The following is a 57,671-nucleotide window of genomic DNA, read 5'->3' on the forward strand; positions in this document are numbered from 1 at the left end:
CGCCAGACACTCAGCCTGGAGCTTGCCCATGTCGTAATGGTCGGCGCTGACCATGGCGGCGAGCTTGTCCGTGTTGGGCGGCGAGGAAATGCCGACTACGGGAATGCCGGCGGCGACCGCCCGCTCGACGATAGCCTTCACAGCATCGCCATTGGTGGCGCCAACGATGATCGCATCGACCTTGCGCTGGATCAGATCCTGGATCTGCGAGATCTGCTGGCTCGAATTGGCATCGCCGCCGGCACTGAGGGTGATGAGCTTCGCCTTGTCGGCCTTGGCTGCGGTATCGACGCCATACAGCACGGAAATCCAGAAGGACGAGCCGAGATTGGGGACCGAGACCCCGATGACCGGTTCGGCGGCGAGAGCCGGCGCGATGGCGGTGGACAGCAGCAGGGCGGCGAGGGAGACGGCACGGAACAGCTTCATTGGAATGTCCCTTTTTGTTGGAAGGTTCTGGAGAGGCGGGAAAGAAGGAGACGCAGGCCCCTGTCCATCAGCCCTGAGGCGATGATCACGGCGCCGACGGCGATCTGGGCGAAGAAGGGCGAGACACCGGACAGGTTCAGGCCGGTGAGCACCACCTGGACGAAGGCCGCGCCGGCCAGCACCGCCCACACATTGGCGCGTCCGCCCGCCAGTGCGGTGCCCCCGATCACCGCCGCGGCGATGGATTGCAGCTCCATGCCGGCGCCCTCGGTCGGCAGCCCGGCACCGGCGCGGGCCGCCATCAGCGTACCGGCGAGCCCGGCGAAGGCGCCGCAGAGCTGGTAGGCGCGCATTTCGATGCGCCAGGGAGACCCTCCCACCAGCGCCACCGCCTCGGGGTTCGAGCCCAGCATCAGGAAGCGTCGGCCAAGGACCAAATGGCGAAGCACCAGATGCGCGATGAGGATGCAGGCCAGCGCCGCCCAGCCGAGCGGTGGCAGGCCGAGCACGGTGTCGAAGGCCAACCCGGCCGTGTCCCCCGCCTCGAGGGGCACCGCCTGTCCGTCACCGGTGACGAGGAGCGCCAGGCCCTTCACCGCCAGCACCGTGCCGAGCGTGGCGACAATCGGCTGAAAACGGGCGCGGCCGACCAGCCAGCCATTCACGGTGCCGCAGGCAAGGCCGACCGGCACAGCGAGAAGCAGCGCCGGCAATCCGAAGGCGTTCGCCGCCATCACTCCCAGCGTCCCCGACAACGCGGCGACCGCGCCGACCGAGATGTCGAAGCCGCGCACTGTGAGGGCGAACATCTGCCCGACCGCCAGCAGGGCCAGGATCCAGACCTGGCCGGCAATGCTCAGACCGTTGTCGAGCGTCAGGAAGCCGGGCGTGGTGAGGCCGAACAGAACCGATGCCGCCAGAATACAGGCGGGCGCGACGAGGAAGCGGGCGCCGCTGTCGCTGAGGTGTCTCATGGGGCAGCCCTCCCGGCGCGGCGCTTCAGCGCGGCCCAGTCCTTCTGCAGGCCGACCGAAGCCAGCACCGCGAGGCCGAGCAGCACCAGTTGCCAGGCCACCGGCAGGTTGATCAGGACCACGGCGTTGTTGAACATGGCGACGGTGAGCACGCCGAACACGACCTGCAGCACATGTCCCCGCCCGCCCGACAGCGGCAAGCCGCCAATGGCGCAGGCCGCGATGGTCTCGAAGGCCAGATTCGGTGCGAGAGCTGGCTGCCCCGAAGCGACGCGGCTCGTCAGGATGATGGCCCCGACGGCGCAGAAGGTGCCGGCAACCAGGTAGCCGAGAAGCGTGACGCGGGCGACATCGATCCCCGCAAGCTGGGCGGCCAGCGGATTGGCACCCACATGGTACCAGAGCCGTCCGATCCGACCGTGGGCCAGCAGCAGATGCAGCGCGACGCAGGCAAGCATTGCGGCGAGGATCGAGACGGGAATGCCGAGGGCTCGACCACGTGCCGGCCAGGAGAAGATGGCGGAAGGTGGGGCATCGAGCGGCAGGCCGCCGGCGAGCCAGGCGGCCGTGCCAGACGCCATCATCAATGTACCGAGGGTGACGATGACCGGCGGCAAGCCAATGCGCCCGACCAGCCAGCCATTCACCGCGCCGACGCCGATAGCGGCCGCACCTCCTGCCGCCAGGCCGCCGATCGGCCCCGCGGTAGGCAGCACCGTCACCGTCACCACGCTGGCCAGCGCCACGGAAGCACCGAACGAGAACTCGATGCCGCCGAGAATGATGACGATCGCCTGCCCACAGGCGACGATGCAGAGAATGGACGCCACGCGCAACACGTTCTCGATATTGCCGATGGTGGCGAAGCGCGGCACGAACAGGCAGCACAGCAGGAACAGGCCGAGGCAGACCAGCGCCACCGCGGGCGGGCGTTTGCTCCTCATGCCGCGATGCTCCCCGACAGCGCCGACAGCAACGCCGCGCGCGGGGCGTCCTGCGGTAGCTCGGCGGCAAGCCTGTGGTCGCGCACCACGAGGTAACGATGGGCAAGCACCATGAGCTCGTCGAGATCGCTGGTCGCGACCAGGACCGCGATACCTGCTGCGGCGGCTTCCCGGATGGCATCGTGGATGACGCTGCGCGCCGCGACATCCACCCCGCGTGTCGGCTCCAGCAGGACCATCGCCTTCAGTCCCGGCAGGGCGAGGCATCGTGCGATGAGCAGCTTCTGCTGGTTGCCGCCGCTGAAGGCCCGCGCCTCCGCCTCGGGACGCGAAGGGTGCAGCTTCAGCCGGCGGAGCAGCGGATCGATCCGCTGCATCTCCTCGGACGCGCTCAGCCAGCCGAGACGCGCGAGCCTGCCGAGCGCCGAAATAGAGACGTTGCGCCGCGCCGAGAGGGGGCCGAACAAACCCTCGATATGACGATCGGGGGGAACATAGGCGATGCCGAAGCCGGCCGCGCGCCTGCGGTCTCCGGGGGTGAAACCTTGCCCCGCCACCGAAAGCTCTCCCGCGCCGGCTTGTGCCCCGGCCAGCCACGCGGCGAGGGCAAGCGCACCGGAGCCGATCAGGCCGGCCATCCCGACAATCTCGCCGGCATGAACGGTCACGTTGGTGCCACCGCCTGCGTCGAGATGAGCGGCAAAGCCACGCCCGACCAACACCGGCTCGGCACGCGCGCTGAGGCGCTCCGGCCCGGCCTCGACGCCCGCTCCGAGCATGGCGTGGGTCAGTTCCTCTCGGCTGTAGCGACCGATCGGCGCAGCGTCGATCACCGTGCGGCCGTCGCGCAACACGGTGACATCGTCGGCGAGCGCCTCGATCTCGTCGAAGCGGTGGGAGATGAACAGCGCCGCCGCGCCGTTCGCACAGAGCCGGCGCACAACGGCGAACAGCCGTTCGGCCTCGCCGGCGTTGAGCGCGGCGGTTGGCTCGTCGAGCACCAGCACGCGGCAGTCGAGGCTTAGCGCGCGGGCCACCTCGACCAATTGGCGCTCGCCAAGCGACAATGTGCCAAGCGGCGCCGCAAGATCGACATCGAGACCGACCTCGGCCAGCCAGCCACGGGCGCGGGAGGGATCGACAAGACGCCGCCCCGCCCATAGCCCGCTGCCGCCGGCAAGAGCGAAGGCCGAGAGGTTCTCATGCACGCTCAGTTCCGGAAACAGGCTGAGATGCTGGTGGATCGGCACGATGCCGGCGCGGATCGCCTGCGTCACCGAGCCGAAGGCGGCGGGTGCGCCATCCAGATCGAGACGGCCGGCATCGGGCGTCACCGCGCCGACAAGGATCTTGACCAGTGTCGACTTGCCCGCGCCGTTCTCGCCGAGCAGCGCATGCACGCGCCCCCGCCGCAGGGCGAGGCGCGCGTCACGCAGCGCGCAGGTCGCCCCATAGCTCTTGGCAATGCCGGTGGCGACAAGCGCCTCATCGGATACGGACATAGAGCATCCTCGCCCGGACGCGAGGCCGGGATGAATGGGAGAGCAGCGGAGACCGGGTGGTAAATCGGATGCCGCCACGATGCCGGGTCGCGGGGCCTGTCACAAACGATTTGTTCGGCACTCATGCATGATCTAGGTTCATGCATGTTGGAGGAAGTGGATGAGAAAGAGGCGACTGCCGCCTTTGAATGCGCTGAGAGGGTTCGAAGCCGCCGCTCGCCATCTTTCCTTTACCCGCGCCGCGGACGAGCTGAGCCTGACCCAGGGCGCCGTCAGCCGTCAGGTAAAGGAACTTGAGATCGAGCTCGGCCAGGACCTATTCGTGCGCCATACGCGGCGCATAGAGCTCACCGCCGAAGGCGAACAGTTCTATCGCGTTGTCGAAGGGGTCTTTGATGAGTTGGAGCGGGCCGCACTGCGCCTGACACGACGGCGCAGCGATCCTGCGATCACCATCAGCGTGCTTCCAACCATCGCCACGGTCTGGCTGATGCCTCGGCTTCATCTTCTGGTCGCCCGCCATCCGGAGATCGAGGCGCAGATCGTCTCCTCGATCGAGGCGGCGGACCTGCTTGCCCACGATGCCGACATCGCCATACGCGTCGGTCGCTTGCCCGGCCGGCGCTACGAGCGCAATCAACCACGCATCGAGCTGCCAATGGTTACTCGCTGGGACGGCGTGCACGCGGACGAGTTGTTTCCCGATCGGCTTGTGCCGGTCTGCGCACCGGCGCTGCTGACGAGCGATGTGCGGGAGGCAGCCGACCTCCTCGCCTATCCCCTTATCCATACCACCACGCGGCGTTACGCTTGGCCTGACTGGCTGCGCGCCAATGGCGTGCGCTACGAGGCCGAAAGCGATCCGCACCTGCAGTTCGGGCACTTCTTCATGGCGCTCGACGCGGCCCGAGAGGGACGTGGCATTGCGTTGGTTCCGGATATCCTGCTGGCGCAGGACGATGTCGCCCGCAGCCTCTGCATTCCCTTTTCGAGCGAGATTGCGAGCGCCGGAGAATATTACCTTCTCGTCCATGAATCTCGGATGGAGGATAGCCGGGTGCAGATCTTCCGATCATGGATTCTCGACGAAGCGGTGAGTCTGCGCACACGCAGCTTCACACCAATGGCTGAATGACTCTTCGCTCCTCCCTATGCAGCCGCTTCGTATCCTCCAGTGCTTGTCAGATTGTCGCGCGGGAACAACAATCGTGTATTTCCCAGCGCCAAGTCAGCGCCCTGATCAGCCGCCGTGCGGTGGCTGTAGGCGATGTAACAGCCTACGCAGGCGGGACAAAACGTGAGGGGACTACTGCTTGATTCATGTCCGAATTACCCATCGCCTCGGCTGGGCCCATTATTGATTCGGCCTAAACCCACGCGACCTCAACAAGATAGGTGTTCGCAGTTCCGCCTTGGCCAGCGCACCACCCCTTTTGCAAGCTAGACGACTCTACGGCATCCCGGCGATTGACGCTGGGCACATAACACTCTGCCTTTGTTGTGTGCGGCCAGCTATTGAGCGACTGCGTGACGCTGATCAAAGGTCCATTGCGGCCGACGTCCCCACATGCGCCTTGTTGCCGCTCGACATGAGCGTCCCCCCATCTCGTACATGCGATCTGAGCACGAGCAGCGCTCGGATCGCATACAGCCGATTGACTCGTTCAAAAAATCAACATACCGTCTGCCGGTCTTCGTTATTTCTATATTCGGTATGTAGATCATATGTCCCAACTGACCGCCGCGCGCTTCCCCTTCTCGATCGGCCATGTGGCCAAGGTCACGGGCGTGGCGGTGTCGACCCTTCGCTCGTGGGAAAGCCAGGGACTGCTCACCTCCAATAAGTCGGCCGGAGGTCATCGCTCGTATGGCGAGGCTGACATCGAGCGTATTCGCCGTATCGACCGCATGCGGCGGGTGGATGGCCAAAGCCTTTCCGCTATCCGTCGGCTGCTCGACAGCGAAGAAGAGGCTGGGGTCGCGCCTGAGGGAGATGCAACGCCGGTCGTGGCGTTCAACCATATCGGTGCACGGGTGCGCAGCCTGCGGCAGGAAGCCGACATGTCGCTGCGAGAACTCTCCGACCGCACGTTGATCGCGTCCTCGCATCTGAGCATGTTTGAGCGCGGCGTCGCATTTCTCTCGCCGGCGCGGCTCAATGCCATTGCCGAAGTGTTCGGCCGCTCGCTGGCGGAACTGCTCGGGGGCACCAGCGGACGCGATTTTCCGGTGGTTCGGCGTGGGCAGGGACGCATCGTCGGCTCCTTTGGGCCGGGCGTCACCATTGAGCAACTGACCGTCTCGCAGCGACTGATGGATGCCGAAGTGTGGACCATCGATCCCGACCGAGAGAGTGATGGATTTTACGCCCATGAGGGCGAGGAACTCATCTATGTGCTCGAGGGATCGCTGGAGATCACTCTCGCCGATCGCGATGCCGAGGTGCTGAATCCCGGCGATGGCGCCTATTTCAACAGCCGCATCGCGCATCGCTGGCGCAACACCGGCGGGGTTCCCGCCAAATTGCTGTGGATCAACACCGACAGCGACCGCCTTTCCTCCATGAGTTTCGAGAAAGCCGACCGCCGCCTCGGTCTCGGTGCCGGCATTGGCGAGGGCATCGGAGGGGGAGCGCTCAGCCTCGAATTACCACAAGGAGCGCGCACCTTCCGCGTCATCGAGACCCACACGGAAGGCCATCCGACCCATATTCTGATCGAGCCGCTGGACGGGCTCGACGCCGACACCGTCGCGGGGAAAATGCGCCAGTTTGCCGAGCGCTATGACAGCCTTCGCCCGCTGCTGCTGCACGAGCCGCGTGGCCACTCCGGTGCTTTTGGCCTGGTGCCGGTCGCCTCCAGCGCCGCGGACTTCGGTGCATTCTTCATTTCCTCCTATGGCTATCCGGGCCTGTGTGGTCACGCCATCATGGGCTACACGGCGGCGCTGCGCGCGCTGGGGCGGCTCGCGAACCGTCCCCGCTTCACCGTCGAACTGCCCAATGGCATTGTCAGCGTTCAGGTGGGCGGTGAAAGCGGGCCCGATGTCATCGCTCTAGATATGCCCCCGGCCATGATCGCAGACATCCGCCACCATGTGGAAGTGGACGGGCGGGAGGTCGACGTCGCCATTGCCATGTGCGGTGACTGCTATGCACTGGTCGATGTCAGCGCCGCGGGTTTGGCACTGGACATCGGATCGATAGATCGGCTGCTCGCCATTGGCGACGACCTGCGCCGAAGCCTCAACGAGACGCTGCCGCGCCGCAGAGGCGCGCAGCCCACCGTCGATGCGGTGCTCTTTCACGCGGCGGGCGAGGACGGCACCGTGCGCCAGTTCCTCGCCATCGACCGGCAGAAATTCGACCGTTCTCCGGGCGTTGCCGGCTTGTCCTGTCTGCTTGCGCTTCGCGCCGCGACAGGGGCGGTTGCACCGGGTGCGCGCCTCGAGGCCGTCAGCCTTTTCGGCGGCCATCTTTCGGGCGAGCTCATCACCACGACCCACGGCGCCGGCGGTGCCGTGGCTGCTACGACCCGCATCACAGGACGCGCGCATCTGAAAGCTGTGGCGACGCTCATTCAGGAAATGGACGACCCTCTCGGCAGCGGCTTCCTGAGATAGGCCTACGCCTTACCGCATACGCCTTTCGACCAAACCGGCCCAAGACAAAGCCAGGGAAATCAGGGAACAGACGATGATCACCGCTATTCAGCGGCCTCTTCCGGCCGCCCATACGCTTCCGAACCGGACACTGCGCCACGCCCTGCTGATGCTGCTTTCGGCATTCATCGTGGCGCTGTCGACCTTCCAGTCAGCGTTCGCTGCTGACCCGAACCTCGTGCTCGACCGCATCCGCAAGAGCGGCGAACTGCGCGTGCCGGTGATGATCGGCGAGGAGCCCGGCTATATCCGGGACCGCAATACCGGCGCATGGAGCGGCTTCTATGTGGACTGGGCGAACGACATCGCGACCCTGCTGGGCGTCAAGGTCGTGCCGGTGGAAACGACGTGGGGCAACCTCGCGGCCGACTTCCAGGCCAATAAAATCGACATTGCCTTCGGCCTGAACCCAAATCCGAAGCGCGGCCTCGTCGTGGACTACCTCAGCGTGCCGCTGTTCACCGATGCCTGGGCCATCGTCACCAAGCCGGGCTTCACCAAGAAGACCTGGGCCGAGCTGAACGACCCGTCGGTGCGCATCGTCGTGCAGAAGGGTGGCACCATGCAGGTCGTCGCTGAGGCGCTCACCCCCAAGGCCAACATCATCGTCGTGGAAGACCGTCCGCTCGGCCTCATGGAACTGCAGGCGAACCGTGCCGATGCGATGATCCTTGCCGTATTCGATGCGATCGACGTCTCCAAGGCGATCAATGGCCAGATCGTTCTGCCAAGCCCCATGCTGCTCAACCCGGCGACAATCGGCGTCCGCCGCGAAGAGGGCAATGAAGGCTACGAAAACTGGCTCACCAACTGGGTGAACCAGCAGCGTGCCCTTGGCCTCGCCCAAGGCAAGCTGCGCAAGGCCTTTGAAGCCCGCGGCATCGACCTTTCCGTGCTGCCGGCAGAGTTCAACTTCTGATGTCGGCACCCGGTGCCGGCTTCCCGCCGGCACCGGCTCAACTCCTCGTCCTAAGGTTGTCCAATCGTGTTCGACTGGTCGGTCATCACCCAAAACGTTCATCTGTTCGCCTGGGGACTCGTGGTCACCCTGGAGTACACGGTGCTCACCTGCGTGCTGGGGCTGATTGTCGGTCTCGTCATCGCATTGGCGCAGCTCTCGCCGCTGAAGGCAGTGCGTCTCCTCGGCATGATGTTCGTGGAGTTCTTTCGCAACGTGCCTTTGCTCGTGTGGCTGCTGTGGAGTTACTACGCGCTACCTATCTTTGCCGGCATCAACATTACCAAGCAGGCCGCCGGCATTCTCGCGCTCAGCCTTTATGGCGGTGCCTATTACGCCGAGATCCTGCGCGCCGGCATCCAGTCCCTCGATCACGGGCAAGCGGATGCGGCCAAAGCGCTGGGCATGCGCTCTTGGCAGGCGATGCAGCGCATCATCCTGCCGCAAGCCTTCCGCCAGATGGTGCCGCCGCTGGCCGGCCAGACCATCATCCAAATGAAGAACACCACGCTGCTTTCGGTGCTGACGGTGCCGGACCTGCTCTACCAGGCGAGCTACGTGTCCTCGTTCACCTACCGGCCGATGGAAGTCTACACGGTCGTAGGCCTTATCTTCCTCGCCATCCTGATCCCCTCCAACTATCTCGCGCGTCGGCTCGAGATGCGCCGCCATTGAGAGGACGCGAACCATGACCCGTCTTCCCATCGATGCCGCGCCGCTGGTCGAGATGCGCCACCTCCGCAAGTCCTTCGGCGGCCACGAAGTGCTCAAGGGCATAGATCTGACCGTCTATCCCGGCGAAGTGGTGGCGCTGCTCGGTTCGTCCGGTTCTGGAAAGACCACATTGCTGCGCTGCGTGAACCTTCTTGAACAGCCCTCCTCCGGCCGGATCGTCATCGACGGCGCACCGATTTTTGATCGGGCGCCCGATGGGCGCGACAATGTCCGCATCGGCGCCCGCGACGTCGCCGCCATGCGCAGCCGGGTCGGCATGGTGTTTCAGCAGTTCAACCTGTTTCCGCACATGAACGTACTCGCCAATGTGATGGAAGGCCCGCGCACCGTTCTTGGAGAGAGCGAGGCAACCAATCGGGCTCGCGCACTCGATCTGCTCGCCAAGGTCGGCATGGCGGATTTCGCCGATCGCATGCCCGGCCGTCTGTCCGGCGGACAGAAGCAGCGGGTCTCCATCGCTCGTGCCCTTAACATGCGCCCGTCGCTGATGCTGTTCGACGAGCCCACCTCGGCGCTCGATCCGGAGCTGGTTGGCGAAGTTCTCAACACCATGATCACGCTGGCCCGTGAAGGCATGACCATGCTGGTCGTCACGCATGAGCTGGGCTTTGCGCTCGAGGTGGCAACACGTGTGGTCTTTCTCGACCAGGGCGCCATCGCCGCGCAGGGCACGCCACAAGAGGTGCTGCTGCATCCGACCAATGAGCGGGTGCGCGGCTTCGTCAACCGCTTCCACGCCACCGCCGAACTGATGCGGCCGCTCCTGAATAGCTGACGCGCCCGCACGGCGCTTCGCCACATCTTCGCCACCCGCCGCATGCCTCCGGGCATGCCACGCCACCCTTTTGTCCCGACCTTTATGAACCGAGACCGCTCATGACCAAGACCAACTGGCACGGCATTCACAGTGTCCTCGTAACGCCCTTCCTGCCCCAGGGGCCCGTCGACTTCCCGCGCTTCGAGGCGCTGGCCGAGGCGAATATCGCCAACGGCGCCGACGGCCTGATCGTCTGTGGCTCCACGGGCGAGTTTTACGCCATGAGTGTCGCCGAACGGGTGAAACTGTTCGAGGCTACAGTGAAAGTTGCCAATGGCCGCGTGCCGGTCATCGCGGGCGTCTCCGACCTGCAGACCGATGTGGTGCTGGAGCTGACCAGGGCTGCCGAGACCACTGGCTGCGACGGCATCCTTGCCCTCCCCCCCATTTACGCGAAGCCCGACCTGCGCGAGGCCGAGCACTTCTACCGTCGCATCTGCGCGGCTTCCGGCCTGCCGGTGATGCTCTACAACAGCCCCGTGCGCATCGGTGTCAACATCACCCCCGATCTGGTGGCCCGCCTCGCCGAGATCCCCAATGTGGTGGCGATCAAGGACTCCTCCGGCGACATCCAGCAGGTGTCGGAGCTGTGCCAGAAGGTGAAGGGCGAGCTCGCCGTCTTCGTTGGCTACGAGACGATGATCCGCTCCTCGCTGCCGCTGGGCGTAGTCGGCGTGGTCGCCATGGCGCACCAGCTCTCCGGCGGCCTCGTGCGCGCCTATTTCGACGCCTGCGCCTCGGGCGATGCCGTAACCGCGGACCGGCTGGAGCCGGCGCTGTTCGCCATCTACCGCTGTTTCAAGAGCGGCAGCTTCTATGCCGGCATCAAGGCGGCAATGAACGCGCTCGGCCAGCCGGTCGGCATTCCGCGCGAGCCGCTGCTGCCCTTCACCGACGCGCAGCAAGCCAGCGTGGCGAAGATCCTCGCCGACGCCGACGTGGCCGCCATCATCAACACGCTCGCCTGAACGGACACACATCATGCGCTCGACCCGCATCATTCAGGGCATCGATTCCCACACTGCCGGCTGCCCGTTGCGCCTCATCACCTCCGGTTTCGGGCCGATCCGCGGCGCGACCATGGTGGAGAAACGCGCCGATCTCATGAGCCGCGACTGGCTGCGCCAGCTCGTGCTGTTCGAGCCGCGCGGCTCCTTCAACATGCCGGCCGCCGTGCTCACCGAGGCCTGCTCGCCTGATGCCGATATCGGCATGCTCATCCTTGAGCCGGACACCTACCCCCCCATGTGCGGCCACTGCGCCATGGCTGTGGCGACCATCGCGGTGGAGGCCGGCTACATCACCGCCCAGGAAGGCGAGACGCTGGTGCGGCTCGACACCCCGGCCGGCGTCGTGCCGGCACGGGTGCAGGTGGAGAGCGGCCGCGCCGTCGCCGTCACGCTGGAGATGCCGTTGAGCTTCCTCTACCAGCGCGATGTGATGGTGGAGACCAAGAGCTTCGGCAAGGTACGCGCCGACATCGCCTTTGGCGGCGACTTCTACCTCATCGTCAAGGGTTCGGACCTCGGTCTCGACCTGACCACGGACAATGCCTGGGCCCTCGTCAGCGCGGCCGCCGAACTGCGCGCCGGGCTGAAGGACATCCCGGTCCAGCACCCAACGCTCGCCCATGTGAACGAGATCTACCAGATCGAGATCATCGGCGAGGGTGACGGCGTGCGCTTCGACGGCAAGAACGTCGTGGTCTGCCCGCCGACCGTGATCGACCGTTCGCCCTGCGGCACGGGCACCGCTTCCCGCATGGCGATGCTGCACGGCAAGGGCGAGCTGAGGGTCGGCGACACCTTCCGCCATGCCGGCATCCTCGACACCGTATTTACCGGCGAGATCCACGGTGAAGCCACCGTCGGCGAGCTTCCGGCGATCCGCTGCACCGTGACCGGCTCGGCCTATCTCACCGGCAGCTTCAATTTCTTCCTCGATCCCCACGACCCGTTCCAGCAGGGCTTCCGTCTGACGGGCGTCTGAGCGGACGGGTTCAGGAGAGGCACATGTCCCACGATTTCGACCCAAACAGCGTCGTTGCCCTCACCGATCACCTGATCGGCGGGCTGCGCGTCACCGGCGATGGCGCCGAGATCGCGCTCGTCCGTCCCTCTGATGGCGCCGCCATTGGCACCATCCGCGCGGCGGACGAGGCGCTGGTGGACGCGGCGGTGCGCAGCGCGGCGGCAGCGCGCGTGCAGTCCGGCTGGGCCGCCGCCGGGCCGCTCGACCGGGCGCGGGTGCTCAAGGCGTGGGCCGACCTGATCGACGCCCATCGTACCGAGCTAGCCCGGCTGGAAGCGGCGACGACCACGCGGCCCGTAGCCGATGTCGTCACCCGCGATCTGGTCCGGGCGGCCGGCGCGGTGCGCTATTTCGCCGAATGGGCGGACAAAATCGAGGGTACGCTGATCGCCGGGGCGAACAGCGGCAGCACTTTTCTCAGGCCCGAGCCCTATGGCGTCATCGCCGCCATCGCGCCGTTCAACTTCCCGGCTATCAACGCTATCTGGAAGTCCACCCCCGCCCTCGCCACCGGCAATGCGGTTGTCCTCAAACCCTCGGAACTCACGCCGTCCTCGGCGGTGCGGCTGGCCGAACTCGCCATCGAAGCGGGCCTGCCCGCCGGGGTGTTCAACGTGATCCAAGGGGCGGGTCCTACCGGCTCGGCGCTGGTGCGGCATCCCCTCATCGGCAAGATCACCTTCACCGGCTCCTCCGCCACTGGTGCGCGGGTGATGGCGGATGCGGCGATGACCGGCACCAAACCGCTGACCCTAGAACTCGGCGGCAAGACGCCCCAGTTGGTTATGGACGACGCGCATGACCTCGATGCGCTTGCGGCGACCATCGCCGGCGGCTTCCTCGCCAATGCCGGCCAGGTCTGCACCGCCGGTTCCCGGCTGATCGCGCCGCGCCGGCTGCTCGACGATCTGACCGGGCGCATCATCGCCCTCGCGCAGGAGCGGATCGCCGGCCCCACTTGGGACACACGGGCGAGCCTGCCGCCGATCATCAGCGAGAAGCAGGCGGCGCGCATCGACCGCATGATCGCGGAGACGGTCGCGGACGGTGCGAGCGTTCTCACCGGCGGCCGGCGCTGCGCCAACATGAATGCCGGTGCTTACGTGGAGCCGACTGTGCTCGCCGGCGTGCCCGACACCTCGGTCGGCTTCCGGGAGGAGTTCTTCGGTCCGGTGCTGTCCGTCTACGCCTATGACGACGAGGAGGAGGCGCTCTCCATGGCCAACCATCCCAGCTACGCGCTGGCCGCCAGCCTCTACACGACCAGCGCTGCCAAGGCGCTCGCGCTGCCGGCACGCCTCAACGCCGGTACGGTCTGGGTAAACGGCCATGGCCGCCAGCCCGATTTCGCAACCCCTCAAGGCGGCTTCGCCGGCTCCGGCTTCGGCAAGGAGATGGGGCGCGCGGGGCTTGAGGGCTTCCTGCGCTTCAAGACCGTCTGGCTCAATCACGGCTGAGATCATGTCCGAACACGCATATGACTACATCGTCGTCGGCGGCGGCGCCGCCGGTGCCGTGCTGGCGAGCCGGCTGTCCGAAGCCTCGAACCTCAAGGTCGCGCTCATCGAGGCCGGGCGCGACACGCCGCCCGGCGCCGAGCCGGCCGATACGCTCGATGCGTACCCCATCGTCGCCTATTTCAACCGGCTCTATCACTGGCAGAACCTCGCCATCCACCTCACCGATCCCAAGCCCGGCGTGCCGGGCCGGCGCTACGAACAGGCGCGGGTTATGGGCGGAGGCACCTCGATCAACGGACAGTTCTCCTTTCGCGGCGTGCCGTGGGACTATGACCATTGGCGCGAGGAAGGGGCCGAAGGCTGGGGCTGGGACGACGTCCTGCCCTATTTCCGCAAGCTCGAAACTGATCTCGACTATGGCGACAGCCAGCTCCACGGCAGCCACGGCCCGTTGCCGCTGCGCCGCGTTCCCGAGAAGGACTGGTCACCTTTCGCCAGGACCGTGGCGACGGTGCTCGACAAGAAGGGCGTACCTAATATCCGGGACCATAACGGCGTCTTCGACGACGGCTATTTCCCGATGACCATCAACAATGTCGACGGTCAGCGGGTCTCGACCGCCCGCGCCTATCTTACCCGCGACGTGCGCGCACGGCCCAATCTCACCATTCTGCCCGAAACGGAGATGAAGGAGCTGCTGTTCGAGGGCATCCGCGTCACCGGCCTCACGGCGGTCGGACCTGGTGGGCCGGTCACGCTGAAGGCGGGAGAGGTGATCCTCTCCACCGGTGCGCTTCAGACACCCACCCATCTCATGCGCGCCGGCATCGGCCCGGCGGCACATCTCAAGGAGTTCGGCATCGACGTACGGGCCGATCGGCCAGGGGTCGGGCAGAATTTGCAGGATCACCCTATGGTGGCCTTCGCGGCCTATCTGCCGAAATCCGCCCGTCTTCCCGCGACGCAGCGTCGCCATATCCAGCTCGGCTACCGCTACACTTCCGGGCTGCCGGACACCACGCCGGGCGACATGTTCGTGCTGCCCTCCAACCGCGCGGCCTGGCATCCGCTCGGCCGGCGGCTGGCCTCGATCCTCGTGTGCGTGAACCGGCCCTATTCCACCGGCGAAGTGAAGCTGAATGGACGCGATGCCGAGACCGCGCCCTTCGTCAATTTCCGCCAGCTTTCCGACGAACGTGATCTCAAGCGGCTCGAGGATGGCATGCATCGGCTGTGGGGCATCGTGAACGATCCGGCGATGGATGGGGTGATCGAGAACATCTTCCCCGCCACCTTCTCCGAGCGGGTGCGCAAACTCGGCGCCGTGAGCCGTACCAACTGGTTCATGACGCTGATGGCGGCCGGAATCATGGGCACTGGGTCGCTCTCCCGCAGGCTGATGATCGAAAACGTCATAACGCCCGGCCTGAAGGCGCGCGAGATGATGGGCTCGCCTCAGGCGCTGCGCGAATGGATCATCGAAAACGCCTGCGGCAGCTGGCATGCCTCCGGTACCTGCCGGATCGGCCGCCCGGAGGATCCGCGCGCCGTCGTTGACAGCGCGGCGCGTGTGATCGGCGTCGAGGGGCTACGGGTGGTCGATGCCTCCATCATGCCGGCGGTGATCAGCGCCAACACCATGCTGACGACGGTAATGGCCGGCGAGAAAATTGCCGACACCATCAAGTCCGGCCGCTAGGGGGAGAGGCAACATGGCAATCAGGCGCTGGATCTCGACCATCGACAGCCACACGGCGGGCCATCCCACCCGCGTCGTCACCGGCGGCGTGCCCCCGCTGCGAGGCGACACGGTCGAGGCGCGGGCGGAGGATTTCCGCGCCCGCTTCGACCCGCTGCGCACCTTTCTGCTCCATGAGCCACGCGGCCATGCGGCGATGGTAGGCGTGGTAATGACCGAGAGCACGCGGGCCGATTTCGGCGCCTTCTTCCTCGGCAGCTACAAATATCTGGAGATGTGCGGCCACGCGACCATCGGCCTGGCCGTGACGCTCGACCATATGGGCCTGATCGGAGCGTCCGAGGAGCCGACGAGTTCCTTCACGCTGGAGGTGCCGGCCGGGGTCATCACCGTCCATGTCCAACGCAGGGACGGTGCCGTTGCCACTGTCACCTTCGAGAACGTCCCCGCTCATGTCGCGGCTTCAGGCGTGACCCTCAACGCCGGCGGGGTCAACGTGTCGGTGGATGTGGCCTGGGGCGGAAACTGGTACGGGCTGGTCGAAGCCCACGCCGCCGAGGTGGTGCTGGCGCCCGCTGGCGTATCCCACGCCATGGCGACCGGCGCGGCACTGAAGGCGGCGTTGAACGCGAAAATCACCGAAGGCGGCATCGCGGGTGTCGCCCGGCCGATCGATTCCATCCTGTTCTACGAGACGCAGGCCGACGGCCAGGGCGTGGTGAGCCGCCAACTCGTTGTGCTCGAATCCAACAAATTCGACCGTTCGCCCTGCGGCACCGGTTCCTCGGCCCGTCTAGCGCAGATGGTGGCGCGCGGCGAGATCGAGCTCAAGCAGCCGATCCGCACCCGCAATATCCTCGACGTCGACTTCACCGCCACCGCACGCGCGATCGAAGGGCGCACGGACGCCATCGAGCCGCACATCGTCGGGCTGGCTCACATCACGGGCGAGCACCGCTTCGTGCTCGCGCAAGGCGACCCCCTGCCGGACGGCTTCCTCTGCCGCTGAGATCGATTATCGACCCGCATCATTCCCGGGCCTGGAGACAATCATGACCGACCTTTCACATTACGACGAGACCATCGAGCTGCTGATCGATGGCGAATGGTGCCAGGGCTCCGAAGGCAAGAGCGAAGCCCTGGAAAACCCGGCGACCGGAGCCGTGCTTGGATCCGTTCCCCACGCGTCAGACGCCGATCTCGCCCGCGCGCTGGAGGCCGCGCAACGCGGCTTCAGGACGTGGAAGGCGATGACCGCGCAGGCGCGCTATACGCTGATGATGAAGGCTGCCGATCTCATCGAGGCGCGCAAAGAGCGCATCGGCCGGCTACTCACGCTCGAGAATGGCAAGCCTGTCGCCGAGGCGGTGCCAGAGGTGCAGTTCGCCGCCGACGCCACACGCTGGTACGCGGAAGAGGGCAAGCGCGCCTATGGTCGCATCGTACCCGCCCGCATGGCGAATGTGCGCCAAATGGTGCTGAAGGAGCCGGTCGGCCCCGTCGTCGCCTTCGCAGCGTGGAACTTCCCGTCCTCAAATGTCATCCGCAAGATTTCCGGCGCGCTAGGCGCGGGCTGCTCGATCATCATCAAGCCTGCGGAAGAAACGCCCGGCACGGCTGTTGCCATAGCGCGCTGTTTCCAGGAGGCCGGGCTGCCGGCGGGCGTGCTGAACCTCGTCTTCGGTGAGCCCGCCCATGTCAGCCAGGTGCTGCTGGCCTCGCCGATCCCGAAGGCGGTGACGCTGACCGGTTCGACCGCTGTCGGCAAGCAGCTCGCCCGGCTATCGGCCGATACGCTGAAGCGCTGCACGATGGAACTGGGCGGTCATGCGCCGGTCATCGTCCATGGCGATGCGGATCTTGATCTCGCTGCTCGCACGCTGGTCGCCTTCAAGTTCCGCAATGCCGGGCAGGTCTGCACGTCGCCGACGCGCTTCTTTATCCATGACTCACTCTACGACCCCTTCGTCGAGCGCTTCGTCGAACTCGCCTCGACGCTTAAGGTCGGCAACGGCCTCGACGCAGGCACCCAGATGGGCCCAATGATCGCCCGCCGCCGCCTCGCGGTGATGGAAGATCTGGTGAACGATGCGGTGACCAAGGGCGCGGAGCTGAAGCTGGGTGGACGACGGATCGGTAATCAAGGGCATTTCTTTGCTCCGACCGTACTCGCAAACGTTCCGGCCGATGCGGCAATCATGTCAAGCGAGCCCTTCGGCCCTATTGCACCGCTTACCTCCTTTTCCAGCTTCGATGAGGTGATCGAGCGGGCGAACGCGTTGCCTTACGGCCTGGCCTCCTTCGTGTTCACCCGCTCCGGCGCTCTGGCCGCGCGCACCGAGGAGGCGCTCGACGCTGGCCTCGTCGGGGTCAACCACATGGCCGTTTCAACGCCCGAGACGCCTTTTGGCGGTGTGAACGAGTCGGGCTACGGGTCCGAGAGTGGCATTGAAGGACTGGATGCGTTCCTGCGCACCAAGTTCGTCACTGAACTTGCGGCCCTCTGAGGCCATTGGCGGCCTGAGCAACCCGCACCGGTCGGCCCTTCCAGCCGGCCGGTGGTACAGGTTATCGATATCTGCCGATCTTATGGTCGTCGCGGCGATGATTCGCCTCGGGTGATCACGGCGAAGGCTATAAACGAGGGCTGCACCGGCATCCCCGTCCACGCCGGCTAGACTATTGCAACATCAATGACATAAATGTTCGCAGTTTAGTCTTTGTTGGCGCACCGTCATATCTTTATGTCCAAATGTCATTTGTTTTACTCGATAATCATTGGCTTGAAAATGGCCATGCCCCCCAATAGACCCCAGCGATGGACCCCAGCGCGTACTGGCCGGCTGCGTCAGAACGACTCAGAGTCAGCCGCAATCGCCTCCACCCTACCGACATTGCGCGGGCGCGCAGAGACGAGAGAAAATCGACAGGGGCTCAATTATAAAGATCCTTCCAATGTGCCGATAAGTTCCCTTGCGGCACTTCCTTGCAACACCTATGTCCGCGTGGTTGCGGCGCGCGTCTTCTGGGCCTCAAATTGCCGGCATGCACCGTCAATTTGAGGCTAAAGCAGACCTAGCCTTCCGGAGTTGCCCCATAGCGGACCCGTGGAAGGTCCGCTCCCTGTGCCGTCAGCAAATTCCGGCCACACGCTCACTACCAAAGCCTCTCAATATGGCGGCGTACTGAACTCCTCCAGCGTCGAGCGTGAGCCCGCGATGCCGTCGAACGAATGCCCCATCGAAGGGCTTTCGCAGCGTTGCACTTTCGCATACCTTGCGTGAGTTAAGCGGATTTTGCCTGCTCGTCGGCCTTAGAGTCCCCCCATGTTTAAGCTGTCGTTTCTGCTCATCGGGGCGGAAGCCTTCAGGGCACGCTGGTACGTTCTTGGCGTTCTAGGCGCTGCACTTATAGCCGGCGCGATTTTCCTGGCGTTTCACGCCTCCAGCGGCATTGTCGTCGTTGCCGGGAGGGTGGTCGGCTTCGTTTTCATATTCATGGGCCTGGGCAATGCCCTGCGTTTGTTGGACCACACCCATCTGGTCGCGCGCGCGCTCACCTTTGCTCGGGCCATAGCGCTCATCGCCATCGGCGCGGTCGTCATCCATTGGCCGGGCCACAGTGAGAGAATCCTCGCGGCGTTATTTTGCGTGGTTTTTCTTGTCGACGGTATCGGGCGCATCGGCATCGGGCTGCTGGTGCATTTGCCTGACTGGCGGAGCCGCGCGCTTTACGGTTCGGTTGAGCTTGCCTTCGCGGTCCTTTTCTTCACCGGATGGCCGCTGCCACTCGAGCGCAGCATCCCGCTCTGCGTCGGACTGATCTTTGCCCTCAGGGGGTGGATGCTGATCAGGTTCAGCCTGATGTTCCGAACGCTCGAAAACGAAGCGGCAATACTCTCCTTGCCAATCTTTGCCACGCGGGGTTGGTACGCCAACGCGCCCGTCCTGGTCGATGATCAAGAGACCGAGCTGGTGGAGAATCCACTGACCGTGCACGTCTGGACCCCGGCTGGATCCGCCGCAGTGGCGCAACACCTGCCGGTCATCGACCGCTACGTTGCTGCTATCGACGCGAAGGGCGTGATCTCCACCGGCCACGCCTCGATGGAGATGCTGCCCTCGCTCTACATCAGCCACTATCCGGCGGTTGAGCTGGACCGCTCAACCGCCGACTTCGTCACCGCCCTGCGCGGCACGCCGGAGAATGATGTCGAAGGTCGGTTTCAGCCGTCTTATGCCTATGAAGTCGGCGAATGGTGCGCGGCCGACGCCCATGTCGAGTTCCGCAACTTCAACCCTAGGCGATTGCGGGCCTTCTGGGCCGGCTACCGGCAGGACAACACCTACAATCTCACCAACCGGAACTGTTCGGTGGTGGTGGCGCAGGCGCTCGACGCCGCACTGGAGGGCTCGCTCGCGACGCGCTCGCCCTGGCTGCAATTGGTCATCCTGCTTGCAAACCCGGATGTGTGGATCGGCGCCACGCTTCGCAGCCGTGCCTATCTGAGCACATGGACGCCGGGGCTCGTGCTGGACTACGCGCGCACCATGGCGCGGATCGTCGAGAAGCAGGACGTCAGTTGGAGTGCGAGCCTCAGCCGATTTTTGCGGCGCCTATGGCAGGACAGAGCAGGAAGCACCGGGGCGGCGGCGTGAACGAGTCTTCGCCTGGTGCATCGCTGCTGTTCTCGCGCGGGGCCGTTATTGCAACGGCCACCATGTTTGGATTGACCTACAGCCTCAGCGCAGGGTTGATCGCCTTCAGCCTGGTCCAGCAAGGTCGCAGCGAAGCGCTGATTGGCGCGAACGCGGCGATGCATGCCGTGGGCGTGCTGGTCGTCGCGGTGTGTCTTCCGCGTTTCGTGGCGGCGTACGGGATACGCCGCCTCGTCATCATCGCGCTGGGGACCGCCGCCACCGTGCTGGCGAGCTTCCCGGCCCTGCCCTTCATCGTCTTGTGGTTCGTTCTGCGGCTGATGCTCGGCATGGCGTCGGAGACGCTTTTCGTGCTGTCCGAGGTCTGGACCAACAGCTTAAGCAGTGAGTCGACACGCGCCCGCGCCATGGCGACCTATACGGCGGCGCTGTCGATCGGCTTCGCGCTGGGCCCGATCATTCTGTCGCTGGTGGGCACGTCAGGCTTTGCACCCTACCTCGTCGGCGCGGGTATCGCACTGGCGGCGGCGGCTCTGGTGGCTTCGCCGAAAGTGCAGGTCCCGGTCTTCGACGAACCGGTCACCGGCAGCCCGCTGCGCTTCATGCGGCTCGCCCCCGTTGCGATCTCGGCGACGATGCTGAACGCCGCTCTCGAGACATCCGGCCTGTCCTTCCTGGCGATCTACGCCGTGAATCTCGGCTGGCCGGAAGCGGACGCGACACGGTTGATGTCGGTAATGATGATCGGCGCCATCATGCTGCAACTGCCGATCGGCTGGCTCGGCGACACGATCGACCGCATCACGCTGGTCGTGGCGCTCGCCATGATCGCGGCCCTCGGCGCACTGGCCTGGCCATTCGCGCTTGGCAGTCCATGGCTTACCTACGGTTTGTTGTTCATCTGGGGCGGGGCATTCGTGGGCATCTACACGCTGATGCTGAGTGTGGTCGGAAGTCGCTTCAAGGGAACGGAGCTTGTTGGCATCTATGCGGCCATGGGGCTGATGTGGGGACTTGGGGCGCTCCTTGGCCCACTCATTGCCGGCTTTGCAATGGAGTGGTCGCGCAACGGACTGGCCTTCTTCGCCGCAGCGGTTTGCGCCACTTTCGCGGCATTCGTTGTAACACGCGGCAAGCGGCCGACCTGATGCCGCCGGCTCGGGGACGATTACGCCAATTCACAATTAATGTATGTAAATAATAGACAACGCAATAATTTACGCGGACATCATTATTTCAACGTTGCTTCCTTTCGCAGACATAGTAATCATTCCATTTATAAAACGAAGTATCGGCGACCCATCGATACTAGGCGTTGCAGAATACCATCTGTGTTTGGTGTGCCTGTTGAGGGCATCAAGGAGTCGTCGATGTGTATCGCGTGTGACTGGGCCCCCCATTTTTCAAAGTTTGGAAACCCCGTCACGATGAGCAGAAGCGGCGGCACCAGCCGGCGCGCTGTTTTGCGAGCCGGTGCCGGCCTCACTGCCGCGGCGGCCATGACGTCGGTCTTCCGTGCAAGCGAAGTGTTCGCCCAAGGCGCGGCGGACGGCGCTGCCGATTACGTGTTCCACAATGGACGCGTCTATACCGTTGCCGGCTCCGCACCTTGGGCGAAGGCCGTTGCTGTGAAGGGCAAGACCATTGTCCATGTCGGTGATGAAGCCGGGGCGATGGCTTTGGCCGGACCGAAGACGCAGATGGTGGACCTGAAGGGCCGCCTGCTGATGCCGGGCTTTGTCGAGGGTCACACCCATCCCTTCCTGGGTGCATTCCTGACGTCCGGCCTCGATCTCCAGCTCGCTAATCTCGACGAGGTGCTGGCGGCCATCGCGGGCTACGCCAAGGAGCATCCCACTGGCCCGATCCGCGGCTTTGGCTGGCGGGTCGACATGTTCCCACCCGAGGGCCCCAATCGGGCAGAGCTGGACCGTATCCTGCCGGACAGGCCGGCCTTCTTCTTCGCCATTGACGGGCATAGCCTGTGGGCCAATTCGAAGGCGCTGGAGATGGCCGGCGTCAATCGCGACACGCCCGATCCCATCCCGCGCTTCAGCTATTACGCCCGCGACCAGAAGGGTGACCCGACCGGCTATGTGCTGGAAGTGAACGCGGTGCTGAGCCTGGTGAACGCGGTCGAGCCGATCTCGGCACAGACCATGGCCCGACTGCTGGAAGGCTGGCTGCCCAAGGCCGCTGCTGCCGGCATCACTACCGTATTCGACGCCGGCGTGCCGCCCATCGGCAGCGACCAAGGTGCGATGTTCGCGCTCTATGAAGATGCGGAGAAGCGCGGCGTGTTGCCGTTCCGCGTCTCGGCGTCCTATTCGGTGAAGTCCCCCCCCGATCGACCAGGTGGTTGAAACGCTGACCGACATCCGCAAGCGGATCGGCAGCGAGCTGGTCAAAGTCGACACGGTGAAGATCATCGGTGACGGCTCGCAGGGGGGCTACACCGCGTGGCTGATCGAGCCCTATGCCGACATGCCCGACTCAACCGGCGGTTCGCCCTTCACCGAGGATCAGTGGCACCAGCTTGTCGGCATGGTCGATGCGGCCGGCTTCGACGTGCATATCCATGCCTGCGGCGAGCGCACGGCGCGGGTGGCGCTCGATTCGATCGAGAAGGCGATAGCCGCCAATCCGGCGCGAGACCGACGAAACACCATCGCGCATCTGGTCTATGTCGAGGACAGCGACAACCCGCGTTTTGCCAAGCTCGGGGTCATCGCCCAATTCTCGGCGAACTGGTCCTCGGCCGACCCGGACACGTTGCAGAACATGGTGGCCCGCTATGGCGAGCCACGCGCCAGCCGGATGTACCGCACCAAGACGGTCCTGAAGCAAGGCGGCCGCGTCTCGTTCGGGACAGACTGGCCGGCCGCGGGCTATTTTTCGACCTATGAGCCGCTGAAGTCGATCCAGGTAGGCGTCACCCGGCAACTCATCGGCCTGAAGGACGCGCCGGTGCTGAGCCCATCCGATGAGAGGCTGACGGTCGAGGAAGCGATCCACGCCAATACACTCGGCGCCGCGTATCAGCTGCGGATGGACCACCAACTGGGCTCGATCGAGGTGGGGAAGCTCGCCGACCTGATCATTCTCGACCGCAACATACTTGAGGGAGATCCGCACGATATCCACAAGGCGAAGGTCGATATGGCGATGATGAACGGGACCATCCGCCACAAGGCGTGAGGCACATATTCTCGAATTACTCTTTCGATCGAAGAGTTCCCGCATGAAGACCTTTCTCGCCTTTTTGATACTCGTCCTGGGCGTCGCAACGCTTCCTCTTCGTGCCCAGCTGCTTCCCGAGATCTGTTCGAAGAAGAACTGCTTCATGGCCTTTGACGGCAGCGACCGGTCCTTCTGTCAGGCCTATGTCGAGGGAAAGTCCTGCTTCATGGCGCTGAATGGCCAAGCCCGTTCCGATTGCGAGGCGAACCGCGTCCCGCGAGAGCATCGTCACTGGCAGCGTTTGTGCAGTTCCTGATGAGGTGACCCCGTCCGCTGCGCCGTCACGCGGAGGCCGGACCTCAAAAGCCGGCACCCGTACTCGCCACCCCTTCCTGCCTGCGTTCTTAAGAGGCCGATACTGATGTCCCAAGACGACAAGCCTGGCGGTATTTCCCGACGCGACCTGCTCGGCAAGGGAACGGCCACGATCCTCAGCGCCAACCTGATTTCGGGTACCTCGACTGCCGCGGCGGAGGCGGCGACTGCGCCGGCCGAGGCCGCTGTCCCGATCACAGCGCCGGATTCGCCGCCAGGTGGTTACAACATTCTCTTCATTCTGGTCGATCAGGAGCACTTCTTTCCGAAATGGCCCTTTCCGGTGCCGGCCCGGGAGATGCTGAAGGCGAAGGGCGTTACCTTCGCCAATCACCAGGCGGCGTCGTGCGTGTGCTCCCCCGCCCGCTCGGTCATCTACACCGGCGAGCACATCCAGCACTCCGGCGTCTTCGACAACCTGAACTACCTCTGGCAGCCCGATCTCTCGACCTCGATCAAGACGATCGGCCATCGCATGAGCGAGCTCGGCTACTACTCGTCCTATCAGGGCAAGTGGCACATGAGCGCCAATCTTGACCAGACCAAGGTCGCGGTCGATGCGCCGATGGCCGACTATCGGGAGATCATCCAGAGCTACGGCTTCGATGGCTTCTTCGGCGTCGGCGACCTGATCGACAGCGGACTTGGCGGCTACACCTTCGACGGCTTCACCGCCGACCGGGTGGCGAGCTGGATGCGCCGAGAGGGCGAGGATTTGCGCGCCAAGGGACAGCCCTGGTTCCTCGCCGTCAACTTCGTCAATCCGCACGATGTGATGTATATCAACTCGGATCTGCCGGGTCAGGTCGTGCAGGGCAAGAATGCCGCGATCGACATCTTCCCCACACCCAACGACGCGCTCTATCAGGAACGTTGGGACGAGTTGCCGCTGCCGGCCAACCGCAGCCAACCTCTTGATGCGCCTGGTCGCCCGAAAGCGCACAGCATCTACCAGCAGATCCAGGACATGATGGTCGGCGCATGGCCCGACGAGGACCGTCGCTGGCATGTGCTGCGCAACTACTACTACAACTGCATCCGCGACTGCGACAACCAGGTCATGAGCGTCCTCCGGGCGTTGGCCGACAACAAGATGGACAAGAACACCATCGTTGTGTTCAACGCCGACCATGGCGAACTCGGCGGCCACCATCAGATGCGCGGCAAGGGCAACTGCACCTACAAGGAGCAGAACCATGTCCCGCTCATCATCTATCACCCCGCCTATCCCGGCGGAGTCGTCTGCCCGGCTATCACCTCGCAGCTCGATCTTGCCCCGACCCTCATCGCGCTGACCGGCGCCGATCCTGCCGCACAGGCCAAGGCCGCCGATGGCCTCAAAGGCCATGACCTCTCCAGCCTGCTGAAGAAGGGCGCCAGCGCCAAGGTCGACGAGGTCCGGCCAGCGGCTTTGTTCAACTACAACATGCTGTCCTACCAGGACGTGACTTGGGCCGAGCACTTCGTGCAAATGACGTTTTCGGGCAAGGTCACCAATGATGAGAAGGTCCAGACCTACCTCAAGAACGACCCGAACTTTGCTGAGCGGGTCGGCATTCGCAGCATCTTCGACGGGCGCTACCGCTTCTCGCGTTATTTCGGCCAGACCGACTTCAACACGCCGACGACGCTGGACGACCTGCTCGCCAAGAACGATGTCGAGCTCTACGACCTTCAGGAAGACCCGGAGGAGATGAACAACCTTGCCTTGGACACCAAGACAAACGGGGACCTTCTCCTCAGGCTCAACAAGCTGACCAATGATCTGATTACGGCGGAAGTCGGTGTCGATGATGGCTCGTTCCTGCCTATAAAGGACGGGAAGTGGTTCTTCCCGCCCAAGGCCGACCGGTAGACTGGCGATGCAACGATCGTCGGCGTGGCTGCCCTGTCCAAGCGCACTGGCCCTGGTGGGCCTTGTCCTCGCCTCCGGACACGCCTTCGCTCAGGAGAGCGGAGGCGTGAGCGCCAGCGCGGCCAGTAGCGATGCATCGACCGGCATGACGCATTTCTTCGGCAATACCCGTCATCTCCAGGCTGCGGCGGATCAGGTGGGGCTGAGCACGCAGACCGGGCCGCTGCCGTTCACGCTGTCGGGCAACGTGCAGAGCTGGACCAGCGGCCCGCCCTTGGCGGACCTCTATACCGAGGCGGCGCAGGCCACCTATCGCATCGACGACACCTGGAAACTGCTCGGCCAGCAGCTCTATCAAGAGCAATCGTCGATCTCGCTGTGGAACTTCGTCGGCGGCGTCGGCTATTCGCCGACCGAGGATTTCAGCCTGAACGCCATGGTCGGCGTTGGAATACACACGCAATATACCTATCAGTGGGCGGCGTATGTTTCCCCGCAATACACCCTGCCGGTCGAGATCAACGGCGAGAAGTGGGTCGCCTTCGGGGCAAATTTCACCTTCGAGGATTATGAACTCGGCTCGTTCTCGCAGGTCACGCCGCGGGTCAGCCTCAAGATCGCTTCCTGGCTGCCGCAGCTCCAGATCGGCTACGCCTTCGGCGAATTCGACGAAACGACGGAAGTGACACAAACACAGTACTATCAGCCCCAGGCTGTCAGCGGACTGAATGTGACCGCCGTACTGCACCCCTTCGATTCAATCTATGCGGTTCTCACCTACCTCCCGGAGAATCGCAACTACATCGCCGGAAACTACGTCACGCAGAACACCATCGGTGCCGCGCTGCATGTGAACCTGTCGCCGTCGTTCAGGGCATCGGCCTTCTATCAGGACACCTGGTATGCGGGCGGAAGCGATTACGCCATCGGCGGCGGCGGAAGCATCGCGTTCTGACGCGCTGTCAGGCGATCCGGGCCGGCGGCGCAGGCACGCCGCAGGCCCATTTGCACCGATGTAGCGCGGTACGCCTCACGCCCGTGCCGTCTATTTGAGACCCGCCAGGGTGCGGGCCTCGGTTACCGCCTTCATGCAACCCGCCTCATCACCTGCGGCCTGAAGGTTCAGCGCCTGGTTCAACGCCGCCTCGGGACCGGATTGCGGCGGTTGCAGCCCGGCGGCCGCCAAGGATTCCGGCGTCGGCTCCTTGGAATCCTGCGCCGCGATGGACTGGGGCTGGGTCTGCGGCTGCTTGGGCTTCGGCAGCACCTGCTTCAGATCGTGTTGAGTCTGGGTGATCGCCTCGATGCAGGTTTGCCAGCTCTGCGCTTGCGCTGGCTGAGCCGCTAGAGGAGCTGCGGCGGCGAAGACCAACCAAAAGGCACACCGCCCAAAGCACCCGGCTTCTGCGCGCCGAAATTGTACCACTGTCACACTCCACTCTGCGGCCTGAGATCATAATCCCGCAACGACTTTCATTATGCCATACCGTTCTGCTTTCAACAGTCTCGCGAGCAGGTCGGCGCGCATGGAGTGCCCTGATTTTTTTATCAGGATCCATATCTCGATCGGCTCTTAATGCTTGCTGACGGACTTTCTGGCCAAACCTCAACCATCTCGCTCGCCCCCTTTGCGATAATGGCGAGGAAGCGCAAAGCCCTCGACTTGGCTGCTGCCGGGCTCGGGTTCGCTATCGCGCTTGCAGCCCGCGACTGGTCTTCATGGGCACCTGGGCAGGTTGTGCCGGCCCCGCTTTCCTGGAGCCGGTTTCAGACTGTCTGCCGTCAGCGCCCTTGCGACCACTCAGGGATTTCCGGAAAGGAGGTTTCCCGGATCACAGATGGGACCTTCCGCGGGCGCAAACTGACTAGAAACGCCACCGCAGATTGGCCTGCAGCGCATTCACGGTCACGCTGTCAGCGAACTGGCCGAGGTAGGACACACCGACGCTGACCTGTTCGGTCAGTTGCAGGTCGGCGCCGACTTCCACAAGCGCCGTGTTCTCGGCGAGCGGCACGCCAGCCACGGTGAAATTCGCGCCGGGTGCGCTGAGAAACGCCATCTGGGTTTCCGGAGTGATGTCCCCAAATGCGTGCTGCCATGTAACAGCCGCGTGCGGCTGAAGCGCGACGCCGTTGGACAGTTCCAGCGTTGTCGCCGCGCGCAGACCAAGCGAAGAGTAGCTGGCATCCATCGAGCTTGATGAGCCCGTCAGGCCAGCGGAGGCGCCGGTCTCACTGAAGCTGTCCGTGTGGAGATGGACATAAGCGAGCCCGGCAAATGGCTCGATCGCCAGTTGCTGAACGGCGAAGCCGTAGCCGATCTCGGCGAAGACCTGCGCTGTCCCGCCGTCATAGTCCGCGTTCGCCTGCTCGGCATAACCGGGATAGGCGATGGTGCGCGACGCGTCGATCTGGTTGAAGGCGTAGCTGGCGCCGAGGCGGAGATTCCAGGGACCGGAGCTGGTGCCGGCGTAGAGAGCGAGCAGCAGGCTGTCGACGTCGGACGAACTCGCCAGCGCGTCAGTGTCGGCGCTCGACTGGGAATAGCCCAGCGCCGCGCCAAGAAGCCAGTCGTCGACCTTCACATCGGCGCCGGAAATGATGCCGCCAATGGTGGCATCGACGCTGGCGGTGTTGGTGCCGCTGTCGTAGTCGCTCCAGCCGCCGAAGCCCTGCGCCCAGATAGTGCCGTTGAAGGCCGGCTCAGGAGTGGCAACGGCCGCCTTGGTCGGGAACGGCACGCCAGCTTGAGCCGGTGGCGCATAGGCGAGCGCCGGGCCGCCATAGCCGAGTGCGCCCGTCGGACCCGCCTGCCCTGCATAGGAACCCTGGCGCAGGCGCCCGAGGATCGCCTGACGGCTAAAGAGGCTATCGCCTATGAGCACGGACTGTTCGCTGGCATAGGCCTCGCCGGACAGGGCATTGAGCGCGCCGGACAATTGGTCGGATGAGAGGTTGTAGAGCGGGGCCAGTGCCTCCGGCAGCTGGGTCAGAAACCCATCCGACGGGGTGTTGATGATGCCGTCGATGGCGCCGCCGACCGCGCGCTGGTTGGGCGTGTTGTTCGGTACGTTGGCGAGATCCGAGGCCACGCTCAGCGTGACAGCGGTCGGGCCGTAATTAACGGAAGCATCGAACAAGGCAGGAAGGCCGGATGTGGCCAGCGTGTCGAACGCGCCGGAGACCCCCTGCGTCGCGCCGATGAGCGCATAGCTCGGCGCGAAGTTCATGGTCTGAAAGTTGGCCTCCAGCGTGCCGGCCAGTCGCACCGTACCCGTGACCGCCATCCCGTCGTTCCAGTCGTCGCTTAACCGAACCGCAAGGGTGCCGGCCGGTGTCTGAACGAAGGTACCGCTGAAGTGATGCACGACCGGCACGTCAGTGGTGGTGACGCCAATCCAGCCGCTGTTCTCGAAACGCTTCGCCGCCCCCTCCGTCGCGGCGATTCGGCCGTCGATGATGCCGGTGTTCACGATCACCGTGCCGTAGCTGTCGGGTCCGGTCCGCAGGGCATCGGCGACTGCCGTGGCCTGCAAGGTGCCGTAGTTCAGGAAAGTGCCATAGAGACCGTGCAACTCAACCGCCGAACCGAACGCACCGGTCGCAACGATAGTCCCGCTATTGGTCAACACGCCATAGGTCTCGCCGCGCATACCGAGGCCGCCATTACCGCTGACCTGAATGATGCCGCTGTTGATGATGTCATCGCCCTTGAGTCCGGACAGGACGGCCTCATTCGCGGCGGCGGATGTCAGCGTGCCGGTATTGCGGATCGGATTGTAGATACCCGGAATGGTCGCCAGGTACCCGTTGATGCCGTTGCTGTCGACGTAGATACCGACGACATTCTCGCCATAGGCGGAGTTGGACGAAACGACGGCTCCGGGAATGTCGATCTCGTACCAGGTCGCGACACCGAGGGCGTCGACATGCATCACCGCCGGATGAACGGTACCGTCCGCGGTCACCCAATTGGTGACGAGATTGTATTCCCCGGATCGTCCAGCACCGGTTATGCCCTCGAAATGCGTGGCGACCGCGCCGGGATGATCGTAGGTGACATAATCGCCGGTGGTCTGGTCGTAGATGTACCCGTGCTCGGCATGGATAACGCCATCGACCATCACCTCTCCATAGCCTCCGGCGATCTTGTCGCCATAGATACCGTAAGCCGTGGTGCTGATGGCGCCGGGAATGTTGTTGGTGACGTAGGTGCCGGTATCGATGTTGTAGATGAAGGCGTTGCCGGTCGCGAGCTGGGTGTCGTAGTTGCCGACGACCTGGTTGCCGAACGTGCTGTGCGCGATGGTGTAGAGCGTGCCCGAGTCCGGATAGATCAGGGTCGTGATCTGCTGTCCCGGCGCGGCGGCGGCATCATAAAGATAGCTCAGGTCATAGGGCGCCGACGTTGCGGTCTGGTAGCTGCCGACCACGCGCAGAATGCCATCGGGATTGCCAAAATTCGGCCCGTAGGGTGACGAACCGATCGCGCCGGGGAAGTTCGCCCCGTTTGCCGTGGCTTCCGGCATCGGCGACCAGGTTTGTGTCGTCATGTTGTAGTAAAGACCGCCGGTCCCGGTAGTGCCCGGAATGGTATAATTGCCGACGATGTTGTCGCCGCGGATGCCGGTGAGGAACGTGCCGTTGGTGCCAAAATTCAGCGGCTGGTAGATGGTGGGCTCCTGCGGCAGAGGGTCGGCCTTCGCCACCTGCGGAAGGCTGCCAACACCCAGTCCCATCGCAACAAAACCGAGGGCACGCGCCCGTGCCACGCCGTGAGAAGTCCGTCGAATTTTCATGCTACGCCCCGCCGCCCCGCCCACAGGGCTGCTGAACCCTATCCGGGTCGGCCGTGAATAGCGATGCCGTTTTTTGGTCGCATTTTTGCCGCTGCCGGGCCGTCATCGAACATGACTGCGCGTGTATAATCATAGGGTTACGCCAGGCGGCGTGCACCGTAGCCTCATGACCAACACCGCTCGACGGCCGGCATATCCGGGGCTTCGACGCGCTTAGCGAGCCCGCGGCGCGGCTCCCGAATCGTCAGACCCGACGCGATGGGCAACACCCGCCAGATCGCCAGCCTTAACCGTCAACGGATCGCCCTCGCCTCTTGCCGCTGGCAATCCGGCACGGAATTCTTGATCCAGAACGTCGCGCTTAACCGCGCGTCGGCCGTCCTGCCGCAGCCTCTCGGCAGAGCGGGAACGGGAGGATCGCAGAGCTCGGGATGGACCAACCCGCCGCCTGCCATGAAGACTATTCGGATTGCGCCGCGCGCACACGCCGACTAGATCACGTTGGGATTTATGGCAGAATGGAGCGGGTTTCTGTTTCGCTCGAGCCCGGTAGCTGTTCACGACGTTGGCAGCGTTCAAGCCATTGTCATCAGAGGGCGCCCTGCGCAGGCTGCATGCCTGCTACAGCATTTTTTCACGGCCGCACTGTTGTCCAAATGCCATCGATGGCGCCGGCTCGACAGAGCCCACCACTGCGTCTTACCATCGTAGCCAAATCTAGAGTAATGGGTCTCGATCGATGGATCGACCAGCAACAGTGATGGCGATCCGCCAGCGGACAGACCAATGGAACTGAATACCGGCCACGCGTCCCCAGCCGAGCCGGCGCGGCAGAGCAAGGGGACGTCGCGCATCCTCATGTACAGCCACGACACCTACGGGCTGGGGCATATCCGCCGCTCGCGCGCCATTGCCAATGCGCTGGTGGCGGCGCACAGCCATGCGTCGGTGCTGATCATTTCCGGCTCATCGCTGGCAGGCAGCTTCAATTTCGCGCCGGGTATCGATTTCGTCCACGTTCCCGGGATCGCCAAGAGCGAGAGCGGAAGCTATGCGAGCGCCAATCTGCGCCTCGACGTCGCCGAGGTAACGGCGATCCGCGAAGCGCTCATAAGGCAGACCGCCGAATCGTTCCGGCCCGATATCTTCATCGCCGACAAGGAACCCGCCGGTTTCCGCGGCGAGCTTGTCCCCAGCCTCAAGCTGATGGGCAACATGGGCACGCGCCGCATCATCGGCGTGCGCGACGTGCTCGACAGCCCGGAAATCATTCGCTCGGAGTGGCACGACAAGGGTGCCATCCGCGTGATGACCGACCATTACGATGATGTGCTTGTGTATGGGACGGAGCAGTTCTACCGCCCGCTCGACGGCATTCCCATGCCAGCCGAGATGCGCTCGCGCATCGTCTACACCGGCTATCTGCGCCGCTCTGTCCCCGGCGGTTCCTCCGGTGTGCGCTATCCGCGTTCGACCAAGGGCCCCTTCATCCTCGTCACCACAGGTGGAGGCGCCGATGGGGCCGGGCTGATCGACTGGGTGATTTCCGCCTATGAGGCGGACCCTCAGATTCCGTTGCCATCCGTCATCACCTTCGGTCCCTTCCTTTCCAATGCTCAGCGGGCGCAGTTCCTTGAGCGGATTGACCGCCTGCCCAAGGTTGATGCGATCGTGTTCGACCCGAAAATCGAGCGGCTGATGAACCGTGCCTCTGCCGTCGTCGCGATGGGCGGCTACAATACGTTTTGCGAGATTCTGTCCTTCGACAAGCCCGCCCTGCTGATGCCCCGCTCCCGCCCCCGCCAGGAACAGTTGATCCGGGCCACCCGCGCCTCAGCGTTGGGATTGGTGCAGATGCTGCTCGATCCGATCGAACAGGGTGAGCCGACGCGGGACCCCATGGTCATGGCACAGGCGCTCACCGCGCTGCGCGACCAACCGGCCCCGTCGCTGGTTTCTCCCCCCGGCCTGCTGGAGGGCCTGCCCAGCATAGCGGACTACGTAGCGCCGCACATTGCCGGCCGGGAGCCGACCGATTCCGTGGCGTCGATAGGCCTTGGGGGCTGATTTGCCCAAGCGTTCTTCCAGCGGCCCGGCACACAAGACCGGCGCAGCGCGGATTGCCATTGTGCTCAAGGGGTACCCTCGCCTTTCCGAGACCTTCATCGCGCAGGAAATCCTGGAGTTGGAAAGGCGCGGACTGGAGTTCGACATCTGGTCGCTGCGCCGCCCGACGGACCGCTTCCGCCATCCCATGCACGAAGCGATATCGGCCCGGCTGTTCTATCTGCCTGAATACCTCAAGGACGATCCCCTGCGGGTGCTGCGCGGGATGGCCCATGCGTTCCGCCATTTGCGCTGGAAACCCGCCATACGGGCGTTTCTGGGCGATCTGCGGCGGGATTTCTCCGCCAGCCGCCTGCGACGGCTAGGTCAGGCCTTCGTGCTGGCGCGGGAGCTCGACCCGAGCATTGGGCACCTCCATGTGCATTTCTTGCACACGCCCGCCTCCGTCACGCGCTACGCGGCGCTGCTGACCGGCCGGAGCTTTTCGTTCTCGGCGCATGCCAAAGACATATGGACGACGCCTGATTGGGAGCGGCGGGAGAAGATCGCCGACGCCCGATGGGGCGCGACCTGCACAGCGGATGGCTGGAACGAACTGCGCCGGGTCGCGGGAGGCGCCGGGGGCCGTGTCCAGCTTGTCTATCACGGCCTCGATCTCTCCCGCTTCCCGGCGCCGCCGGCGACCCGGCGGCCGGCAAGCGGCGATGATGCCGCCGATCCGGTGCGCCTGATCGCGGTCGGGCGCGCGGTGACGAAAAAGGGGTTCGACACGCTGCTGGAGGCACTGGCCCAGCTGCCGGCCTCCCTTCACTGGCACCTGACCCATATCGGCACCGGCCCCTTGGTCGACAGCCTGAAAGAACAGGCTATCCGACTGAATATACATGATAAAATCGAATGGCGCGGCAGCCAGGCGCAAGGTGCGGTGGTTGAGGCGCTGCGCGCCGCCGACCTTTTCGTGCTCCCCAGCCGTCCGGGCGAAGATGGTGACCGCGACGGGCTGCCGAACGTCATCATGGAAGCGGCTACACAGGCATTGCCGATCGTCTCCACCCGCTTCGCCGGCGTGCCGGAATTCGTGGATGACGGCGTGAACGGCCTGCTGGTGCCGCCTGGAGACGCCCCTGCCCTTTCTGCCGCGCTGGCGAGCCTCATCGCCGACCCGCAACGGCGTGCCGCGCTCGGGGCAGCTGCCTTCCAGCGCCTGCGGGCGGACTTCACCTTCGAGGCCGGGATCGATCGGCTGGAAGACTGGCTGCGCGCGTCCGCCAATGGCGCGGACATGCCCGTCGCCGAGCCCGCCAGTGCCACGGGCTCCAGCGCCGCCGAGGCCGCGCCGGCCGAGATCTAGGCCATGCGCTGCCTGTTCCTCGCGCCGCTCAAATCACCGGATCACCCCACGCCGTCGGGCGAGCGCACGATGGCTCGGCTTTTCGTCAAGTTACTGGAAAATATCGGCTATCAGGTCGAGCTGGCGTCACATTTGCGCAGCTTCGTTCCTGATCCTGACACCGCCGACTGGCACGCGCTGCGCGAAGATGCGGCGGCTGAGATCGAAAGGCTGCTGGCGGGCGCGACCGACAGGCCGGCCGCCTGCGTGTTCACCTACCACGTCTATTACAAGGCCCCCGACCTGATCGGCCCCGCGCTCGCCGCGCGGCTTGGGGTGCCCTATGTCATCGCCGAGCCCTCCCGCGCGCCAAAGCGCGCCGTTGGGCGGTTTGCGGAGGGTCACGCGCTGGCCGAGCACGCCATCGACGCGGCCCGGCTGCTGCTGACGCCGACCGCGGCGGACCGCGAAATGCTCGACCGGTTGAAGCCGCCCGGGCAGCTGGTGGCGGACCTCAAGCCGTTCATCAATCTTCGCGAATGGCCAGACGCGCCACGCCGGCGCGTGAGTGCGATGGGAGCGCCGGTGAGGAGCGTCAGGCCGGTGAGGCTCGTGAGTGTCGCCATGATGAGGGACGGCGACAAGCTCGCCTCCTACCGCCAGCTCGCCGCGGCGCTGGAGATGCTGCGCGTCGAGGACTGGACGCTCGACATCGTCGGCGACGGGCCCGCGCGGGGCGCGGTCGAGGCCGCCTTCGCCCCCCTTGGCGAGCGCGTGACCTTCCACGGGGCGCTCACCGACCGTGCGGCGCTGGGGGCGTGCCTCTCGGGCAGCGACATCTTCGTCTGGCCGGGCGTCAACGAGGCGTTCGGGGTGGTCTATCTCGAGGCGCAGGCCCGTGGCCTTGCCTGCGTGGCCGGGGCCTATGGCGGCATCAGCGATACCATGCAGGTCGGGCGGACAGGGCTGCTCACCCCGACCGGCGACGTGCCCGCCTTTGCCGAGGCGGTGCGCGGGCTGATCATCGACACGCGGAAGCGCCAGCTTATGGGCGCCGACGCCGCGCGCTTCATTGCCGAGGAACGGGACCTGCCCGTCGCCGCCGCAACGCTTCTGCGGGCCTTCGCGGAGGCCGGCATCGCACTTCCGGAGACCGACCATTGAGCGACCACAGGGTGATGATCGTCGTGACCCATCTGCTCGGGGTCGGCCATCTGGCGCGGATGGCGGCGGTCGGGGCGGCGATGGCGGCGCGGGGCTGGAAGGTCACGCTGGTCTCCGGCGGCCGGCCGGCGCCCACCGTTGCGCTCGACGGGCTGGAGCTGGTGGCCCTGCCGCCGGTTCACTGCGTCGGCACCGATTTCGCCACGCTCTATGCCGCGCCCGGCCTTGTCGCCGATGCGGACTATTTCACCCGCCGCCGCGAGGCCCTGCTGGCCGCCTTCGACGCGGCACGGCCGGAGGCGCTGATCACCGAACTGTACCCGTTCGGGCGGCGCTCGCTCGCGGGCGAATTCGACGCGCTGCTGGCTCACGCGCACGGGCGCGCGGACCGTCCCGCCGTGCTGTGCTCGATCCGCGACGTGCTGAACCCGCCCTCGCGCCCGGAACGCGCCGAGGCGACGCTGGCGTGCCTCGGGCGCTTCTATGACGGCGTGCTGTTTCATGGTGCTGCCGACGTGGTGCCCCTCAGCGCCTCGTGGCCCGAGGCCAAACGGTTGAACAATCGGTTGAGAGAAACCGGTTATGTGCATGACGGATCACGTCAAGTCTCGACTTCCGACGAGGCTGGCGCGGGAGAGATCATCGTTTCTGGCGGCGGCTCGGCGGCGGGCCTGCCTCTGGCGCTGGCCTCGCTGCAGGCAGCCCGGCTGGTGCCGGAAAAGCGGTGGCGGCTGCTGGTAGGTGGCAGCGTGCCGGGCGAGACGCTCGATGCGCTGAAGGCCGAGGCCCCCGCCAATATGATCGTGGAGCGCGCGCGGCCGGACTTCCCCGCGCTGCTGGCGCGTGGCGCGGCTTCCATCAGCCAGGCCGGCTACAACACGGTTCTCGACCTCGCCGCCGCCAATGCCCGCGCGGTGCTCGTGCCCTTCGCCGAGGGGGGCGAGAAGGAACAGACAATCCGCGCCGGTGAACTCGCCCGGCGCGGCCTCGCCCGTCACCTGCCGGCCGAGGCCCTGACGCCCGAGACCCTTGCCGCGGCGCTGCGGGAGCTACTGGCCCGTCCGGCCCCCGACTGGCACGGCATCGGCCGCGCGGGCGCGGCGAAGACCGCCGACATCGTCGCCGACGAGATCGCGCGCCGGGCGGTGGCGCGGGCCGGCTGGGCCCACCTCGACGCTGCGCTGGGGCGCGCCCGCGCAGCACGCCGGACGCTCGATTTCTGGTGGCGCGACGACGATGCCACCGAACCAACGCCGGCGCTGGAGGCGCTGCTGGCGAACCGGCGGCGCTGGAAGGTTCCGCTCGCTCTCGCCGTCATTCCCGACCGCGCCACCCCGGCGCTGGCCGAAAGGCTGGCGACCGAGACAGGTGTCGATGTGCTGGTGCATGGCTGGGCCCACGCCAACCACGCCCCGCCCGGCAGCAAGAAGGCCGAATTTGGCCCGCATCGGCCGATGGATGTCATGGTCGAGCAGGTACGCGAGGGCCGGCGGCGGATAGAGGCGCTGTTCGGCGCCCGCGCCCTGCCGGTGTTCGTGCCGCCGTGGAACCGCATCGACCCGGAACTCGCGGGTCGGCTTTCGGGCGCGGGCTATCGCGTTCTCTCCACCTACAAGAGGCGATCGCCAGCGGCCCTGCCCGGCCTTACCGAGATCAACACCCATTGGGACCCGATCGACTGGCACGGTGGTGGCGGGCTTGTGGAGGAAGGCAAGCTGCTGAAACAGCTCGCGGTGCTGATCGAGGACGAGTTGGCCGCGGCGCCGGGCACGCTGGAGCCCATCGGGGTCCTGACGCATCACCTCGTCCATGATCGCTGGATCGAGGGCTTTCTCGATGCGCTGATGGCACGACTGCTCGGCTCCGGCGTGGCGCGCTTCCGCTCGCTGGCGCAGGAGACGGGTGCGCAGAACACGCGGGCGGAAGGCTGACAGGCGGCGCCTTTCGCCGTCGGCCGGCTCCTCTGCCGCAAGCAGGCCCCCGCCCTCAGGGCTGGCGCCGGTACAGATGGTAGCTGCCGTCCCGCGCCCCCGGCGGCAGAGGCAGCGGCGCGAAGCCCGCCATCTCCAGCGGCAGGTCCGACATCACGATGCCGCCCGGCGCCATGACGGGGGGCAGAACCCGCGCGCACATGGCGGCGACGCGGCGGTTCTGCTCGCGATCAAAGGAGCCGAGGTCGGCATTGGCCAGCACCACCTTGCCGGCAAGCCGGTCATGAAGGGCGGGAAGGGTTTCGTCGACCTCGCCGAGGAACAGCAGCGCCGGGTCGGGCTGGCAGTCGGCATAGGCACCGTTGGCGCGGTCGAACACGTAGATCTCGCGTTCGGGCAGATGGTGGCGCAGATGGGAGAAGGTGCGCCCGAGGCCGAGGCCGAGCTCGACCACCGGCCCCGGACGCGCGGCGATCTCGCCGAAGGCATAGGCAAGGCAGGCGTGCTGGGCCTGAAGGCGAAACAGGGTCTTTTCGAGACGGGAGATCTTCGACATGCCGGAAAGCGTTCTCAGCGATAGGGATCCGCGGCGTCACGCAGCCCGTCGCCGAGGAAGTTGAAGGCGAGGATGACGATGATGACGGGCACCACCGGCAGGATGAGCCAGGGGTAGAGGACGACGATGTTGATGTTCTGCGCCTCGTTCAGCATCACGCCCCAGCTGGTGATGGGCGGGCGCAGGCCAAGGCCCAGGAAGGACAGCGCGGTCTCGCCCAGGATCATGCTCGGAATGGCGATGGTGGCCATGGCGATGAGATGGCTCATGAAACCCGGCACGAGGTGGCGGAACACCACGCGCGGCGTGCGTGCGCCCATGAGCTGGGCGGCGACCACATAGTCATCCTCGCGCAGCGACAGAAGCTTGGAGCGCACCGCGCGCGCCAGCCCGGTCCAGTCCATCAGCCCGAGTATGATGGTGATGCCGAAATAGACCAGTATCGGGCTCCAGGTCGGCGGCATCACCGCCGAGAGCGCCAGCCAGAGCGGGATATGGGGCAGTGACTGCACCACCTCGATAACGCGCTGCACCACGAGATCGAACCAGCCGCCGTAATAGCCGGCGAGGCCGCCAATGACGATGCCGAGCCCGAAGCTGACCGAGACGCCGATGAGGCCGATGGTCAGCGAAATGCGCGCGCCATAGATCATGCGCGAGAGCATGTCGCGGCCCAGCCGGTCGGTGCCGAGCAGGAACATCGTGCCGCCCTCACCCGGGCACATGAGATGCAGATCGCCCTCGATGAAGCCCCAGAACTGGTAGGTGTCGCCCCGGCACAGGAAGCGCACCGGATAGATGCGGCTGGTGTCCTCCGTGTAGTCGCGGCGCAGCTTGTCCATGTCCAGCTTGTAGGACAGCCCATAGGTGAACGGGCCGACGAAGCGGCCTTCATGGAACAGGTGGATAGCCTGCGGCGGGCTGCGGATGAAATCGGTGTGGCGCTCATACGGGCTGTAGGGCGCCAGGAACTCGCAGATCAGGATCGAGGCGTAGAGCCCGGCGAGGAAGATGCCGGAGACGACCGCGAGGCGGTGGCGACGGAACTTCCACCACATCAGCGTGAGCTGGGAGGCCAGATAGACGCGCTCCTGCGCCTTGGTCATCGGCTCGCTCGCGTTCGGATCGAACGGGGCGCGGTCGACGAAGTGATCCAGCGGCGCGCCCGAAGGCGGCAAGGGCTGCGAGGTCATGCTCATTTCGAGCTGCCTCCCTGAAGGCGGATGCGCGGATCGAGGAACGCCAGCGCGATGTCGGAAATGAGCACACCAACGACGGTGAGGCAGGACAGGAACAGCAGGAACGAGCCGGCCAAATACATGTCCTGGCTCTGCAGCGCGCGCAGCAACAGCGGCCCCGTGGTCTGCAGCGACAGCACCACGGCGGTCAGTTCCGAGCCGGAGACGATGGTCGGCAGCACATCGCCAATGTGCGAGACGAAGAAGTTGAGCGACATGCGCAGCGGGTATTTCACCAGCGCCCGGCCGGGCGGAAGGCCCTTTGCCTTGGCGGTCACGTAATACTGTTTCTGAAGCTCATCCAATAGGTTGGCGCGGATGGCTCGCACCATGGTTCCGGTACCGCCGGCGCCGATGATGATGACGGGGATCCACAGATGGGCCAGCACAGACTGCACCTTGGCCCAGCTCCATGGCTGGTTGAAATAGGCCGGGTCCATGAGCCCGCCAATGGACAGACCGAACCACACATTGGCGAGATACATCATGATCAGCGCCAGCAGGAAGTGCGGCACCGCGATGCCGAGCAGACCGATGAAAGTGAGCCCGTAATCGCCCCAGCTATAGGGATGGGTCGCCGAATAGATGCCGATCGGGAAGGCCACCAGCCAGGTCATCAGGATGGTGCTGAACGACACCAGGATGGTCAGGCCGAGGCGCTCGCCCACCACATCACGGACCGGCATCTCATATTCGAACGAATAGCCGAAATCGCCCTGCACGAAGCCCGCGATCCAGCGGAAATAGCGCTCCACCGGCGGGCGGTCGAAGCCGTATTCGCGCTTGAGGAACTCGATGCGGCTGGTGTCGGCATGCTCGCCCTGCGCGGCCATCTCGGCCTGAAGGGTCTCGAAATAGTCGCTCGGCGGCAGTTCCATCACGGTGAAGATCAGCGCGCTGGTGACGAGCAGCGTCGGGATCATGATCAGGATCCGGCGGAGGATGTAGCGCAGCAGCATCCGTCAGTCCCTTTTCACTTCGAGAGCGGCATTGCCGTCCTCGAACCAGAAAGTGTCGATCATGTAGATGCCGAAATAGGCGCCGGGCTCGAAGCTGTAGATCCCGACTTCCGGCACGTTGCGCAGTTTGTTGCTCACCACGACCGGCTGCGACGTGCGGTTGAGGATGCCGATGGTGAACACCTGATCGGCATTGATCTCCAGCATCCGCGTCCAGATTTCCTTGCGCTCCTCGGGCGTGACCGAGCGGCGCCAGCGCTTGGCGAGGTCGACCAACTCCTGCGCCGCGGGCAGGTCCGGCTTTTCGCCCTCGCGGCCCATCGTATCGACATACTGGCCCCAGAGCGGCCACTGGAACTGCATCGAGGTGGTGGGCGCGAGCGAGTCCGGGGGCATGTTGGGGCCGGCGGTGGCGTTGTCGAGCCCCGGCCAGACCGCCATCTTGGCATTGCCGGCGATGACGCTGCGACGCAGCAGGTCGCGCTGCACGCCGCGCGGGTAGAGCTTGATGCCGATCTTGGCCCAGTCATAGCCCACGAGTTCGAGGATGTCGGTTTCCTCGGTATTGTCGCCGGCGGTTTCCACCGTGATCTCGGCGCGCCGCCCGTCCGGCAGCAGGCGGATGCCATCATCGTCGCGCCGTTCGAGGCCGGCCTCGTCGAGCAGCTTGTTGGCGAGGGCGGGGTCGTATTGCGACCAGGCACGATCGAAGCGGGAATCGTAGAGCGGGCTGCCGGGAAGCACCGTGTTGGCTCCCTCATGGGCCAGCCCGAAGAAGATCACCTGATTGATGTCGCGCCGGTTGATCGCCACCGACAGCGCGCGGCGCACCCGGACATCGCGCAGCACGGCGCGCCAGCCGGGATCGGTGACGTTGAGATTGGGCACCAGCGTGACATAGGCCCCCTCGCCGCGCTCCCACAACCGCACATTGTAATGCCCGTTCGCCTCCCCCTCCTTGAGGAAGGTGTAGTCGGAGAAGGCGATATAGCGGGCCTGAAGGTCGGCGCCGCCGGCCGCGACCTTGGCGGGAATCAGCGACGAGGTGCCAATCGACATCGTCACCTCGTCGATATAGGGCAGCTGGCGGCCCTGCTCGTCGACCCGGTGGTAATAGGGATTTCGCTTGAAGATGAAGAACTCCGAGGGCGGCTTCGTCGTCGGCATCCACGCCGAAAGGGTTGGCAATTCCGGGTTTTCGGGGCGGTAGGACCGCGCCATGCGGTCGTGAAGCGCGCCCCAGCCCTTCACCCGCTCCATCTTGATCAGCCCTGCCAGCCGCAGGGGATCGGCGTAGCGCTGGTGGAACTGCTTCATGTAGTGGGAGGGCAGCGCGATCTGCACCGGCTGCGCCGCCGCCAGCGCCGGCAGGAAGCCGGGATTGGGCATGCTCCAGCTGAAGCGGACCGTGGTCTCGTCGATGACCTCGAAATGCGGGCGCTCGCCCTTCACGACCAGTTGCAGCGGCGGGCCGTCGGGGCTGAGATAGTCGTCATTGGCGACATCCTCCCACCAGTAGCGGAAGTCCTCCGCCGTGAAGAGGTGGCCGTCGGACCAGCGATGCCGCTTGCGCAGGTGAAGCGTGAAGATCCGCCCTTCCTCGACATCCACCTTGGCGAGAATGTCGGGAATGATCTCGCCATTGAGATCGAACACCACCAGCCGCGCATAGCTGTAGACGGTCATCATGCGGATATCGCGCTGATCGCCCATCAGCATGCGCAGGGTGCCGCCATAATGGCCGGGCGTGCGGCCCATGGCGGGAAGATCGATGACGCGCGGATCCTCCGGCAGGCGCTCGGAAAGGTCCGGCAGCCGGCCTTCCCAGATGTCCTGCACCAGGGACGGCGCCTCCAGCGACATGTCGCGCGGCTGCGCGAAGGATTTGCTTACCGGCAACAGCAGGGCCAGAAGCCCGAAAGTCCTTCGCGTCAACATGGCTTGCCCCTATGCCGCCGTGACGTCGCGCGCCGTGCAGGCGCGATCGGCCAGCACAAAATGCCCGCCGCCGAGATCGAGCATTTCCAGTGAGCCCGGCGCCGTGCCGCGGAACTCCTCCGGCCAGGTCACGGGGTCCGAGGCGCCGCCGGTGAACGCCACGTCGAAATCCAGCTTGCGATCAAGATCGGGCAACGGCACCGCCTTGAGCAGCGAGCGGGTGTAGGGATGGGCGGGACGGTGGAACAGCGCGTCGCGCGGCCCGATCTCGACGATGCGCCCGCGCGCCATCACCGCGATCTGGGTGGCCATGTAATGCACCACGGCGAGATTGTGCGACACGAAGAGATAGGTCAGGCCGAGCGAGGCCTGAAGGTCCTTCAGAAGGTTCAGCACCTGCGCCTGCACCGACACGTCCAGCGCGGAGACCGGCTCGTCGCAGATGATGAGGTCGGGATTGAGCGCGAGGGCGCGGGCGATGCCGATGCGCTGGCGCTGGCCGCCGGAGAAGCTGTGCGGGTAGCGGCTGAGGAAGCGCGGATCGAGGCCGACGCATTCCATCAGTTCCACGGCACGGTGCTTCTGCTCCGCATCCGAGCCGCGCCCCTGAATGATCATCGGTTCGCGGATGATGTCCAGCACCGTCATGCGCGGGGAGAGCGAGGAGACCGGATCCTGGAAGATCATCTGCATGCGGGGGCGGAAGGCGCGCAGTTCGTTGTCGTCGAGGCCCATCACATCGACCGGCCCTGCCCGGTCGTTGAAGATGACCGAGCCTGAATCGGCGGTGCGCGCGCGCATGATCAGATTGCCGACCGTGGTCTTGCCCGAGCCGCTTTCCCCGACCAGCCCGAAGCAATGGCCGCGCATGATGTCGAAGCTGACATTTTCCACCGCGACCACGCGCGCGCCGTGCTTGCTGCCATAGGTCTTGCGCAGGTTGCGCACGTTCAGCAGCGCCGTGGATGCGGGGCGGTTGCCGGCCTCGCGGCGCAGATCCAGCGGCGGGGCGGCGGGCGCGACGTCGCGCAGCGCGACGAGACGCTCGCCCTCGGGCATGTCGAAGTCCGGCGAGGCCTTGAGCAGGGCCTTGAGATAGGGATGCTGCGGGCGGCGGAAGATGTCATCCACCGGGCCCGCTTCCATGACCCGGCCGCGATACACCACCACCACCTCGTCGGCCACATTGGCGACGACGCCCAGATCATGGGTGATGAGCAGGATCGCCATGCCCATCTCGCCCTGAAGCGTCTTCATCAGCTTCAGCACCTGGGCCTGGATGGTGACGTCGAGCGCGGTGGTCGGCTCGTCGGCGATCAGCAGCGCCGGACGGCAGATCAGCGCCATCGCCAGCATGGCGCGCTGGCGCAGGCCTCCGGAGAGCTCGAACGGGTACTGATCGTAATTCCGGCGCGGATCGCGGAAGCCGACGAGGCCCAGCATCTCCTCCGTGATGGCGCGGGCTTCCTTGCGCGGGTGCGGGCGATGAAGCTGGAGGGCTTCCTCGATCTGGTTGCCGATGGTGTGCACCGGCGACAGCGAGGACATCGGCTCCTGAAAGATCATGCCGATGCGCCCGCCGCGCAGCTTGCGGATCTTCTTGCCGTCGCGGTCGAGCTCGGCGATGTCGATGACCTTGCCGTCCTTGGCGGGGTCGGCGAACAGGATCCGTCCATCGTGGATGATGCCGTTGGGCGGCAGGAGACCCATGATGGACTGCGAAATCACGGTCTTTCCCGAGCCGGATTCGCCCACCAGCGCGACCGTCCGCCCCGCCGGCACCCGCAAGGAGACGCCCTTCACAACCTCATTGAGCTGTCCGTGGACCGCAAAAGAGACGCGCAGGTTCTCGATGCGCAGCAGATCCTTCGCCACCTCCCCGCTCACACCTAGGCCCCCGCCAGCTTCAGCGTCCCGAGCACAGGACTGGACGATGTCACCTGCTCCAGCCGCCCCGCATCGGGGATGGCATAGGCCTGGATGCTGGTATGGCCGCCATCGAGCATCACTTCGCGCAGCACCATGCCAGAGAAATTGAAGCCGGACGCGTCCGCCGTTTCCTTGGAGACCATGCAGTCGGCGATGAAGTCCTTCGAGGCGCTCTCCAGCGCGGCGGCAACGCTGAGCGTGTCGCCGATGGCACGTATCTCCTGCTGGTGGATGCCGTCGCCGATGCGCGCCAGCACCACGCGGCCGGTGTGGATGCCAATGCCGGCACGTATCGGAATTGGCAGCACGCCGCGCATCTCCGCATTGAGCATTTCAAGCACGCGCCCCATGTCCTGCGCCGCACGCAGTGCCGAGCGGGCATTGACCGCGCGATGCTCGGACTGGTCGAAAACCGCCGTCAGTCCGTCCCCATACATCACGTCGATCCGCCCGTCATGGCTTTCCACCGCCTGGCACATCTCGTTCGAGAACCGGTTCACCAATACCGCGATCTCATACGGCAGCCGGTTCTGCGTCAGCGTCGCGAAGGCGCGCAGGTCCAGCACCAGCACCGCGGCATCGCGCTCCATCGCCCATTCCAGCGCCTCCGCGTCCTGATCGGAGGTGACGTGGCGGCCGAGCACGGGCATCAGCACCCGCACGCTGATGTCGCTCGACGGGCGGACCTGGCAGGCGAGCCGCACGCTCGGCGGCGCCGCGATGCTGTTGAGGATCGCGCTTTCGGCGCCGAAGGGCTCGGCGACGTTGCCCTCCCCGGCCAGGATCTGCACCCGGCATGTGGCACAGCGCCCCCGTCCCCGGCAGGACGAGGGATGGGGAATGTGGTGGGTGCGGCTGGCTTCCAGCACCGAGGTGCCGGCCGGCACCTCCACGGGGCCATATCCGCGATAGGTGATGGTGATGGTCGAGCCGACCCGGCGACGCAGGTAGAGCAGCCCCATCAGGCCGACAAAGGCCACGGCAAAGCCCGCGACACCCGAGCGCACGACCATGCCGACTTCTTCGACGCCGGCCGCCTGCTCCTGCGTGCGCGGCTCGAAGGTCAGCTTCGACGCCTCGCGTCCCGCGGAGACGAAGCCGGCGAAGGCGAGGCAGGGGATGAGGACGGCGAGGATGTAGCCGGGAATGCGCCAGTGCCTGTACCAGGGCTGATAGCGCAGCGCGTGATGCAGCCCGATGACCCCATGGCTCCACGCCACCACGATGAGCATGGTCTGCGAGAACACGACCGCCGGCCACATCAGGAACAGCACCGAGCCGTAGCTGATGTCGGCGCCGAACATCGACCCCGCGACCCGCGTCTGCAGGACGTGGCCCACCGCGAGCAGCGGAATGGTGAGGCCGGAAACGATCTGCCACATCTCGTCGGGCGGCATCCGCCAGGTCCGCCGCAAGGCGATGCGGTAGCCCGACAGGAACATGTGAACCACGACCGCGGCGTAGAACAGGACGCTGCCCGGCCAGGACTGCCAGATCAGCCAGCGCCACTGCTGGACATACTGCATGGCCTCGATGCCGAAGATGCCCACCGCATGGTTCAGCAGATGGGTCAGGACGAAGGCGAACAGCAGGAAACCCGACCATTGCCGCGCGAGGCAGCCCCAGGGGTAGTCACGTCCCGTTCTGAGCGAAGCGTGCTTCTGGTCGTCCTGCGTCGTCGACGTCATGGCCATGCGATCATGTCAGTGCGCGCCGGAAGGTACGGCCAGGGAAATGCCGGCATCCGCGATGGCCGAGCCCTTCGGCAGCTTCTCGACGAGCTGGGCGCAGATATTGTTGAGATCCATGATCTGCCGGCCCAGCTCACGCATCACGGCGTGATTGAAGGGGGGAGACTCCTTCAACAGCTGCAGAAACGCCTCGCGGTCGATCCTCAGCGCCACGACCGAGGTCTCGGCGGTGATCGTCACCATGCGATTCTGGTCGCACAGCACGCCCGCTTCGCCCAGCAGGGCGCCGCGCACATGCTGGGCGAAGCCGATCTCACCCGACTTCGTGCGCAGCGACACATTGTACTGGCCCTCCAGCACGATGTAGACGGCGTCCGACACCGCGCCCTGCTCATAGATGACTTCGTCGGGATGGAACACGACCCGATCGCTGATCATGGCCAGGAGCTTCAGCTTGCCGCTCTCGACCTCATGAAACATCCGGAATTTCTGAAGCGACCGGACTTCGTCCTCAATGGTCATTTCATCGCCTCCTGGTCCTGGTGGCTACGGTCGGTTTCGGTGGAAGGCGGTTCTGCCTGAATCGAGGGTGCATGTGGTGATTCCACCATGTCCGCCGTCGCTTCGGTGGTGCGGGGCGTGTGCTCGCCACTGACCAGTTTAGCTCCCTCGAATCTCAGAACCTGATCGAACATCGACACATCATCCTCGGCCGACTGCGTGATGATGACCGTCTTTCCAGCCTGGGCCTCCAGTATATTCTCCATGATCATATGCGCCTCCGACGCCCCAAAGCTAGAGAGGGCGTCGTCGAGAATGAGAATATCAGGGTGCCGCAACATGGCGCGCGCCAATTGGATGGTCGCGCGCTGCTGGACGGAAAGCAGGCGGCCGCCCGGCCCGGCCTCCTGGTCGAGGCCCTTGGAGACGATGAACGCCTCCAGCCCGAGCTCGGTCATCACCGCCGCCGCCGCCGCGACCAGCCGCTCGCGGGCATGGGCCTTGCCGTAGCGGATGCGGCCGAACAGCAGGTTGTCGCGGATCGAGGCGCCCGGCATCAGACGCTTGGGATCATAGAACTCGATTTCGCCGACATCCTGCGCCGGCAGGAACTGCCGGAAGCTGCGCCGCGCGCGCAGCACGCGCTCAACCAGCCGGTCATCCATCAGATTCAGGCGGTGGCGCGGCTCGATATACATCAGCGCGTAGCCGATGAGCTTGTCGCGCACGTCCGGCGGAAGCTGGCGGCGCTGGCCGCGTTGCCAGGCGGATTCGACCTTCGGCCAGATCTCGCCCAGCTCGGAATCGTCGATGAACGAATAGCGCTCGCGCAGCGGATTGTTGGCCGCCAGGCCCTGGAACGCTTCCGCCACGGTTTCCACCATCTTCAGGCCGATCTCGGTCAGCGGCCCGGACAGCGCCTCCGCCGAGATGATGGAGCGCACGAAGGGGTCCTGCGCCAGATTCTCGGGCGTGAAGCGGTGCCCGACCGACACGCCGAACAGCAAGTTCTCGCCAATGGTGGCGTTGGTGTTGAAGCGCCTGGGCTGGAACGCCTCGACATAGTCGACGATGCCAAGCTCGGCGAAACGAGCCAGAATGGCGCTGCGGGCATCCACCATCCGCGCGGCGATGTCCTCGGGCACATCCGAGCCGAGCCGGCTCTGCATGCCGACGCGGTACACCTCGTCATAGCCGCGCACCACGCGCAGCGCGGTGATGATGGCGGCGTTGAGATGCTCGGGGCCTTCCAGGTCGAGCGCGCCATAGTCGACCCAGTCGGTATCCGGCGAGACGATCGGGTTGTCGGTCATCAGCGCCTCGTCGCGCCAGTAGCGCTCGAAGGCGTTCTTCGGTTCCTCCGGCGCCGGCGCCGCGCGCCGCAGCGCGAGCACGAGATTGTCGCGAATGGTGCCCGACATGATGTAGGGCTCGCCGGTCAGATACAGCAGCACCGCGCTCGCGGCACGGTCCGACATGGCCGCGAGTTCCTGTCCGCCCAGGGTGATGCTGCCCTGATAGTCCGTGATCTGGCGCCCCAGCACCTTCGGCAGGATGTCGCGGCCGCTGCCGGCCGAACCGACCACGGCCACACGCCCCGGCCGGGTGATGGCCGTGGACATGCGGTCGATCTGCACCAGACCGCGCCCGTTGACGACGCGCACGCCCACCATCGTGAACGGCGCATCGGCCGGGATCGGCTCGGGCTCGCTTTCGGGTTCCTCGCTGAGCAGGAAGTCCTTGGCGAAGGCCCCGACCACCTGCTCGTATTTCACGGTCACGTCGGCGCGCTGCTGGTCCCAGTCGATCAGCTCCTTGATCGGGCCGGGCAAGTCGCGATAGGCGGCGATGACGGCGACGAGCTGGCCGATGTCCAGCCGCCCCTGCAGGGCGAGATAGCCGCCCACCGTGTAGAAGATGAAGGGGGTGAGCTGCGCCAGCAGGTTGTTGAGGTACTTCACCGCGAATTTGCGGCGGTAGAGCCGCAGGCGGATGTCGAACAGCGTGCCCAGCCGCTTGCCGATCTCGGACGCGCTGTAGCGCGTGACGCCATAGGCATGCAGCGCCGGCGCCGCCTCGATCATCTCGCCGATGCGTCCGGCGAGCACGCGCGATTCCAGCTGGCGCATCCGGCCGAGACGGATCTGCTCGCGCCGCAGATGCGGAATGACGATGCCCTGCACGAGGATGAGCAGCAGCGCCAACGTGCCCAGCCACATGTTCTGCGCCAGGATGAACGCCATGGCGGTGATCGCCTGGGTGCCGAGGAAGGCCGGCGTGATGAACGCCTCGCCGAAGAAGCCACCGATGGGCTCCACCTCGTCCTTGATCATGCTGGTGACTTCGGCGGGCTTGGTGGTGCGCACATCCTCCGGACGGAAGCGCATCACCATCGAGAACAGCTCGAAGCGCAGACGGCGCAGCATGCGCTCGCCGAGAATGCCCTTGCGGATGTTGATGACGTATTTGAACCAGCCGTTGATCAGCGTGAGCACGAGGAACAGCATGCTCAGCGCCAGCAGGTACGGCAGCTGGGCGAACATCCATCCGTCGGAGATCTGGAAGCTGTAACCGCCCAGGAAACTCGGCAGTGAAAAGGTGAAGTCGAACAGCAGGGCCTTGTCCTGGCCATGGGCGAACACGCTGCCCTGGATGGCCTCGTTGACGATGCGCTTGGGCACGTCGAGAGACCACCAGTAGAACGGCAGCGAGCCGACCACGAAGCAGAGAACAATGATCTGTTCGCGCCGGCTGTGCTGCCAGACGTAATGGAAGAAGTTGACGTACAAGGCCTTTACGCCTCTTGAAAGCGGAAGCTAGGATCGGTGGACACAGATAGGCACGGACTCACTCACGCGCATGCCGGATCACCATTTAATGACGATACTAGCATGATTAGCGAGACTTAGCCGTATGCTGGAACGGTTCCGATCGCCCCTCGCCGGCGTGTTTCTGTCTGCGTTCACGCTCTCCGGCCTGCTGTCGGCACCCGTCGGCGCGCAACCGGCCGATGGCCGCGACATGGTGCTGTTCGACGGCTTCGAGGGCACCACCTTCGCGCCGGGCGGCGGGCTCTACTACAAGAACAACCACGAACAGGGCGCGGGCTCCTACAGCTTCGAAACCGAGGTCGTGCGTTCCGGCAAGCAGGCGATCGACCTTTCGGTGCGTCCGCAGTGCAAGAAGGTCAACGGCCTGTGCAGCGAGCGCGCCGAGGTGTGGGAGAAACCCGAAGTGCTCGTGCTCTATGGCGAGCCTGTCTGGTACGCCTTCTCGATGCAGATGGCGCAGCCCATTCCAACCGAACGCCATCGCTATGTGATGGCGCAGTGGAAGCGCGAGATCGAGCCGGGCGCCGATGGCGACTACAGCCCGCTGCTGGCGCTGCGCATGATCGACGGCCGGGTCGCGGTGACGGTCGATACCGACATGGCGACCTACAAGGCCACCGGCTGCCAGCCCGGCGACGCGCCCGCTTCGCCACCCGACGAATATTCCCAGTTCCGCTCGCTCATAGCCCTGGCGCCGGGACATGAGGATGCCGTGGCCGCCGGCTTTCCCGGCTGCACCAGCGACCAGCGGGTGACGCGGCGCGGCGGCGAGATTCCCGCGCTCGATTCGGGCTGGATCGATTTCGTGTTCCAGGTGAAACCCGGCCCGAACGGCGATGGACGGATCGACGTGCTCGCCAATGGCGCCTGGGTCGCGACCGTGGAAGGCGCGATCGGCCACGAGGGCGACGGCCTTGGCGACCACATGTACTTCAAGTTCGGCCCCTACCGGGCCGGCCAGACGGGGGAGTGGCGGATCTATTACGACAATTTCCGCCGCGGGCCGCACTGCACCGACGTCGCCCCGGAAGCGGTGTGCGCGCAGGTGAAGTGAGTGCCCCTCGGTCGAGCGCGTCGAGGCTCACGCCTTGAGCAGGCGCTCCACCGGCAGGCCCAGGCGGGTGAAGACGTTGCGGGTGTCGACCACCACCCGCGCATGGGCGGCGACAAGGGCGTAGTCGACCTCGTCATGGTCGGTGGCGACAAGCACCGCATCGAAGCCGGCGACCGCCTCGGGGGTGAGAGCGATCGAGCGCTTGCCGTTCAGGCGCTGGTGGCGCCGGGTGGAGGGCAGCGCGGCGACGAAGGGGTCATGGAATTCGCACAGCCCGCCGCGCTCGTCGATCAGCTCCATCAGCTTCAGCGCCGGGCTCTCGCGCACATCGTCGACGTTCTTTTTGTAGGCGACGCCGAGCACGAGGATGCGCGCGCCCGACAGCCCTCGCCCACCCAGTGTGTCCAGCGCCTCCGCGAGGCGATCGACGACGTGATAGGGCATGCGGGTGTTGATCTGGCCCGCCAGTTCGATGAAGCGGGTCTCGATGTCGAACTCCCGCGCCTTCCAGGTGAGGTAGAACGGATCGATCGGGATGCAGTGCCCGCCAAGGCCGGGGCCGGGATAGAACGGCATGAAGCCGAACGGCTTGGTGCCGGCGGCCTCGATCACCTCCCAGATGTCGATGCCCATGGCGCCGTAGACGGTCTTCAGCTCGTTCACCAGCGCGATATTGACCGAGCGGAAGATGTTCTCGGTGAGCTTCACCGCCTCGGCGACCTGGGTGGAGGACACCGGCACGACCCGCGACACCAGCGGGGCGTAGAGCGCCTGCGCCAACGCACCGGCCACTTCGCCATCGCCGCCGACGACCTTCGGGATGGTCGCGGTGGAGTAGCTGGCATTGCCGGGATCCTCGCGCTCCGGCGAAAAGGCGAGGAAGACGTCGCGCCCCGCCTTGAGACCGGTTTCCTCAAGGATCGGCTTCACCACTTCCACCGTGGTGCCGGGCCAGGTGGTGGATTCCAGCACCACGATCTGGCCCGGCCGCAGGGTGCGGGCGATGGCGCGGGCGGTGTCGATGACAAAGGACAGGTCCGGCTCGCGCTGGCGGGTGAGCGGGGTCGGCACGCAGACGATGAGCGCGTCGCACGCGCCGAGCCGCGCGAAATCCTGCGTGACGTCGAAGCGCGAAGTGGCCAGCGCCGCCTCCATGCGCGCGCCCGGAATGTACTTGATGACCTGCCGGCCGGCGGCGATTTCGGCGACCCGCTTCGGATTGATGTCGAAGCCGATCACCGGGAACCCGGCCTCAACCGCCACCAGCGCCAGCGGAAGGCCGACATAGCCGAGGCCGATGACACCGATCACCGCTTCCTTCGCCGCGATGCGCGCTTCGAGGACGGCGGCGGGGCTGGCTTCAATGTTCATCGGGGAACTCGGTTCGGGGAACGCAGTCATTGCGGGGCTGGTCTAGCCTCGCCGTCGTCGCGGCACAATCGCTGCCAGCACCGGCCTTGCGCGATCACCCGATGCGGGGCGGCGGGGGATGACCGGCGACCAGCAGCAGGTCGCTTTCATCCTTGAGGGTGACGCCGGTGAGGCGGCGGGCCAGCGCCTCTTTCAGCAGCCATACCAGCTTGAAGGCGGCGGCATCGAAGGAGAGCCCATCGCCGCGCACGTTCGAGATGCAGTTGCGCTCCGCATCCGAGCGCCCGACCTTCGGCGCGAAGGTCAGGTAGAGGCCGAGACTGTCCGGCGAGGAAAGGCCCGGCCGCTCGCCGATAAGCACCACGACCGCTTTCGCCCCAAGCAGTTCGCCAACCTCATCGCCAAGCGCGACACGCGCCTGGGAGGCAATGACCACCGGCCCGAGGCGCCAGCCCTCCCCGGCGATGCGCGCCTTGAGGGCGGACAGAAAGCCATGCGCCTGCGCATGGATGGCGGTGGAAGACAGGCCGTCGGCGACGACGATGACCAGATCGGGCGCGGTATCCCTGAACGGCGCGAGAGCGGCACGGCCCGCCTCGGACAGTTTGCGACCGAGATCGGGGCGGCGCAGATAGGCATCGCGCGCAGGAGCGGCAGAGGTCACCTGCACCGCCTCAAGGCCAAGCTCAGTGATCTCACCGGCGATTTTTTCCGAATCGAACGGTGTGTGCACCGCGTCGCGGGCCTGGGCATGGGCCAAGGCGAAGCGCAGCACCTCGCGCGTGGGCAGGCCTGCCCCGGCGCGGCCGAGCGCGATGCGGGCGGGTGTGGCGCCGGCGAGCTTGAGCCAGGCATCCTCGATGACGTAGGCGTCCTTGGTCATCCGCGCGTCCTCACGCGGCGAGGTGCGGCGCGAACGCCAGCAACGGGCTGGAACCGCCCTGCGGCCGCAGCCGCCCGTCCGGCCCGGTGATGCCCATGGATTGCAGCCATTGCTCGAACTCCGGCGCGCGCTTGAGGCCCAGCACGTCGCGCAGGTAGAGCTGGTCGTGGAACGAGGTGGACTGGTAGTTCAGCATCACGTCGTCGGAGCCGGGAATGCCCATGATGTAGGTCACGCCCGCCGCGCCGAGCAGGGTCATCAGCGTGTCCATGTCGTCCTGGTCAGCCTCGGCGTGGTTGGTGTAGCAGACGTCGCAGCCCAGCGGCACGCCCATCAGCTTGCCGCAGAAATGGTCTTCCAGCCCGGCGCGGATGATCTGCTTGCCATCATACAGATATTCCGGCCCGATGAAGCCGACGACCGTGTTGACCAGCAACGGCTTGAAGGGGCGGCACACCGCATAGGCGCGCGCTTCCAGCGTCTGCTGGTCGACCCCGTGATGAGCGTTGGCGGAGAGCGCGGAGCCCTGCCCGGTCTCGAAATACATCACATTGTCGCCGAGCGTGCCGCGCTTGAGCGACAGCGCCGCCTCATAGCCTTCCTGAAGCGTCGCCAGCGAGATGCCGAAGGAGGTGTTGGCGCCCTCAGTGCCGGCAACGGACTGGAAGACGAGGTCGACCGGGACGCCGCGATTGATCACCTCGGTGGAGGTGGTGACATGGGTCAGCACGCACGACTGGGTGGGGATCTCGAAGCGCTGGATGACATCGTCGACCAGCTTGAGGAGATCGCTCAGCACCGGCAGGCTGTCGGACGCCGGATTGATGCCGATCACAGCATCGCCGCAGCCATACAGCAGGCCATCGAGAATCGAGGCGGTGATGCCGGCGCGGTCGTCGGTGGGGTGATTGGGCTGAAGCCGCACCGCCATGGTGCCCGGCAGGCCGATGGTGTTGCGGAACCTGGTGACCACCCGGCATTTGCGGGCGACCGCGATCAGGTCCTGATTGCGCATCAGCTTCGACACCGCCGCCGCCATTTCCGGGGTGATGCCCGGCGCCAGCGCGGCGAGAGACTGGGCGTTGGCGGCATCGGACAGCAGGAAATCGCGAAAGTCGCCGACCATCATGTGCGAGACCGGCGCGAAGGCGGCGGCATCATGGGTGTCGAGGATCAGGCGCGTGACCTCGTCGCTCTCATAGGGCACCAGCGCCTCGGTCAGGAAGGTCGCGAGCGGCACCTCGGCGAGGCACATCCGGGCGGCGACGTTTTCCTCGGCCGAACTCGCCGCCACGCCCGCCAGCATGTCGCCCGAGCGGATCGGAGTCGCCTTGGCCATCAGTTCCTTCAGGTCGCGGAAGACATAGGACTGCGAACCGACGAGATGACGATAAACCATGGACATGCCTCGCGCGCGCCGTGACCGATCCGGCGCCATGGTCAGAATCTAACCTGCCCTACCGGAGCACGAAAGGGCCGCGTGCGCAGACCGGCTTTGTCATGGCGCAATGCATGCCACGCTGGACGGCCCGCGCCCGGACCGCTAGGACGCGCTCAAACAGGGAGACACGCGCCATGGCCACCTTCATCCTCATCCACGGCTCCTGGCACTGGGGCGGCTGCTTCCAGAAGGTGGCGAACATTCTGGGCGCCGCCGGCCATTGCGTGATCGCCCCCGATCTCGCCAGCCACGGCTTCGACACCACGCCGACCGCCGCCGTCACCGACATCGCGATCTATGCCGCCCCGGCGCGCGAGGCGCTGGAGGCGATCGAGGGCAAGGCGATCCTGGTCGGCCACTCCGTGGGCGGGGCGACCTGCACCTGGCTCGGCGAGGAGATGCCCGAGCGCATCGCCGCGCTGGTGTACCTGACCGGCTTCATGGCGCCGAACGGCAAGAGCGCCCGCGACTTCGTGATGACGCCGACCTATCTGAAGGATCCCGCGATCGTCGAGACGCAGGGAATGCTGCGGCTGGGCAAGGACGGGCTGGGGCTGGACCTGACCAAGCGCGACCTGATCGCGCGCTCGCTTTATTCCGACTGCACCGCCCATGACATCGACCGGGCGCTGGCCAATCTCGTGCGCGTCACACCGCATGCGCCGTTCGCGACGGTGTCGGCGATCACGCCGAAGCGCTTCGGCAAGTTGAACCGGCACTATATCGAGTGCCTGAAGGACCACGGCCTGCCGCTGCCGGTGCAGCGCGAGATGCAGGCGGCGGTGCCGGGCGCGCAGGTGCACCAGCTCGACACCGGGCATTCCCCGTTCCTCAGCGCACCGGAAGCGTTGACGGAGATCCTGCTCGATATCGCCGGCTAGTTGGGCGAAGACGCGTTGGCGGGGGCGGCTGGAAGCTCTCCCTGAACCTGCCCGGCAAGACCGAACGGCGCCTCGGTGATGTCGAAGAAGCCGCGGGCCTGGTCAAACGGCATCGGCCTGCCCAGCAGGTAACCCTGCGCCTTCTCGACGCCGATGGCGCGCAGCGTCATCAGTTCAGCCTCGGTTTCCACGCCCTCGGCAATGATCCGGCTGCCGGTCTCGCGCGAGAACGACACCAGCGCGGAGGCCAGCGCCTTGCGGGCGGGGTCGCTGTCGATGTCGCGCGTCAGGGACATGTCGAGCTTGATGAGGTCGGGCTGTAGCTGAAGGATGTGCTGCAGGCAGGAATAGCCGGCGCCCGCGTCGTCGACCGCGAGCTTGAAACCACGGGCACGAAAGGCGCTGAGCGAGGTGATGATCTTCTGATAGTCCTCGATCAGCGCGTGCTCAGTGATCTCGATGACGACCTGCCGGGGCGGTGCATCGGCCAGCAGCTTGTCGAGCCGCCCGCTCAGCACCGCCTCCGGCGAGACATTGATGGTGAGATACATGTCGGACGGCAGTTCCGGCAGCACGGAGAGAGACCGCCGGATGGCGAGGATTTCCAGGTTCACGCCCATGCCAAGGTCGGCGGCCTCGCTGAACCACTTGTCCGGCGAGCGGTAGGGTTTCTGCGGAAAGCGCGAGAGGCACTCGAATCCCACCGGGCGCGCCTGACCAAGCCGCCACAGCGGCTGATAGTGGATCTGGATGTTACCGGAATCGAGGATGTCCTGAACGGCATCGACCCGCTCGCGCAGCTTGGCCGCCTCTTGCTGCTCCTCCGAGATTTCAAGGGCCGCCACATCGGCAAACACCTTGAGAACCTGAAGGTCGCGGTCGTGCAGGCTGTCGTCGGGCTTGGTGCCCAGGCAGCAGAACATGCCGTAGATCGACCCGTCCGGCAGGATGATCGGCACGCTGACATGCTTGCCGATGGGCAGGGCCCGCGTGATGGGAATCGCCAGCGCCACCGGCTCGCGCGACGTGTTCGGGATCAGGTTCGGTAGACGGCCTTCAAGAATGTGCCGGCAGTAGATGTCGTCGAGCCGCATGGTGTCGCCCGGCTTCAGCATGTGCTCGTAGCCGGGCGCGTTCACGCGGCGAAAGATCGCCGTGTCGCCGGAGAACTCGGACACATAGGCGATGTCCATATCAAGATGCCGGCGAATCGCGTCCAGCGAACGGGTAATCGAATCCCTGCCCGCGACGCCGCCTCGCTCCGCTGCCACAACCTTCGACAAAGCAACTTGCATGGTATCGATCCACCGGGGCCATTCCGCCCGGCTTTTGAGGAGGGCCGTTGAATTTACTCCGCGTTGGCGAAGCTGGAAAGATTCCAATATGTGGGCGCAATCTGACTTTCCAGAGGCACCACGTTCGGAAACTTGCCAGAACGGGCACTGGATATGATCGCTCGTTAGGCAATACGGCGGCGACGGCGCACAGGATCACAGCAGCGATGGGTCTCTCGACCGCCCGCAGCGGGGCACCTATGCGACGAAGGAGGGCGGGACCGAGGCCAGATGCCCCCTCCCCGGCGCGACACGACGCGGATAGTCTAACCTCACCAAGCAGCATGATGAGGCGACGATGTCCGACCAGGAAAAGCTCGAACGGCTCCGGGCCAAATATGGTTCCATTGCCGGAGGCGTGATTTTTGATCCTACCTTCAAGCGGGTGGCCGAGCTTCAGTTCAAGGGCGGCGACAAGCGGGTGTGGCCGTGGGCCAACCCGGCCATGCTGCTCGATGCGCCTTATCGCCCCGACGCGCCCGAGCTGCCCGATTTCGGCGGGCTCGACATCGCGCTGATCGGGGTGCCGATGGATCTGGGCGTCACCAACCGTGCCGGCGCCCGGCTCGGCCCGCGCGCGGTGCGGGCGATCGAGCGCATCGGGCCTTATGAGCACGTTCTGGGCATGGTGCCGTCGGCGGACGTGAACGTGGCCGATATCGGCGACATGCCGTTCACCAGCCGGTTCAGCCTGGAGCAGTGTCACGCCGACATCGAGGCCTTCTTCAAGAAGGTGGTGGCGGCGGGAGTGATTCCGCTCGCGGTGGGCGGCGACCACTCCATCACCGGCTCGATTCTCAAGGCGGTGGGCGAAAAGCGCCCCGTGGGCATGCTGCACATCGACGCCCATTGCGACACCAGCGGTGTCTACGAGGGGTCGAAATTTCACCATGGCGGCCCTTTCCGCAAAGCCGTGCTGGACGGCACGCTGGACCCTGAGCGCACCATCCAGATCGGCATTCGCGGCGGCGCGGAGTTCCTGTGGGAATTCTCCTATGAGAGCGGCATGACCGTGGTCCACGCCGAGGAAGTGACCGGCATGGGTGTGCCGGCCATCATCGAGAAGGCGAAGCAGGTACTGGGCACCGGGCCGGTCTATGTCTCCTTCGACGTGGACAGCCTCGACCCCGCCTTCGCGCCCGGCACCGGCACGCCGGAAATCGGCGGGCTCACCACGCGCGAGGTGCTGGAGATCTTCCGCGGCCTCAACGGGCTCGACGTGATCGGCGGCGACGTGGTCGAGGTGGCGCCCCAGTACGACGCGACCTCCAACACCGCCCATGCCGGCGCGCAGATGCTGTTCGAGATCTTCTGCATGGCGGTGACCGCGCATCAGGCACGGCGCGGCGCCTGATGCGGATCGCGCTGTGGCAGACGGCGGGCGATGGAGCGAATCGCCCGGCCGCCAATCTCGACCTGCTGGAGGCGGCGGCCGCACGGGCGGCGGCGGGCGGCGCCGACCTGCTGCTGGCGCCGGAGATGTTCCTCTCCGGCTACAATATCGGGCCGGCGGAAGCCGATCGCCTCGCCGAGCCGGCGAACGGACCGAGCGCGCAACGCGCGGCCGACATCGCCCGGCGTCATGGCCTCGCGCTCTGCTACGGCTATCCCGAGCGCGGCGAGGACGGGGTGGTGTACAACGCCGCCCTGCTGCTCGACCGGACGGGCGCGCGCCGGCTGAACTATCGCAAGGCGCATCTTTTCGCGGCGCTGGACCGGGAGATGTTCGCGCCCGGCGACGTGCTGACGGCGACAACCGTGCTGGACGGCCTGAAGCTCGGCATTCTCATCTGCTACGACGTGGAATTTCCCGAAGCGGTGCGAGCGCTGGCGCTGGCCGGGGTGGACCTTGTGCTGGTGCCGACCGCCAACATGAAGCCCTATGACGCGGTATCGAACCTCGTCGTGCCGACCCGCGCCTTCGAGAACGGGCTGTTCGTCGCCTATGCCAATCGCTGCGGCCGCGAGGGCGAACTGGACTATGTGGGACTGAGCTGCGTGGGGGACCCGAACGGCGGCAATCTGGTGATCGTGGGCGAAGGCGAGGAGCTGCTGTTCGCCGATATTCTCCCCGAGCGCATCGCAACCGCGCGCCGCTTCAACTCCCACCTCAAGGACCGGCGGCCAGAGGTCTACGGCTCCCTCGTCTGAAGGGCCTCAAAAGGAAGGGGCGCGCCGGCCGGGTGGCTGGCGCGCCCCTTTTTTGTCATCATGCGTGATCAGTGAGCCGGCGACTGCTGCGCCCCGACCGGGGCCGCGGCGAGGCCCTGGGCCTCCACGGCGCTGGCCGCGATGAAGCGCGTGCGCAGCGGCTTCAGCACGAACAGGGCGAGAAGAGCCGCCGTCGCGTTGAGGCCGACGGCGATGGCGAACACCGCGTACCAGCCATAGAACGACGCCAGGATGCTGGCGAAGGGCACCAGCAGCGCCGCCGTACCCTTGGCGGTGTAGAGCATGCCGGCATTGGTGGTGGCGAACTTCGAGCCGAAGGTGTCG

At 65.5% G+C, this 57,671-nt stretch carries 45 protein-coding genes (2 of these 45 running past the window's edge); 26 read left to right on the forward strand and 19 right to left on the reverse strand.

Going from position 1 to position 57,671, the window contains the following annotated elements; genetic code table 11:
* The 4 genes in view from G3A50_RS21135 to G3A50_RS21150 are tightly spaced (each overlapping or abutting the next) and all read right to left on the reverse strand, a layout consistent with a single transcriptional unit that may run on beyond the window.
* Nucleotides 1-429: the beginning of a substrate-binding domain-containing protein gene (locus G3A50_RS21135; protein ID WP_163077071.1), read on the reverse strand. 525 nt of this gene lie to the left of the window's left edge; 429 of the gene's 954 nt are visible here — the first part of the coding sequence; it begins with the start codon at nucleotides 427-429; its stop codon lies beyond the left edge, outside the window.
* Nucleotides 426-1,403, reverse strand: a complete 978-nt coding sequence (locus G3A50_RS21140; RefSeq protein WP_163077072.1) for an ABC transporter permease — start codon at nucleotides 1,401-1,403, stop codon at nucleotides 426-428. Before G3A50_RS21140 ends, G3A50_RS21135 begins: the two co-directional genes overlap by 4 nt.
* Nucleotides 1,400-2,347 carry an ABC transporter permease gene (locus G3A50_RS21145; RefSeq protein ID WP_163077073.1) on the reverse strand — a complete coding sequence of 316 codons (948 nt, stop codon included), beginning with the start codon at nucleotides 2,345-2,347 and terminating at the stop codon, nucleotides 1,400-1,402. Before G3A50_RS21145 ends, G3A50_RS21140 begins: the two co-directional genes overlap by 4 nt.
* Complete coding sequence (locus G3A50_RS21150) at nucleotides 2,344-3,849, reverse strand: sugar ABC transporter ATP-binding protein (protein WP_163077074.1); 1,506 nt, start codon at nucleotides 3,847-3,849, stop codon at nucleotides 2,344-2,346. Before G3A50_RS21150 ends, G3A50_RS21145 begins: the two co-directional genes overlap by 4 nt.
* Nucleotides 3,850-4,009: 160 nt before the next feature.
* Here G3A50_RS21150 and G3A50_RS21155 point away from each other — a divergent pair, with 160 nt between their 5' ends.
* From G3A50_RS21155 to G3A50_RS21235, 18 genes are all read left to right on the forward strand, one after another.
* On the forward strand, nucleotides 4,010-4,984 hold the full coding sequence (locus G3A50_RS21155; protein WP_163077075.1) for a LysR substrate-binding domain-containing protein: 975 nt from the start codon (nucleotides 4,010-4,012) through the stop codon (nucleotides 4,982-4,984).
* Between the two features lie 590 nt (nucleotides 4,985-5,574).
* Nucleotides 5,575-7,470: a proline racemase family protein gene (locus G3A50_RS21160; protein ID WP_163077076.1), complete on the forward strand. Its 1,896-nt coding sequence runs from the start codon at nucleotides 5,575-5,577 to the stop codon at nucleotides 7,468-7,470.
* 73 nt (nucleotides 7,471-7,543) lie between these two features.
* Nucleotides 7,544-8,428: a transporter substrate-binding domain-containing protein gene (locus tag G3A50_RS21165; RefSeq protein ID WP_163077077.1), complete on the forward strand. Its 885-nt coding sequence runs from the start codon at nucleotides 7,544-7,546 to the stop codon at nucleotides 8,426-8,428.
* Nucleotides 8,429-8,494: 66 nt separating this feature from the next.
* The gene (locus G3A50_RS21170) at nucleotides 8,495-9,142 is read left to right on the forward strand and encodes an amino acid ABC transporter permease (RefSeq protein ID WP_163077078.1); all 648 of its coding nucleotides are present in this window, start codon (nucleotides 8,495-8,497) and stop codon (nucleotides 9,140-9,142) included.
* A gap of 13 nt (nucleotides 9,143-9,155) precedes the next feature.
* Nucleotides 9,156-9,977 carry an amino acid ABC transporter ATP-binding protein gene (locus G3A50_RS21175; protein WP_163077079.1) on the forward strand — a complete coding sequence of 274 codons (822 nt, stop codon included), beginning with the start codon at nucleotides 9,156-9,158 and terminating at the stop codon, nucleotides 9,975-9,977.
* Between the two features lie 101 nt (nucleotides 9,978-10,078).
* On the forward strand, nucleotides 10,079-10,987 hold the full coding sequence (gene dapA / locus G3A50_RS21180; protein ID WP_163077080.1) for a 4-hydroxy-tetrahydrodipicolinate synthase: 909 nt from the start codon (nucleotides 10,079-10,081) through the stop codon (nucleotides 10,985-10,987).
* Between the two features lie 13 nt (nucleotides 10,988-11,000).
* Nucleotides 11,001-12,008, forward strand: coding sequence for a proline racemase family protein (locus G3A50_RS21185; protein ID WP_163077081.1), 1,008 nt, complete (start codon nucleotides 11,001-11,003; stop codon nucleotides 12,006-12,008).
* A gap of 23 nt (nucleotides 12,009-12,031) precedes the next feature.
* Entirely contained in the window at nucleotides 12,032-13,507 is a 1,476-nt protein-coding gene (locus G3A50_RS21190; RefSeq protein ID WP_163077082.1) for an aldehyde dehydrogenase family protein, read from the forward strand.
* A gap of 4 nt (nucleotides 13,508-13,511) precedes the next feature.
* Nucleotides 13,512-15,209: a GMC family oxidoreductase gene (locus G3A50_RS21195; RefSeq protein WP_163077083.1), complete on the forward strand. Its 1,698-nt coding sequence runs from the start codon at nucleotides 13,512-13,514 to the stop codon at nucleotides 15,207-15,209.
* 13 nt (nucleotides 15,210-15,222) lie between these two features.
* Entirely contained in the window at nucleotides 15,223-16,218 is a 996-nt protein-coding gene (locus G3A50_RS21200; protein WP_163077084.1) for a proline racemase family protein, read from the forward strand.
* 43 nt (nucleotides 16,219-16,261) lie between these two features.
* Nucleotides 16,262-17,716 carry an NAD-dependent succinate-semialdehyde dehydrogenase gene (locus tag G3A50_RS21205; protein ID WP_163077085.1) on the forward strand — a complete coding sequence of 485 codons (1,455 nt, stop codon included), beginning with the start codon at nucleotides 16,262-16,264 and terminating at the stop codon, nucleotides 17,714-17,716.
* Nucleotides 17,717-18,682: 966 nt separating this feature from the next.
* A complete protein-coding gene (locus tag G3A50_RS21210) occupies nucleotides 18,683-19,867 on the forward strand; it encodes an HdeD family acid-resistance protein (RefSeq protein ID WP_246251961.1) in 1,185 nt (394 codons plus the stop codon).
* Nucleotides 19,864-21,015, forward strand: coding sequence for an MFS transporter (locus G3A50_RS21215; RefSeq protein WP_246251964.1), 1,152 nt, complete (start codon nucleotides 19,864-19,866; stop codon nucleotides 21,013-21,015). Before G3A50_RS21210 ends, G3A50_RS21215 begins: the two co-directional genes overlap by 4 nt.
* Before the next feature lie 279 nt (nucleotides 21,016-21,294).
* Nucleotides 21,295-22,230 (forward strand): amidohydrolase, encoded by a 936-nt coding sequence (locus tag G3A50_RS22885; protein WP_281355827.1) that lies wholly within the window; start codon nucleotides 21,295-21,297, stop codon nucleotides 22,228-22,230.
* Entirely contained in the window at nucleotides 22,223-23,065 is an 843-nt protein-coding gene (locus G3A50_RS22890) for an amidohydrolase (protein WP_281355828.1), read from the forward strand. Before G3A50_RS22885 ends, G3A50_RS22890 begins: the two co-directional genes overlap by 8 nt.
* A 43-nt stretch (nucleotides 23,066-23,108) precedes the next feature.
* The gene (locus tag G3A50_RS21225) at nucleotides 23,109-23,363 is read left to right on the forward strand and encodes a hypothetical protein (RefSeq protein WP_163077088.1); all 255 of its coding nucleotides are present in this window, start codon (nucleotides 23,109-23,111) and stop codon (nucleotides 23,361-23,363) included.
* Between the two features lie 105 nt (nucleotides 23,364-23,468).
* On the forward strand, nucleotides 23,469-25,277 hold the full coding sequence (locus G3A50_RS21230) for a sulfatase family protein (RefSeq protein ID WP_163077089.1): 1,809 nt from the start codon (nucleotides 23,469-23,471) through the stop codon (nucleotides 25,275-25,277).
* Between the two features lie 106 nt (nucleotides 25,278-25,383).
* On the forward strand, nucleotides 25,384-26,232 hold the full coding sequence (locus G3A50_RS21235; RefSeq protein WP_246251965.1) for a hypothetical protein: 849 nt from the start codon (nucleotides 25,384-25,386) through the stop codon (nucleotides 26,230-26,232).
* 90 nt (nucleotides 26,233-26,322) lie between these two features.
* Here the strand turns inward: G3A50_RS21235 and G3A50_RS21240 are convergent, their stop codons facing one another.
* Nucleotides 26,323-26,649 carry a hypothetical protein gene (locus tag G3A50_RS21240; protein WP_163077091.1) on the reverse strand — a complete coding sequence of 109 codons (327 nt, stop codon included), beginning with the start codon at nucleotides 26,647-26,649 and terminating at the stop codon, nucleotides 26,323-26,325.
* 493 nt (nucleotides 26,650-27,142) lie between these two features.
* Nucleotides 27,143-30,016 (reverse strand): autotransporter family protein, encoded by a 2,874-nt coding sequence (locus tag G3A50_RS21245; RefSeq protein ID WP_246251968.1) that lies wholly within the window; start codon nucleotides 30,014-30,016, stop codon nucleotides 27,143-27,145.
* A gap of 846 nt (nucleotides 30,017-30,862) precedes the next feature.
* Here G3A50_RS21245 and G3A50_RS21250 point away from each other — a divergent pair.
* Genes G3A50_RS21250 through G3A50_RS21265 form a run of 4 tightly spaced genes read left to right on the forward strand, consistent with a single transcriptional unit; the run spans nucleotide 30,863 to nucleotide 36,568 of the window.
* Nucleotides 30,863-32,143 carry a glycosyltransferase family protein gene (locus tag G3A50_RS21250; RefSeq protein WP_163077093.1) on the forward strand — a complete coding sequence of 427 codons (1,281 nt, stop codon included), beginning with the start codon at nucleotides 30,863-30,865 and terminating at the stop codon, nucleotides 32,141-32,143.
* A 1-nt stretch (nucleotide 32,144) separates the two neighbouring features.
* A complete protein-coding gene (locus G3A50_RS21255; RefSeq protein ID WP_210255188.1) occupies nucleotides 32,145-33,494 on the forward strand; it encodes a glycosyltransferase family 4 protein in 1,350 nt (449 codons plus the stop codon).
* 3 nt (nucleotides 33,495-33,497) lie between these two features.
* Nucleotides 33,498-34,637: a glycosyltransferase family 4 protein gene (locus tag G3A50_RS21260; RefSeq protein ID WP_163077094.1), complete on the forward strand. Its 1,140-nt coding sequence runs from the start codon at nucleotides 33,498-33,500 to the stop codon at nucleotides 34,635-34,637.
* Nucleotides 34,634-36,568: a glycosyltransferase gene (locus G3A50_RS21265; RefSeq protein ID WP_163077095.1), complete on the forward strand. Its 1,935-nt coding sequence runs from the start codon at nucleotides 34,634-34,636 to the stop codon at nucleotides 36,566-36,568. Before G3A50_RS21260 ends, G3A50_RS21265 begins: the two co-directional genes overlap by 4 nt.
* 55 nt (nucleotides 36,569-36,623) lie before the next feature.
* On the opposite strand, the gene G3A50_RS21270 is transcribed toward G3A50_RS21265, so the two are convergent.
* Genes G3A50_RS21270 through G3A50_RS21305 form a run of 8 tightly spaced genes read right to left on the reverse strand, consistent with a single transcriptional unit; the run spans nucleotide 36,624 to nucleotide 48,169 of the window.
* Entirely contained in the window at nucleotides 36,624-37,124 is a 501-nt protein-coding gene (locus G3A50_RS21270; protein ID WP_163077096.1) for a class I SAM-dependent methyltransferase, read from the reverse strand.
* 14 nt (nucleotides 37,125-37,138) lie between these two features.
* Nucleotides 37,139-38,317 carry an ABC transporter permease gene (locus G3A50_RS21275; RefSeq protein WP_163077970.1) on the reverse strand — a complete coding sequence of 393 codons (1,179 nt, stop codon included), beginning with the start codon at nucleotides 38,315-38,317 and terminating at the stop codon, nucleotides 37,139-37,141.
* Nucleotides 38,318-38,319: 2 nt separating this feature from the next.
* On the reverse strand, nucleotides 38,320-39,318 hold the full coding sequence (locus G3A50_RS21280) for an ABC transporter permease (RefSeq protein WP_163077973.1): 999 nt from the start codon (nucleotides 39,316-39,318) through the stop codon (nucleotides 38,320-38,322).
* Nucleotides 39,319-39,324: 6 nt separating this feature from the next.
* A complete protein-coding gene (locus tag G3A50_RS21285) occupies nucleotides 39,325-41,259 on the reverse strand; it encodes an ABC transporter substrate-binding protein (protein ID WP_163077097.1) in 1,935 nt (644 codons plus the stop codon).
* A gap of 9 nt (nucleotides 41,260-41,268) precedes the next feature.
* Entirely contained in the window at nucleotides 41,269-43,146 is a 1,878-nt protein-coding gene (locus G3A50_RS21290) for an ABC transporter ATP-binding protein (RefSeq protein ID WP_246251971.1), read from the reverse strand.
* Between the two features lie 2 nt (nucleotides 43,147-43,148).
* Nucleotides 43,149-44,876, reverse strand: a complete 1,728-nt coding sequence (locus G3A50_RS21295; RefSeq protein ID WP_163077099.1) for an adenylate/guanylate cyclase domain-containing protein — start codon at nucleotides 44,874-44,876, stop codon at nucleotides 43,149-43,151.
* Between the two features lie 15 nt (nucleotides 44,877-44,891).
* A complete protein-coding gene (locus G3A50_RS21300; RefSeq protein WP_163077100.1) occupies nucleotides 44,892-45,401 on the reverse strand; it encodes a cyclic nucleotide-binding domain-containing protein in 510 nt (169 codons plus the stop codon).
* Nucleotides 45,398-48,169 (reverse strand): ABC transporter ATP-binding protein/permease, encoded by a 2,772-nt coding sequence (locus G3A50_RS21305; RefSeq protein ID WP_163077101.1) that lies wholly within the window; start codon nucleotides 48,167-48,169, stop codon nucleotides 45,398-45,400. Before G3A50_RS21305 ends, G3A50_RS21300 begins: the two co-directional genes overlap by 4 nt.
* Before the next feature lie 124 nt (nucleotides 48,170-48,293).
* Between G3A50_RS21305 and G3A50_RS21310 the strand changes: the two genes are divergently transcribed.
* Nucleotides 48,294-49,265 carry a polysaccharide lyase family 20 protein gene (locus G3A50_RS21310; RefSeq protein ID WP_163077102.1) on the forward strand — a complete coding sequence of 324 codons (972 nt, stop codon included), beginning with the start codon at nucleotides 48,294-48,296 and terminating at the stop codon, nucleotides 49,263-49,265.
* 27 nt (nucleotides 49,266-49,292) lie between these two features.
* Here G3A50_RS21310 and G3A50_RS21315 read toward each other — a convergent pair whose 3' ends face one another.
* The 3 genes from G3A50_RS21315 to G3A50_RS21325 form a co-directional block, all read right to left on the reverse strand.
* Nucleotides 49,293-50,636, reverse strand: coding sequence for a nucleotide sugar dehydrogenase (locus G3A50_RS21315; RefSeq protein ID WP_163077103.1), 1,344 nt, complete (start codon nucleotides 50,634-50,636; stop codon nucleotides 49,293-49,295).
* 94 nt (nucleotides 50,637-50,730) lie between these two features.
* The gene (eutC, locus tag G3A50_RS21320) at nucleotides 50,731-51,519 is read right to left on the reverse strand and encodes an ethanolamine ammonia-lyase subunit EutC (RefSeq protein WP_163077104.1); all 789 of its coding nucleotides are present in this window, start codon (nucleotides 51,517-51,519) and stop codon (nucleotides 50,731-50,733) included.
* Between the two features lie 10 nt (nucleotides 51,520-51,529).
* Nucleotides 51,530-52,918 (reverse strand): ethanolamine ammonia-lyase subunit EutB, encoded by a 1,389-nt coding sequence (locus G3A50_RS21325; RefSeq protein WP_163077976.1) that lies wholly within the window; start codon nucleotides 52,916-52,918, stop codon nucleotides 51,530-51,532.
* 176 nt (nucleotides 52,919-53,094) lie between these two features.
* Between G3A50_RS21325 and G3A50_RS21330 the strand changes: the two genes are divergently transcribed.
* Entirely contained in the window at nucleotides 53,095-53,841 is a 747-nt protein-coding gene (locus G3A50_RS21330; RefSeq protein WP_163077105.1) for an alpha/beta fold hydrolase, read from the forward strand.
* On the opposite strand, the gene G3A50_RS21335 is transcribed toward G3A50_RS21330, so the two are convergent.
* Entirely contained in the window at nucleotides 53,838-55,136 is a 1,299-nt protein-coding gene (locus tag G3A50_RS21335; protein WP_163077106.1) for a sensor domain-containing phosphodiesterase, read from the reverse strand. The genes G3A50_RS21330 and G3A50_RS21335 overlap by 4 nt on opposite strands.
* 337 nt (nucleotides 55,137-55,473) lie before the next feature.
* Here G3A50_RS21335 and speB point away from each other — a divergent pair, with 337 nt between their 5' ends.
* Together speB and G3A50_RS21345 are read left to right on the forward strand one after the other, a co-directional pair.
* Nucleotides 55,474-56,529 (forward strand): agmatinase, encoded by a 1,056-nt coding sequence (gene speB, locus G3A50_RS21340; RefSeq protein WP_163077107.1) that lies wholly within the window; start codon nucleotides 55,474-55,476, stop codon nucleotides 56,527-56,529.
* Nucleotides 56,529-57,326 (forward strand): carbon-nitrogen hydrolase family protein, encoded by a 798-nt coding sequence (locus G3A50_RS21345; protein ID WP_163077108.1) that lies wholly within the window; start codon nucleotides 56,529-56,531, stop codon nucleotides 57,324-57,326. Before speB ends, G3A50_RS21345 begins: the two co-directional genes overlap by 1 nt.
* 68 nt (nucleotides 57,327-57,394) lie before the next feature.
* Here the strand turns inward: G3A50_RS21345 and oxlT are convergent, their stop codons facing one another.
* Nucleotides 57,395-57,671, reverse strand: partial view of an oxalate/formate MFS antiporter gene (gene oxlT / locus G3A50_RS21350; RefSeq protein ID WP_163077109.1) — the 3' end only. The gene runs 1,037 nt beyond the window's last position; the window shows 277 of its 1,314 coding nt (coding positions 1,038-1,314); its start codon lies off the right edge, out of view; its stop codon occupies nucleotides 57,395-57,397.

It is taken from the genome of Ancylobacter pratisalsi (assembly GCF_010669125.1).
GTDB lineage: Bacteria > Pseudomonadota > Alphaproteobacteria > Rhizobiales > Xanthobacteraceae > Ancylobacter > Ancylobacter pratisalsi.

Bases quoted from the DNA above. Each gene is read 5' to 3' on its own strand.
- G3A50_RS21140 (WP_163077072.1), bottom strand. From the start codon at position 1,403: ATGAGACACCTCAGCGACAGCGGCGCCCGCTTCCTCGTCGCGCCCGCC.
- G3A50_RS21145 (WP_163077073.1), bottom strand. From the start codon at position 2,347: ATGAGGAGCAAACGCCCGCCCGCGGTGGCGCTGGTCTGCCTCGGCCTG.
- G3A50_RS21150 (WP_163077074.1), bottom strand. From the start codon at position 3,849: ATGTCCGTATCCGATGAGGCGCTTGTCGCCACCGGCATTGCCAAGAGC.
- G3A50_RS21155 (WP_163077075.1), top strand. From the start codon at position 4,010: ATGAGAAAGAGGCGACTGCCGCCTTTGAATGCGCTGAGAGGGTTCGAA.
- G3A50_RS21160 (WP_163077076.1), top strand. From the start codon at position 5,575: ATGTCCCAACTGACCGCCGCGCGCTTCCCCTTCTCGATCGGCCATGTG.
- G3A50_RS21165 (WP_163077077.1), top strand. From the start codon at position 7,544: ATGATCACCGCTATTCAGCGGCCTCTTCCGGCCGCCCATACGCTTCCG.
- G3A50_RS21175 (WP_163077079.1), top strand. From the start codon at position 9,156: ATGACCCGTCTTCCCATCGATGCCGCGCCGCTGGTCGAGATGCGCCAC.
- dapA (WP_163077080.1), top strand. From the start codon at position 10,079: ATGACCAAGACCAACTGGCACGGCATTCACAGTGTCCTCGTAACGCCC.
- G3A50_RS21185 (WP_163077081.1), top strand. From the start codon at position 11,001: ATGCGCTCGACCCGCATCATTCAGGGCATCGATTCCCACACTGCCGGC.
- G3A50_RS21190 (WP_163077082.1), top strand. From the start codon at position 12,032: ATGTCCCACGATTTCGACCCAAACAGCGTCGTTGCCCTCACCGATCAC.
- G3A50_RS21195 (WP_163077083.1), top strand. From the start codon at position 13,512: ATGTCCGAACACGCATATGACTACATCGTCGTCGGCGGCGGCGCCGCC.
- G3A50_RS21200 (WP_163077084.1), top strand. From the start codon at position 15,223: ATGGCAATCAGGCGCTGGATCTCGACCATCGACAGCCACACGGCGGGC.
- G3A50_RS21205 (WP_163077085.1), top strand. From the start codon at position 16,262: ATGACCGACCTTTCACATTACGACGAGACCATCGAGCTGCTGATCGAT.
- G3A50_RS22885 (WP_281355827.1), top strand. From the start codon at position 21,295: ATGAGCAGAAGCGGCGGCACCAGCCGGCGCGCTGTTTTGCGAGCCGGT.
- G3A50_RS21225 (WP_163077088.1), top strand. From the start codon at position 23,109: ATGAAGACCTTTCTCGCCTTTTTGATACTCGTCCTGGGCGTCGCAACG.
- G3A50_RS21230 (WP_163077089.1), top strand. From the start codon at position 23,469: ATGTCCCAAGACGACAAGCCTGGCGGTATTTCCCGACGCGACCTGCTC.
- G3A50_RS21245 (WP_246251968.1), bottom strand. From the start codon at position 30,016: ATGGGACTGGGTGTTGGCAGCCTTCCGCAGGTGGCGAAGGCCGACCCT.
- G3A50_RS21250 (WP_163077093.1), top strand. From the start codon at position 30,863: ATGGAACTGAATACCGGCCACGCGTCCCCAGCCGAGCCGGCGCGGCAG.
- G3A50_RS21260 (WP_163077094.1), top strand. From the start codon at position 33,498: ATGCGCTGCCTGTTCCTCGCGCCGCTCAAATCACCGGATCACCCCACG.
- G3A50_RS21270 (WP_163077096.1), bottom strand. From the start codon at position 37,124: ATGTCGAAGATCTCCCGTCTCGAAAAGACCCTGTTTCGCCTTCAGGCC.
- G3A50_RS21275 (WP_163077970.1), bottom strand. From the start codon at position 38,317: ATGACCTCGCAGCCCTTGCCGCCTTCGGGCGCGCCGCTGGATCACTTC.
- G3A50_RS21285 (WP_163077097.1), bottom strand. From the start codon at position 41,259: ATGTTGACGCGAAGGACTTTCGGGCTTCTGGCCCTGCTGTTGCCGGTA.
- G3A50_RS21295 (WP_163077099.1), bottom strand. From the start codon at position 44,876: ATGACGTCGACGACGCAGGACGACCAGAAGCACGCTTCGCTCAGAACG.
- G3A50_RS21300 (WP_163077100.1), bottom strand. From the start codon at position 45,401: ATGACCATTGAGGACGAAGTCCGGTCGCTTCAGAAATTCCGGATGTTT.
- G3A50_RS21310 (WP_163077102.1), top strand. From the start codon at position 48,294: ATGCTGGAACGGTTCCGATCGCCCCTCGCCGGCGTGTTTCTGTCTGCG.
- G3A50_RS21315 (WP_163077103.1), bottom strand. From the start codon at position 50,636: ATGAACATTGAAGCCAGCCCCGCCGCCGTCCTCGAAGCGCGCATCGCG.
- eutC (WP_163077104.1), bottom strand. From the start codon at position 51,519: ATGACCAAGGACGCCTACGTCATCGAGGATGCCTGGCTCAAGCTCGCC.
- G3A50_RS21325 (WP_163077976.1), bottom strand. From the start codon at position 52,918: ATGGTTTATCGTCATCTCGTCGGTTCGCAGTCCTATGTCTTCCGCGAC.
- G3A50_RS21330 (WP_163077105.1), top strand. From the start codon at position 53,095: ATGGCCACCTTCATCCTCATCCACGGCTCCTGGCACTGGGGCGGCTGC.
- G3A50_RS21335 (WP_163077106.1), bottom strand. From the start codon at position 55,136: ATGCAAGTTGCTTTGTCGAAGGTTGTGGCAGCGGAGCGAGGCGGCGTC.
- speB (WP_163077107.1), top strand. From the start codon at position 55,474: ATGTCCGACCAGGAAAAGCTCGAACGGCTCCGGGCCAAATATGGTTCC.
- G3A50_RS21345 (WP_163077108.1), top strand. From the start codon at position 56,529: ATGCGGATCGCGCTGTGGCAGACGGCGGGCGATGGAGCGAATCGCCCG.